This is a genomic window from Acidimicrobiia bacterium, from assembly GCA_036271555.1.
In the GTDB taxonomy this organism is placed as follows: domain Bacteria; phylum Actinomycetota; class Acidimicrobiia; order IMCC26256; family PALSA-610; genus DATBAK01.
In genome coordinates this window covers 1-57,407 of record DATBAK010000103.1, presented here as the reverse complement: position 1 = coordinate 57,407, position 57,407 = coordinate 1, and the positions used below count along the sequence as shown (strand labels likewise).

The window sequence follows — 57,407 nt, the reverse complement described above, 5'->3', positions numbered from 1 at the left end:
CGCCGGTTCGCCGAGGTGAACGTCGGCGGCACGCTGAACGTGTTGGCGGCGGTTCGCGCGGCCGGGTGCGAGCGCATGCTGTACACGAGCACCGTCGGCGTGCTCGGCATCGACGAGGCGCCGGGCGCGCCGCCTTCCGACGAGCGGTCCTACGCCGACATCGCGCACCTCTTCGGCTCCTACAAGCGCACGAAGTACGTCGCCGAGCACGAAGTGCTGCGCGCGGCGGCGGAGGGGCTGCCGCTCTCGATCGTGCTGCCGACGTTTCCCCTCGGGCCCGGCGACGGCCGTCCCACCCCGACCGGCAAGCTCGTCGTCGACTTCCTCAACGGCCGCATGCCCGCGTTCGTCGACACGATGATGAACGTCGAGCACGTCGACGACCTCGCGCAGGGTCACGTGCTCGCCCTCGAGCACGGTGCGAACGGCCGCAGCTACATCCTCGGCGGCGAGAACCGATCGATGCAGTCGCTGCTCGAGGTCCTCGCCGGGTGCACCGGCCTGCGCGCGCCGACGCGGCAGGTGCCGAGGGCGCTCGCAGTCGCGGCGGGCGTCGCCTCGCAACTCGTCGAAGGCCGCGTATTGCGGCGCGAGCCGAGCGTCTCGATCGAGGCCGCGCGCATGTCGACGACGCGCATGGCGTTCGACGACTCGCGCGCTCGCGACGAGCTCGGCTATACGTCACGCCCCGCCGAGGACGCGATCGAGGACTCGGCGCACTGGTTCGTCGAGCACGACTACGTCGACGAGCGGCGCCGGGCCAAGATCTCCTGGGTCAAGCCGCAGGCTTGACCCACACGCTCACGTGCGACATCGAGTCGCGCGTGAACGGCTCACCCTCGAACCCGCCCGCGCGCGACTCGAGCGTGAGGCCGGCCATCCGGCCCATGAGATCGAGCTCACTCGGCCACGCGTAGCGCAGCACGAGTGGGAGCACGCGCGTACCGGACTCGTCGCGGTGCACATGGTGACCCTCGACGCGCTGCATGACGGGGTCCACGACGAACTCGTCGTCGGCGGGCAACTGCGGATCGAGGTCGGGTACGAACGCCTCGATGAGGAATCGTCCGCCCGGCGCGAGGCGCGCCGCGACGTTGGCGAAGCAGTCGACCTGCGCGTCCTGGTCGAGCAGCGCGTAGAACGTGTTGAAGACGACGTAGACGAGCGCGTACTGCTCCGCCGGCGCGTCGACCGCGCGCATGTCGCCCATCGCGACCGTGACGAGATGACCGCCGTCGCGGGCCCGAAGCTGCGCGACCATCGGCTCCGACGCGTCGATCCCGTGCACCGCGACGGATCGTGGCGCGAGATGTTGCGCGAGCGGGATCGCGACGCGACCGGTTCCGACGCCCAGCTCGAGCACCGGTCCGGCGCCGGCGAGCGCCGCCAGCCGCTCGACCTCGCGGGCGGGATCACGTGACGCGTAGCGCTCGTCGTAGAGGTCGGCGATGTGCGCGCCGTACGTCTCGGGTCCGTACGCTTCCATCCGTGCCATCCGATCAGACCGGTTGCGAGTGCCGCCAGTGATTTCACGATGACGAACATGAAGGTCGATGCACCACTCGTCGCGCCGCGGCTCGCCGAAGTACCGGACGCGACCCGCCGCGCGGAGGCCGCCGGGTACGACGGCGTCTTCACGTTCGAGGGCCCGCGCGATCCGTTCCTGCCACTCATGCTCGCGGCCGAGCACAGCGAGCGGCTCGAGTTGACGACCGCGATCGCGGTCGCGTTCGCGCGCAACCCGATGACCCTCGCGACCACCGCGAACGACCTCCAGCTCGTGTCGGGCGGCCGGTTCGTGCTCGGACTCGGCACGCAGATCAAGCCGCACATCGAGAAGCGGTTCTCCATGGAGTGGTCGCACCCGGCACCGCGCCTGCGCGAGTTCGCGCTCGCGATGCGCGCGATCTGGGCGGCGTGGAACGACCGCGCGCCGCTCGACTTTCGCGGCGACTTCTACCGCCACACGTTGATGACGCCGTTCTTCGACCCCGGCCCGAACCCGTTCGGCCCGCCGCGCATCGTGCTCGCCGGTGTCGGCGCGCGGATGACCGAGGTCGCGGGCGAGGTCGGCGACGGCTTCATCGTGCACCCGTTCAGCAGCGCGCACTACCTCCGCACGACGACGCTGCCGGCATTGGAGCGCGGTCTCGCGCGCGCCGGTCGCACGCGCGACGGGTTCGAGGTTTCGTTCCCGGTGATGATCGCGACCGGCGAGACCGACGACGAGCTCGCGGCCGCGCGGTTCGCGACGCGTGCCCAGCTCGCGTTCTACGGCTCGACGCCCGCCTATCGCCCCGTGCTCGACGCGCACGGCTGGGGTGACCTGCAGACGGAGCTGCACCGACGATCGCGCGAGGGCGATTGGGCGGCGATGGCCGCGGCGATGCCCGACGAGGTCGTCGCCGCGCTCACCGTCTCCGGACGGCCCGACGAGATCGCGCCGCAGGTCCTTGGCCGCTACGGCGACCTCATCGACCGCATCGCCTTCAACGCGCCGTACTCGGCCCCGCCCGACACGTGGACGAGGGTGCTCGCCGGCTTCCGCGCTTCCTGACCGCGGCGAGTCACTCGTGGCGTCGCGCCCGATGTCGTAGTTTCTGGCCTCGGGTACGACGAGCCGGTGCAACGTGGGGGCGTGACCATGGGTGTGGGCACAAGTGCGGGTCACCGCGCCGGAACCGTTGTCGCAGCGATCGTGCTCGCGATGTCCGTGACGGCCGGCGGCTGGTCACTCTCGGGGACGGCATACGCCTCGCCCGGTCGGCGACCGGCGTCGGCGCTCGAACCGCTCGTCCGTTCGAACCGAGCCGACCGCCCCCGCGCGAAGCCGAAGCAGTGCTTCTACGCCGTTCAATGCGCGAGCTCGAACCCCGCCGTCTCGATCGTCATCGTGAGCACGGGCGACACGACCAGTTGCCGGTTCCGAAACACGGTTGCCTGGGGTGACGGCGACAAGGACACCCAGCCGTATGTGGGCGGCGCCGACGGCTCGACGCTGGCGACGCTCAGGCACACCTACGCGGATGTCCCGAAGCTGTTCGTCGTCAAGATCACGGGCAAGACGACGGCGGGTTCGTGCTTCGTCGCAACCGGTCGACTCGAGTTCACGCTGATGTGCCCGGCCGCGCCGGCGAGCCCGAAACTCAGCGCCTCGGCGACGACGCCGCAATGGACCGGCTATGTCGCGCGGACGAACCCCCCGGGAACCGATTGCGGCTTCACGAGCGTCACCGGCCGGTGGGTACAACCGACGGTGACGTGCCCGACCACGAACCTCGGCGATCAAGAGGTCGACTTCTGGGTGGGGCTCGACGGCCTCGAAAACGACGGATCTCACACAGTCGAGCAGACCGGCGTCGAAGTCACCTGCCTGTGGAACAGCGGCACCGACACGTACATCGGTCCGACGTATCGAGCCTGGTACGAGATGTTTCCCAATCTCCCCATCTATACGGGCAGCGGATATTCGGCGCTCGAACCAACGCCGGGCAGCACGATCACCGCGACCGTCACCTACGACGGGAACGCGAAACAGAACCCGTACGCCCTCACGCTCACGGTGACGTCAGGCGACAAGACGAAGAGCGGAACCGTTCACGAGACCTGCCTCAACGTCGACAGTCAACCGTGCATCAACACCAACGCCGAGTGGATCACCGAGAAGGTCGACGGGCGTGGACTCGCGAGCTTCGCGCCCTGGAAGTTGACCGCCGGCTACGCGACGACGGAGGCGAATCCGGCGAATCAGTCCGTCGCGGCCCTTCACGCCACCGCGTTCGACCTCAAGCCGAAGGGCAGCCGCACACTGGCGTACGCGTGTCGCCTCAAGGGCGCCACGTTCACCGTGCAGCAACCCGCCTGTTGACGGAACCAGCCCAGACCCGGCATCACCCGCCGCCGCTTGTCGCGCCCGAACCGACGGCTCACAATGTCGCCATGGACGAACCCGTACGCCGGACCCCGCCCGAGCTGCTCGTCGACGCCCGTGGCCACGCGCTGCGGGCGTCGTGGCATGCCGACGACCGCGAGGTCGTGCTCGGCGTGTGGGACGACGCCCGCTGCGTCGGCACGGTTCACCTCGACCCGCCCGCGATCGCGCGGCTCGGCGCGTTCCTGATGGCGTCCCTCGGCGCAGCCGCGGAACCGGGCGTGATCGTCGCGCCACGCGCGTCCGTGAGCTTCGCCGAACGGTGGCGGCGCCTGCGCGACAGCTGGCTCGCGCGCCTCCAGACCTAGGCGCACTCGGCGTTCAGATCGCGACCTCGATTGGCGTCCACGTTCGTCCGCCGTCGACGGTACGCGCGAGACCGGGCGTGGTCCCGAGGCCGTCGATCGCCCAAGCCGTGTGTGCGTTCACCGCGACGAGACGGTCGATCTCCGCCGGAAGCCGCGGACGCTCGCGACGCCAGTGCGCGCCGCCGTCGTTCGTCACGAGCAGGTGATCGCCGATCGCGATCCACCATGAGTCGAGGTCCGGTATCGCGACGGCTTGCGCGGCACCTCGGTGCGCCGCGAGTCGTTGCCATGTGCCGACGCGATTCGCGGCGAACACGGTCGTCGGTCCCTGCGCATCCGCGTCGGTGAACGTCGCTGCGACCGCGACACCGTGCACCACTGTCGGCGGAGCCGCCTCGAAAAAGCACCCGTCGTCACAACCCCGCGGCTTCGGCAGCGACTGCGTCGCCCACGTGCGGCCGCCGTCGCCGGTCGTCCCGAGCTCCGGTTCGCCTCCCGCACACGCGAACGTCGCGAAACCGCGGTCCCGTCCACTGAAGACGATGCCGGTCTTGTCGCAGCCGCGGTCGAGCGCGTGCGGGGTCGGAGGCACGCGGCCGTCGAGCGATCCGGTGGACGACACGAGGCGCCAGTGCGCGCCGCCGTCGACCGTCGCGACGATGCTGACGGCTTCCGAACCCGCGGCCGCGCCCGCGCTCACCTCGTCCCACCCGACGCGCGCGTCGAGGAAGAAGAGGTGCTGCGTGTCACACGCTCGGGCCGGTATTCGTGTCGACGTCCAGTGCCGGCCGGCATCGCGCGTTCGCCAGACGACGCCCGCGCAGTCGCCGCGGTTCATCCCGACCCACGCGTGCGACCCATCGAGCGCGAAGAGCCCGCTGACGATGCCCGGCCGGGCCGGCGTGACGTCGCGCCACGTGCGTCCGGCGTTCGCCGTCCGCGCGACCCGCTGCGACGTCGCCACCCACGCGTCGAGAGCACTCGGGAACGCGCCGATGCGAGGACGCAACGAACGGGTCGGCTGCGACGCGCGGCCCGCCGACGGTGACGCCACCAGCGCGACGCCCACGACGCACAGAGTCACACCGAGCCGCCGGAGCGCGCTTCCCACGCCGAGAGCCTTCCCCACCGCGCCGCCGGGCATGCCGCGCGAGTCACATTGCGCGGCGCCGGTCCGACGTTGTCAGTCGGGTCGCTGCGCGAGCTGACCCGTCTCGGTGAGTGACTCGGCGATGAGTCGCAGCTTCACATTGAGATTCTGCGACGCGCGCCGGAGGATCTCGAAGGCCTCTTCGGGCGTCACGCGGAGTCGTTCCATGAGGATGCCGGTCGCCTGACCGATGACGTCCCGAGTCTCGAGCGCCTGGTGGAGCTGCACGGCTTGCTCCTCGAGCGAGACCCGGTCGCGCACCGCGCTCACGCCGGTGGATGCGTGCGCCGCGAGGATCAAGCCGATCTCCTGTGCTTGCTGCTCGAACGCATGGTCGTCGCTCGAGTACGCGTTGAGCGATCCCACGAATCGTTCGGTGTTCGGACGGTTCGACGAAGCGACACGGAACGACGCGACGGACTGCACGCCGAACCGGTTGGGATCCGATGCAAGCCTCGGCCACCTCGGGTCGGGGAACTCGGGCGCATACACGGCGGGCTCCTCCGTCGCGTCGAGGCAGGGACCTTCACCGGCCGCGTACTGCGCCGTGTCGACGTCGGTCGCCGCCGCATCCGTCGACGCCAGCGTGCGGAACGTCGGGCCGTCGGGGACGCTGATCGAGGCCATGTCGCAGCCCGTGATCGTGGCGACCGCGGCGCGTGCGATGGTGCTCAGGACCGCGTCGACGTCCTGCGACTGGTAGAGGTGCTGCGCGATCTCGGCGAACGCCAGTGCGAGCCCCGTCGGCGGCGCGTCGGCCTGCCGTCGCTTCGTCGCTTCGTGTCGCTCCTCGGTGGTGAGTGTGCGCGCGTCCTGCGCCTCCGACCGCCGCTCGTCCGCCTCGACACGAGCCTGGATCGCCCGCTCGCGTTCATGCGCGACGGCGGCGCCGTCGTTTGCCGATCGCGCGGGCGGAGCGCCGCCCTCGTCGCGTTCGCAGGTCGCGAGACGGCCTTCCCATTCCTCGAGCTCGCGTTCGCGGTCGTCCGCACTTCGCTGACGCGCGTCGGCGACGACATCACGCGCGTCCGCAGCGTCGTCGCGCGCGTCAGCAAGGTGGTCGCGCCGGTCGGCGACGAACTCGCGCTTGTCGGCCGCCCATTCCCGCTCTGTCCGCGGCGCTTCGTCGTCCACGCGGCAACCGTCCTTCAGCCGTCCGGACGATTCACGCTCGTGCAGTCGAGAGACGTCGTCAGCCGCTCGGCGCCGAACCCGGAGCCCAGATCGGATCGCTCGCAGCGGCTGTTGTCTCAACCGACCACGCGAGGTTACCGGCTCCGGAACCGAAGCCGCGATCGGCGGCAGTGACTCAGTTCGAATCGGTGTGCCGGCGACGTGACGACACGCTGGCCCGGAGGCGTTCCCCCGCGCGCGAGGACATAAACGCGGCTGGTCTCTTGTATCCGGTCGGGTTCGGCGGCAGAGTGTCTGCAGGGTCCTGCAGCGTGGCTCTGCTCGAGAGTGGAGCTGAGCGCATGGACGAGGTGCTCGTACGGGAGCGCGACGACTCTTCGGTGTCGATCGGCCTCAGTGGCGATCTCGACGAGTTGAGTTGCGGCGACATCGAATCGACGATCCTGACCGCGTCGAAACTGTGGCGGCGGGTCGTCGTCGATCTCGGCGCGGTGACGTTCTGCACGTCAGCCGGGCTCAGCATGTTCGTCCGTTGCCACAACGTCGCGACCGAACAGGGTGGCACGTTCGTCCTGACGAACGCCCCGTCGATCGTTCACCGCGTCATCGAAGTGACCGGGCTGACGCACCTGCTCGCCGCAACCGCGCCGGAACCGGTGGATTGCTGACGCGACGCGCCAGACGGCAACAACCGAGAACAGCCGCGAGGCACCCCCCGGGTTGTTCACGGTCGAGCCCAGCTTGCGAACCCGCTACCAAGGACGGTGGCGGGTTCGTTCGCGCTCGTCGAGCAGCGCCGCGATCTGGAACGACGGAACCGCGCCGCGTGGGTCAGCGACTCAGGCGTTGAGCCGCTCGTCGAGCAGCTGCGCGAGCACCGGGCCGTTCGCGCGGCCCTTCAGCGCCTTCTGCATCTCGCCCATGAGGAAGCCGCGCTTCTTCTTCTTCACGCCGTCGTCGCCGGCGCGGTAGTCCGCGACGACGTCGGGGTGCGCGGCAAGCACCGCGTCGATCGACGCGCCGAGCGCGTCGGTGTCGCTCTCCTGCGCGAGCCCGCGTGCCTCGACGATCGCGGCCGGCCGTGAACCGGCGCGCAACGCCTCCGCGAGCACTTCCTTCGCCTGGTTGCGGTTGATCGTCCCACCCGCGACCAGTGCGACCAGCTCCGCGAGCGCGTCGGGCGCCAACGTGAGCTCATCGACCGCGACGCCCGCCTCGTTCACGTGCGCGAGCACCTCGCCGGTCGCCCAGTTGACGACGTCACGGGGCGTGCCCGCCTTCAACGCGCCGACCGTCGCCTGCACGAAACGAGCGAGTCCCGGCACGTCGAGCACCACACGCGCGTCGTGCTCCGAGATGCCCCAGTCGGCGACCAGTCGTGCGCGCGCCGCGCCCGGCAGCTCGGGCAGCGCCGCTCGCACCCGCTCGCGCAGCTCGACGCTCGGTGCGACCGGCACGAGGTCGGGTTCGGGGAAGTAGCGGTAGTCGTACGCCTCTTCCTTCGACCGCATCGAGTGCGTGCGACTGTCGACCTCGTTCCAGTGCCGGGTCTCCTGCACGACCCGACCACCGTCTTCGAGCACTTCGATCTGGCGCGTGATCTCGTACTCGATCGCGCGCTGCACCGATCGGATCGAGTTCATGTTCTTGATCTCGGTGCGCGTCCCGAGCTCCGACGTGCCCGTGCGGCGGATGGAGACGTTCGCGTCGACGCGCATCGAGCCCTCTTCCATCTTCACGTCCGACACACCGAGCGCGAGCAGCGTGGCGCGCAGCTCCGTGACGTACGCGCGCGCCTGCTCCGCCGAGAAGATGTCGGGCTCCGACACGATCTCGAGCAGCGGCACGCCGGCGCGGTTGTAGTCGACCAGCGAGTGGTCGGCGTCGTGGATGCGCCCGCCGCCACCGACGTGCAGCGACTTCCCGGTGTCCTCTTCGAGGTGCGCGCGCGTGATCCGTACCGTCGTGCCGTCGACGTCGATCACACCTTGGAGACAGATCGGCTCGTCGTACTGCGACGTCTGGAAGTTCTTCGGCATGTCCGGATAGAAGTAGTTCTTCCGGTGGAAGATTGACTGCTCCGGCATCGTGAACTGCAGCGCGGTGCCGAGTCGCAACGCGAGCTCGACCGCCTTCTCGTTCAGCACCGGCAGCGCGCCGGGCAGCCCGAGGCACACCGGGCACACGTGCGTGTTGGGCGGCGCGCCGAACTCGTTGCGACAGCCGCAGAACAGCTTCGTCGCGGTCGCGAGCTCGACGTGCACCTCGAGCCCGATCACGGGCTCCCAGGCTGTGCTCGGGCTCGAGGTGCCTTCGGCCGGGTGCCGGACGTTGGTCTCGGAACTCACGGCGCCACCGCCTCGACCGCGCGTGCGACCCGGAACATCAGCGCCTCCTGCAACGCGGGTGCGAGCACCTGCACGCCGATCGGCAAACCGTCGACCGCGCCCCACGGCACGCTGATCGCGGGATCACCCGACAGGTTCGACGGGATCGTGCACACGTCGCTCAAGTACATCGCGAGCGGATCCGCGGTGCGCGCGCCGACCTCGAACGCGACGGTCGGCGACGTCGGCGCGAGCAGCACGTCGAACCGCTCGTACGCGCGGGCGAAGTCGCGCACGATGAGGGTGCGAACGCGCTGCGCTTGGCCGTAGTACGCGTCGTAGTAGCCGGCCGACAGCGCGTAGGTGCCGAGCATGATGCGCCGCTTCACCTCGGCACCGAAGCCGTCGTCGCGCGTCGACGCGTTCATCGTCTCGACGTCGGGCGCGTCGACTCGCAGTCCGTACCGCACGCCGTCGTAGCGCGCGAGGTTCGACGACGCCTCCGCCGGCGCGATCAGGTAATAGGCCGACAGCGCGTACGCCGACGACGGCAGCGACACCCGGTCGACGCGCGCGCCGTCCTTCTCGAGCGCGCGGCCCGCGGCCTCGACCGCGTCGCGCACCTCGTCGGTGATGCCCTCGACGTCGGTGAGCTCCTCGACGATGCCCACCCGCAATCCGTCGACGCCGCCGTCGATGCCCGACCGCAGATCGGGGAACGGGCGCGCGATCGACGTGGAATCGCAGGGATCGTGGCCCGCGATCGTCGAGAGCAGCAGCGCGGCGTCCTCGACGGTCGTCGCGAACGGGCCGATCTGGTCGAGCGACGACGCGAACGCCACCAACCCGTATCGCGACACCGCGCCGTACGTCGGCTTCGCGCCGACGACACCGCACAGCGAGGCGGGTTGGCGGATCGAGCCGCCGGTGTCGGACCCGAGACCGAGCGTCGCGAACCCCGCCGCGACCGCGGCCGCCGAACCTCCGGACGAGCCACCGGGCACGCGGCTGAGGTCGTGCGGGTTGCGCGTCGGTCCGAACGCCGAGTTCTCCGTCGACGAACCCATCGCGAACTCGTCGAGGTTCGTCTTGCCGACGATGAGCGCGCCCGCGGCGCGCAGGCGCGACACCACGGTCGCGTCGTAGGGCGGCTTCCAGTGCTCGAGGATGCGCGACGAGCACGTGGTCGGAACACCGCGCGTGCAGAGGTTGTCCTTCAGCGCGATCGGCACGCCCGCGAGCGGCCCCGGATCACCGCCCGCCGCGACCGCGGCGTCGACCGCGTCGGCGGCCGCCCGCGCGTCGTCGGCGAGCACGGTGTTGAAGGCGTGGATCTGACCTTCGCGTTCGTCGATGCGCGCGAGGTGCTCCTCGAGCACGTCGATCGCGCGTCGCTCCCCCGACCGGACCGCGGCCGCGATCTCGACCGCGCTCATGCTTCCTCGCTCATGATGCGCGGCACGCGGAAGCGGCCGTCTTCGGCGACCGGCGCCTCCGCGAGCACCTCGACGGAGTCGAGACTCGGGCGGACCTCGTCGGGTCGCAGCACGTTCACGAGCTCGATCGGGTGCGACGTCGGCGGCACGTCGGTCGTGTCGAGCGCCGAGACCCGCGCCGCGTGGTCGAGGATCTTGCCGAGCTCCTCGGTGAGCTGCTCGATCTCGGTGTCGGTGAGGGCGAGACGCGCGAGCCGGGCGGTGTGCTCGACATCGGCGCGCGAGATCCGTGCCGATCCGTCGCTCATGGGCGGCATTCTAGGAAGGGCGTCGCGGCGATCCCCGAAGCATTGCGGGCGCTACGGATCGAGCAGCGTGCCCGTGCCCGTCGCGCGAATCACGGTCACGGTCGCGCCGGTCTCGTCGGAGAGGGTGATCGTGAACTGGTGGTCCGCGTCGGGGAGCAGGTCGGGCCACACGGTCACCGAGATGTCCTTGTGCGTCACGCCCGCCTTGAACGCGAGCGTGCCCGAGAGCTTGCCGCCGATCTCGCCGCCGGTCGCCTTCTTGGTGTACGTCGCGGTGCCCGGCGTGAGCGTGAAATCGACGCTCATCGCGCCGGTCGGCGCCGACCGCGTCACCGGCAGCGTCAGCTTCTCGGTGCCCTCGCCCTGTTGCACGATCGCACCGTCGCCGATGCCGAGCGTCACCCCCGCGTTCGCGTCGTCGTTGAGGATCGTGCCGGTGCCGACGGAACGATCCAGCGCGTACCCGCCGGTGGGCGCCGAGAGCGTGACCTTCAGCGTCTCGTCGGATTCCGTCGTCGCGTCGCCGAGGACCGGTACCGCGATCATCTTCGAGATCTGGCCGGGATTGAACGTGAGCGTGCCCGATCGCAGCTTGAAGTCGACGCCGGGTGCCACTCGCGTCGCGCCGGTCGCGCTCGTGCCCGTGACCGAGTAGCTCACGGTCACGGGCGAGGTCGCGGGCTTGCTCAGCGTCACCGGGAACTTCATCGGGCGCGTGCCGGTGTCGCCTTCGAGCATCGCGCGATCGCCGACCGAGATCGCCGGGTCGGGCAGCGGCACGAGCTTGTACAAGCCGCCCGTGAGGTTCGCCGCGTACAGCTCGCCGTCGTGGTCCTGACCGAACGTCGTCATCGACTGCAAGCCGGCGGGGAACACGGCGGAATCGCTGAGCGTGCCGCCACTCTGCACCGCGCCGGAGATGTGGCGCTGGCACAGGTCGCTGTAGAGGTACGCGCCGCCGAGGTTCGCGATCGCGCTGCCGTGGTACACGAACCCGCCGATCACCGCGCAGTTGCCGTCGGCGTGCGCGTTCTCGAGCAACGGGTCGTGACCGTCGGGCGGTTCCGCGCCGCCCTTGAACGGGTGGAAGCCCTCGCGCAGGTTCCAACCCCAGTTCTGCCCGCTCGTGCCCGCGGGCGCGTAGTCGACCTCTTCGTAGAGGTCTTGGCCGACGTCGGCGATCCACAGGTCACCGGTCGCGGAGTCGAACGAGAACCGCCACGGGTTGCGCAACCCGTACATCCAGATCTCGCCGCGGTGATCGGCCTGACCGAAGAACGGATTGTCGTGCGGGATGCGATACGGCATCGTCTGCGTCGGGCGCGGATCGATGCGCAGGATCTTGCCGAGCAGCGAGTTCACGTTCTGCCCGTTGCGGTCGGGGTCGCCGCCACCACCGCCGTCGCCGACGCCGATGTAGAGGTCGCCGTCGGAACCGACGACGAGCTGTCCGCCGTTGTGGTTCGGACGCGAGTGCGGGATCGTAAGGAGGTCGCGCGCGGTGCTCGTGTCCGCGGTGTCGCCGGCCATCGTGTACTCGGCGATGTGGATCGTCCCCGTCGAGTCCGTGTAGTCGACGTAGAGCTTCGAACCGTCGAGCGAGAACGCGAGCCCGAGCAGGCCCCGCTCACCGCCGCTGCTGATGTGCGTGAGCGTGAGGACCGTGCCGTCGATCGCGCCGGACACCGGATCGATGATGCGGATCGTGCCGGTCTGCTCGGCGACGTAGATGCGGTCGTCGTCGACGCGCCAGGCGAGCGAGACCGGCACCGACAGTCCGGTCGCGACCGGCGCGAGCCCGAACTCGACCGCGCTCAGATTCGGTGCCGCGACCGCGGTCGACGCGTCGGTTGCGAGCGCGACGAACGACGCGGCCCCGATCGCGACCGCCATGATGAACGAGAGTCCTCGACGCGGCTGCCGCACGGTGCCCCCTTCGCGTCCCCCACCGGGACTCGGCAGATCCTTCCACACGCGTAGCGGGCGGCGCGGGCGTCGGGAAGGCGTGTCAGTCGGGCTCGGGGCGCGCGATGTCGAGGCCGACGGACGCGCCGTCGCCTTCGGGACCCGCGACCTCGACGACGCGCTCGTCGACGTCGTCCCACTCCGTGCGCAGCGCGCGCGACATCACCGCGTGCTGCAGGTAGAGCGCGGTGATGTAGGTGAGCTCGAGCGTCGCGACGTCGCCGAGCTGTTCGTGGATCGCGCGGAACAGCGCGTCGGGCACGCGTCCGCGGTCGAGGACGAGGCAGTCCGTGTACGCGAGCACGAGCCGCTCGATCTCGGTGAAGCACGCCGCCGCGGACCCCGCGCTCACCGCGTCGATCTTCTCGTCCGGCACGCCGAGCGCGCGCAACGACTTGCAGTGTTGCGAGAACACGAACTGACTCCCCGCGGCCCAACCCGCGCGCGCCTGACCGAGCTCGCGCAGCACGGGATCGAGCACGCGCCGCGAGCTCTGGTAGAGACCGAAGCCCTGCACCGCGTGCTCGAGGATGTCGGGCACGTTCGCGAACGTCGGCCACCAGTCGCCGCTCGTGCCCGTCGCGGTGCCGGGCTCGGCGACGGGATCTCGATCGCCGAACAGCAGGTCGTACATCGTCGTGACGATCGGCGCGGTGCTCTCGGCCCGGGTCACCTGGTGAAGACGCGGCATGCGGGTGCCTCTGCTTGCTACTTGTACGAGTCGAGCGGGCTCAGTGGGTTCGTCCACCAGTCGTCCGGCGCGGGCGACCAGTCGGGATCGGGATAGATGCAATCGACGGGACACGCGGGCAGGCACTTGTCGCAGCCGCTGCAGAGCTCCGGGACGATGATCACGTCGACGCCGTGGTTGAAGATCGCGCCGAACTGCGACGGGCAGTGACGGAGACAGGCGTCGCAGTTGATGCACTCCGCCATCTCGATGCGCAGGGGCGGATTGCGCCATTTCGGGTTGCGTTCCCGCGACTCGATGCGCTCGAGCCGGTTCGCGGACGCCATGCGCCGCAGCGTACCGACCGGGCTCCCCGGTAAGCTCCCGCCGCTCGAAGCGTCTCACGGGGGAGAACGGTGTGGCCGGCAAGCAAGCGTTCCTGTCCGACGAGTGGTTCGCCGCGGTGAGCGGGGCGATCGCAGAGCACGGATCGAGTGCCGCGGCGCCCGGGCCCAACGTGTTGATGAACCTCGTGATCACCGGCACGCCGTTCGGCGACCGCGAGTTCCACATGGGCGCGCGCGACGGCAACGTGCTGTTCGGTCAGGCGCACCTCGACGGCGCCGACGTGACCCTCACCACCGACTACGCGACGGCGCGCGACGTGTTCGTGTCGGGCAACCAGGCTGCGGGCATGCAGGCGTTCATGGCCGGCAAGGTCAAGGTCCAGGGCGACATGACCAAGCTCATGGCGTCGCAGGGCGGTGGCGGCGCGAACGCCGAGCTCCAGACCGCGATCCAAGAGCTCACGGAGTAGCTCCGGTCAGACCGTCGGCGCGCGAGCCCGCTCAGCGCGTGCCGGTCTCGACGCGACGTTCGCTGCTGAGCAGCCGGCGCGCCCGACTCGCATCGGGTCCCGGCCGCAGGCTGCGGCCGTACCCGTTCGTCGGCCTCGCCGGCGTGGGACGCCGCGTCACCCCGTGGGGGTAGCGGCGCATCACTGCGTCACGGTCCGAGCCCTGCCCGCTCTCTTCGTACTCGATCACCAGGAGTTCCTCCGGCCCCATCCCCCGGCGCCGACCGCAGGAGCCTACGCCCGTATCACCACGGAACGCAAGAGTCTCATCACCCTCAGTGTCATCATCGGCGAGCCGGGACGATCGGATCCGGCGCAGGATCTTCCCGAGTGGTGGACACGCGCGGCCGGGTCGAGCTCGGCACGACGGACGCCGCGTTCGAGCAGTTCGTCGACGCGGTCACGCAGCGCCTGCGCCGCGCGCTGGTCGCGACCTACGGCGTCGAGGTCGGCTCCGAGGCCTGCGCGGACGCGATCGCGTGGGGCTGGGAGCAGCGCGGACGCCTCGCCGCGATGGCGAACCCGGCGGGCTACCTGTTCCGCGTCGGACAGTCCGCGGCGCGCACGCACCTGCGGCGCGAGCGCACGATCGACCTGACCGCGCGCGCGGAGGCCCGCGACGACACCGACCCGCGCCTCGACGACGCGCTCGACGCGCTCCCGGCGCGCCAGCGCACGGTCGCAGTCCTCGTGCACGGCCACGGCTTCTCGTACGCGGAGGTCGCCGAGCTGACCGGCCGGACGGTCGCGAGCGTGCGCAACGACCTGCACCGCGCGATGAAGCAACTGCGGCACCGACTGGAGGAATCGTGACCCCGACGATCGAAGCGCGCCTCGCGCGTCACGGAGAGCGACTCGACGCCGCGACCGCGCGCTACGTCGACGAACGGCCGGCTCGCCCTGCCTCGACGGATTTGGACGAGCCGCGCGACCGAAAATCGCCGCGCCGCGTCGTCGTGCTGAGCGCGGTCGCGTGCGTGGTGATCGTCGGCGGCGTCGCGGTCGCGCTCCACACCGTCCGCACGCACCCGGCCGTCTCGACCCGACCTTCGATCGCGACCACCACCACGCGCGTCGCCCCGGTCCGGCACGTCGCCACGGACGGCCGGTTCGTCGCGACGGTCCTGCCCCCCGGGCTCGTGCCGCACGAGCAGCGGCGGTTCCTCGAGCCGTGGGTCGACAACCTCGTGCACCAGCACACGTTCGTCGGCCCCGACCACCGCCTCGCGCTGGCCATCACGGCGATGACCGACCTGAAGATGGAGACACCGGGCGCGCATCCGCGCGTGGTGCCCGCGACCGCGGTGCAGCTGATGAACACGGTCGGCGACGCGCCGACCAGCACGCATCTGACGTTCGCCGGCCGGCCCGCACTGCTCAGCCGCGTCGACGACCAACCGAGCGCGCTCATCCTCTCGTGGGCGGTGCGCGACGACGCGCTCGTGCAGATCGTGAGCGAGGGCGCGTACGACGCCGCGGAGCTCGAGCGGATCGCGCTCGGCCTCCGCGCGCCGAGCTGATCACACCTTCGGAACGAGGTCTCCCGCGCGCGCGGCGAGCTCGTCGACGGTCCAACGGTCGTCCTTCTCGATCTTCTCCACCGTCGACCACGACTTCACGCGCTGCACCGTCCCGCCCTGCACCATGAACGTCTCGCCGGTGAGCGGGCAGTCCTGCGTCGCGAGGTACGCGACGAACGGCGACACGTTCGCGGGATCCCACACGTCGAACTTCCCCGGATCGTCGGGCGCCTTCACCATGTCGCCGAGTCCGGGCGTCTCGAGCGTCAGCCGCGTGCGCGCGCCGGGCGCGATCGCGTTGCTCCGCACGCCGTAGCGCGTGAGCTCCTTCGCGCACACCTGCGAGAAGGTGGCGATGCCCGACTTCGCGCTGTCGTAGTTCGCCTGCCCGGGGTTGCTGAACAGGCCCGACGTCGACGACGTGTGCACGATCGACGCGTGCACCTCCTTGCCGGCCTTGGTTTGCTCGCGCCAGTAGGTCGCGGCGTGTCGGGTCGGACAGAAGTGACCCTTCAGGTGCACCGCGATCACCGCGTCCCACTCGGCCTCGGTCATGTTGATGATCACGCGGTCGCGCAGGATGCCCGCGTTGTTCACGAGCACGTGCAGATCGCCGAACGTCTCGATCGCCTGGCGCACGAGCCGCTCGGCACCGTCCCAGTCCGCGACGTTGTCGCCGTTCACGACCGCCTCGCCGCCCGCGGCGACGATGTCGGCGACGGTCTGCTGTGCGGCCGTCACGTCGGCGCCGGTTCCGTGCGCGTCACCACCGAGGTCGTTGACGACGACCTTCGCGCCTTCACGCGCGAACAGCAGCGCGTGCTCGCGGCCCAGGCCCCGGCCGGCACCGGTGATGATCGCGACGCGTCCGTCGAGCGATCCCATGCGTTCGTCCTCCCTGTCGACTGTGAAGCGCCCGATGCTGGCGCAGCCGTTCCTAGAGGATCAAGAGGACGGTGGAGCCCTTCGGCGCGCGGGTGCCGGGCTCGGGCAACTGGTCGAAGACGTGCGCACTCGGGCTGTACAGGGCCAGGTCGACGTGCACGACGAAACCGAGGTTCTGGAGCTTGGCCTTGGCGGACGCGACGGTCTTGCCGATGACACGCGGCACCGTCACGAGCTCGGGCCCCTTGCTCACGTTGATCGTGATGGGCGTGCCCTGGTTCACCGTCGCGCCGACGCCGGGCGTGGTGCCGACAACGACGTCCTTCGGCGTGAGGTCGTCGAACACCTGCGTGCACGTCGGCACCAGATGCGAGCTCGTCAGCTGCGTCGTCGCCTGTGCGCAGGTCAGACCATGGAGGTCGGGGATCTGCACCGGCGCCGGACCCTGGCTCTCCCAGATGGTCACCGGCCGGCCCGGTGTCAGCGTCTGGTTCTGCACGGGCCGCTGCTGGTAGATCAGCCCCTTCTTCGTGTTCTGCCGGTAGCCCTTGACGACCGTCGTGGTGAAGCCCGCGGCGCGCAGCTTCGCGACCGCGGTCGCGGTCTGCAGGTTGAGGACCGGCGGCACGGTGACGGGTGCCGGTCCCGACGACACGACGACGTTGATCGTGCCGCCGCCGTAGAACCAGCTGCCGGGCGCGGGATCCTGCGAGACGACGACCCCACTCGGGTCGGCAGACGCGCGCTGCTCCACATGGACCTGGAAGTCCGCGCCGGATGCGGTCTGCTCTGCCTTGTCGCGCATCAGGCCGACGAGGCCCGGGGCCGCGCGACCCGACGCGCCGACCTTGGCGAGCGCGCTCGTGCTCAACGCGGTGGCGACCGCGAACGCGACGAGCACCGCGAGCGGCACCAGCCTCCGCTGACGCGAGCGTTGCTTGTCGGTGCGCGGCGGCAGACCCAGGCGGCCGCGCACCGTGTGGGTCGCGCCGATCGGCTGGAAGTCGACCGCGATCGCCTCGGTCGCGGCGGTGTCCTGGTCGAAGAGCGCTGCCGTCGCGGCACGCGCGACCGCCGTGGTGGGGTGCGGATCCGACGAGTCGGCGATGCCGGGCAGCTCGAGCGGCTCGGGACGGGGCACCGCCTCCACGACGTCGGTGAGCGCCGATTCCATCGTCGCCGCGTCCGGATAGCGCGTCGCGGGGTCGAGCTGCCCCGCGCGCTCGATCGGCGCCTGGAGCGGGCCGAGCTCGGCCGGCGCGACGATCGGCTGCTGCGTGCGCGCCGCGAGCGTGCCGATCGTGGTGTCGGCCGCGAACGGGATCGAGCCCGTCACCGACTCGACGAGCACCAGCGCGAGCGAATACAGATCGGAGCGCGCGTCGAGCTGGACGCCCCGCGCCTGTTCGGGCGACGCGTAGCGCGCGGTACCGAACACCGCGCCCGACGGTTCCGTCCAGGAGGCCTCGGCGAGCGCGCGCGCGAGGCCGAAGTCGGCGATGCGCACGGAGCCGTGCTCGTCGAAGAGCAGGTTCGCGGGCTTGATGTCGCGGTGCACGATGCCGCGCGAGTGCGCGTAGTCGAGCGCGGCCGCGACGTCGCGCCCGATGCGCGCGGCCTGAGGGATCGAGAGGTGGGTACCCCGGTCGAGCAGCCCCCGCAGGCTGCCGCCCTCGAGGAGCTCGACGACCATGAACGGCTGCTCGTCCTCGCCCCAGTCGTACACCGCCATGATGTTCGGGTGGTGCAGTGACGCGGCGACCTGCGCCTCGGCGCGGAAGCGCCGCAGGAACCCCGCGTCCTCCGCGAGCGCGGCGTGCAGCACCTTCACCGCGACCCGGCGCTTCAGCCGGATGTCCTCGGCGGCGTAGACGCGGCCACTCGCGCCGGTGCCGATCGGCGCGAGCAGGCGGTAGCGCCCGGCCAGTACCCGGCCGGCGAGATCGTTCGCGCCGTTCGTCGCCATGGGCGTCCAACGGTATCGGCCGACCTCGCGGCTCTGGTGGCAAGAACGGGATGCGCTCGCACTAGCGTCGGCGTCATGGCCGATTCGGCCCCGATTCGCCCCCGCAAGAAGCCCTATCGCACGATCATCGTGGTCGCGGGACTGCTGCTCGCGGTCAACGTGATCATCATCGCGGGCATCTCGCAGCGGACGAACTCCGAGGGCACCCTCCCCGCGGCGATCGAGCCGAACGGACTCCTGCCGAAGGCGGGTGACGTCGTGTCACCCGAGAGCACGATCGGCGTGAACCTCCGGAACGACCTCCAGGGCTACCTCGAGTTCGACGGTGTGCCGATCCCGCTCGACCAGCAGGAGATCCAGGCGACGCAGGGCATCATCCAGTTCACGCCCGGGGGCGACAAGGACCTCCACCAGTTCCCGCAGGGCCACCACCGCATCACGGTCGTCTACTGGCCGCGCGGCCAGAAGGAGTCCGACGGCGCGGGCTCCTACTCCTGGACGTTCTCGGTCGGGGCGTAATTTCGATCGGGCGCGCACGCTTCGCCCTCGATGACGCCTCTGCCGACGATCGAGGCCGCGCCGCTCGCTCCGCTCGCGCACTCATGCGGGAAGGTCGGGAAGCGCGTCCGGTCCCCCCGAGAGAAGCGTCTCCAGACCGTCCTCGTCGAGCACGCGCACCCCGAGGCTCTCGGCCTTGGCGAGCTTCGATCCCGGGCTCTCTCCCGCGACCACGAAGGTCGTCTTCTTCGACACGCTGCTCGCGACCTTCGCGCCGCGCGCGATCAGCGCGGCCGTCGCTTCCTCGCGCGTCTGCCGTTCCAACCCGCCCGTGAGCACGATGCTCACTCCCGCGAGTGACGCCGCGCCCTCGATGACGGGCGCGGGCTCCGGCCCGTCGAAGTTCACGCCCGCGGCGCGCAGCTTCTCGATCACGAGGTGGTTGCGGTCGAGCCCGAAGAACTTCTGCACGCTCACCGCGATGATCTGCCCGATCCCCTCGCACTCGACGAGCTCCTCGACCGTCGCCGACGCGACGCGGTCGAGCCCGCCGACACCGGTCGCGAGCGCCTGCGCCGCCGTCGGGCCGACGTGCGGGATGCCGAGGCCGACGAGCACGCGCCACAGCGGCTGCGGCTTCGACGCTTCGATCGCGTCGAGCAACAACCGCGCCGACCGCTCGCCGATGCGTTCGAGCGCGACGAGCCGGTCGAGCGAGAGCGAGTAGATGTCGCCCGCGTCGACGAGCAGACCCTCGCGCACGAACTGCGACACGCGTTCCTCACCGAGGCCTTCGATGTCGAGCGCGCCGCGGCTCGCGAAGTGCACGATCCGCTGCACCCGCTGCGCGGGGCACTCGACGTTGATGCACTGGTGGTTCGCCTCGCCCTCGAGTCGCACCAGGGGCGAGCCGCAGACCGGGCACGCGGTGGGAAACTTCCATTTCGGCTTGCGCCGCTTGCCCTTCTGGACGACGGGCCCGACCACCTCGGGGATCACGTCGCCGGCCTTGCGCACGATCACGGTGTCGCCCGGGCGGACGTCCTTGCGCGCGACCTCGTCCTGGTTGTGCAGCGTCGCCATCCCGACGGTCGAGCCGCCGACGAACACCGGCTCGAGCTCTGCGAACGGCGTCGCGCGACCGGTGCGCCCGATGCTGACCTGGATCTTGCGCAGCAGGGTCGTGCGCTCCTCGGGCGGGAACTTGTACGCGATCGCCCAGCGCGGGGCCTTGCTCGTGAAGCCGAGCTCCTCGCGCTGCGCGAGATCGTCGACCTTGATGACCACGCCGTCGATCTCGTAGCCGAGCGAGTGCCGCTGCTCCTGCATCGACTGGCAGAACGCGTAGACCGACTCGAGGTCGTCGTGCGCTTCGATGCGCGGGTTCACCTGGAAGCCGAGCTCGCGCATCCACGCGAGCGTCTCCTGATGCGTCCGGAGCGTCGGACCACCCTGCTTCGCGCCGAGCTGGTAGCAGAACATCGCGAGGTCGCGCGACGCGGTGATCGACACGTCTTTGACGCGCAGACTTCCGGCCGCCGCGTTGCGCGGGTTCGCGAACAGCCGCAGTCCCGCGTCGCCCTGCCGCCGGTTCAGCTCCTCGAAGGCGCGCAGCGGCATGTACACCTCGCCGCGCACCTCGAGCACCGACGGCAGGTTCTTGCCCTTCAGCGTGCGCGGCACCTCGGTGATCGTGCGCACGTTGGCGGTGACGTCCTCGCCGACGCGCCCGTCGCCGCGCGTCCCTCCCGACACGAGCTTGCCGTTCTCGTAGAGCAACGACATCGCGAGGCCGTCCATCTTCGGCTCGGTCACGAACCGGATCCCGCCGACGAGCGCGCGCTCGACCCGCTCACCCCAGGCGACGAGCTCTTCGTTCGAGAACGCGTTGTCGAGCGACATCATCGGCACCCGGTGCTTCACGGGCGCGAACGTCGACTGCTGCGTCGATCCGGGATGCTGCGTCGGAGAGTCGGCGGTGACGAGCGCCGGATACTTCGTCTCGAGCTCGATCAGCTCGCGCAGCAGCGCGTCGAACTCGGCGTCGGCGATCTCGGCGGCGTCGGCGTAATACCGATCGTTGTGGTACTCGATCAGCTCGCGCAGCGCCGCCGCACGCTCGGCGCCGACATCGTCCGCGTTGTCGGCCCGATCCTTCGCCACACCGGAGAATCTAGGTTCAGGCGCCGACGGTCAACTTCGTCGCGACGGCCTGGTCGTGGATGCGGTCGCCGATCTCGCGGGCGAGCCGCATCGCGCGCTCGGCCTGGCTCAGACCGTGACCGGCGAGGCCGCACGCGGGCGTGACCACCGCCTGCTGGCGCAGGCGCAGCCCGTCGCAGCCGCGACGGGTCAGCTCGCACCAGTTCTCGACGAGCGCCCTCCACAACGGCGCCGCGTGCTCGCCGACGGGCCGGTCGGTCGGAACCGCGCCCCACGCGACCCACCCGTCACCCTCGAGGTGCCGGCCGAGCGCGGCGGCGTGCGCGAGCAGGTCGTCGGAGACTTCGACGCCGACGATCTGCGGCCCCGCGTCGAGTGCGAGCCGCAGGTCGCCCTGGCCGCAGACGTGCACACCGACGGTGCACGCGACCGCGGCGAGCGATCCCGAGAGCAGATCGGTCGCGCGCTCACGGTCGATCGGCGCGTCGTTGCCGCTGAAGGCAGTGAGCCCGGGCTCGTCGAAGAACAACACGAGCGGCGAGTCGGGAAGCCGTTCGCTCACGAGGTGCTCGGTCGCGCGCGCCCACGCGCGTGCGAGCGCGCCGGCGCGTTCGAACGCGTCGGCGGTCGGCATGCCGGCTTCGAGCAACGCGAGGCCGAGCGTGAGCGGACCCGTCACCTGCATCTTGACGAAGTCGGGTCGGCGCGGCTGGCGCTGCGCGTGCGCGAGGAACGCGAGCAGGCCGCCGTGCGCGGTCGCGTCGAACGTCGTGACGATCGGCTCGCCGATCATGTCGTCGTCGATGCGCTCGATCGTGCCGTCGGTGCCGAGCACGACCTCGGGAAGTGCGCGTACCGACTGCGCAATCATTCCTTCGAGCGGCGTGCGCGACGGCAACTGCGGCGCGGCGGGAAGTCCAGGGAGCCAGCGCAGCACGCTCGCGGCCGCGGCCATCGGATCTTGATGCGGAAGGCTGCCGATTCCCGTCGCGAGACCGGTCGACATGGGGATGGGCGGCATGAGTTCCGTAGTATACGGACGACCTTCTGCCGACCGGCCAACGGAGCCGACGCTTGGTTCTGGAGCAGCCGCAGCCGACGCGACCAGCGCGCGATACGTCAGGAAATCACACGCGGATGCGACCGTGGATGTGGACCGCGCGGATCGCGTGGATCGTGCTTCCGATCACAACCGGTTCCGCACTTGGCGAAACGTTCCAGTCATGGTCGCGCGCACCACAGGTCGTCGTCGCGGTGTTGCTGTGGCTCGCGTGGTTCGCGGGGTTGATCGCGTTGCTCACGACCCGACCGTGGGGATTCACGATCCTGCGCGTCGTCGCGCCGAGCGCGGTCGCGCTGACGATCGTGAGCGCATGGTCGGCGCCGGCCGCGACCGCCGCGCTCGCGATCGCCACGTCGATCCTCGCGCTCGTGAGCGCGCTCTCATCGGCCGTCGCGCACGCGTGCACCGCGAGCACCGCGTACGGACCGGAACAACGATTTCCGCTGCGCGCGCCGATGCCGTTGTTGATCGCGCCGCTGCCGGTGAGCGCGGCGCTGATGGCCGCCGCGATCGCGTCGGGACCGCTGCTGCTCGCGAACGGCGACATCGGCGCAGGCATCGCCGCGGTCGTGATCGGCGCGCCACTCGCGTTCGTGCTCGGGCGCGCGCTCGTCAGCCTCGACCGGCGCTGGATCGTGCTCGTCCCCGCGGGCCTCGTCGTCGTCGATCCGCTCGCGTTTCCCGACGCGGTGCTGCTCCCACGCGAGCAGATCGCGTCGCTCGAACGAGCGTCGGCGGCTTTCGCGCTCGGCGCCCGCCCCTTGCTCATCACCTGTAACGAGCCGGGATCGTTCGTTCGTCGCGCCGGCCGCGGTCAGACGACGGTCGATGCCGACCGCTTGCGCGTGACGCCGCTCCGACCGGCGGCCGTACTCGCGGCCGCGGCCGCGCACCGCATCAGCGTCGGCTGATCGGTTTCTCTGGTCGCGCTCGCTGCGCTCGCCGCTCCGTGACGCGGGATGCGACAACGTCGGGCCGCCCCGCTCGCTGCGCTCGCGGGCTCAGCCCGTCGCGATCCCACCTCCGACGAGCAGGTCGCCGTCGTAGAGCGCGACGACCTGACCCGGAGCGACGCGCGACTGCGGTGTCTCCCACTCGACCGTCGCGCGCGCGCCTTCGCCGCGCTGCAGGCGCGCGGGAACCGGGTCGCCGTGCGCACGCGACTGCGCGACCACGCGAGCCGGCGAATCGATCGAAGGGTCGATCACGAGGTCGTCGAGCTCGACGGCCTCGCGCAACAGGTCTTCGCGCCGACCCATGGTGACGGTCGCCGTCGTTGCGTCGACATCGACGACGAAGCGGCGCTCGCCCGCGGCCACGCCGGTGCCGCGGCGCTGACCGATCGTGAAGCGCTCGGCGCCGTCGTGCTGTCCGATCGGCGCGCCGTCGACGTCGACGATCGCGCCCGGCCGCGGCCGTGATGGCATGCGCTGCGCGAGGAAGTCGAGCCGATCGCCGCGAGTGATGAAGCAGACGTCCATGCTCTCGGCCTTCGTCGCGGTACGCAGGCCGCAGCGCGCGGCTTCCGCGCGCACGTCCGCCTTCGTCATCTCACCGACCGGCAGTCGCGTGCGCTCGAGATGCCGCCGTCCGAGCATGTAGAGCACGTACGACTGGTCCTTGGCACGGTCGTGACCGCGCGCGAGGCGCGGTCCGCGATCCGTGCGGACGACGCGCGCGTGATGACCCGTCGCCAGCGCGTCGAAGCCGAGCGCGTGCATCCGTTCGAAGAGCGCGCCGAACTTGATCGCGCGGTTGCACTCCACACACGGGTTCGGCGTGCGCGCGTGCGCATGCGCGTCGACGTACGGATCGACGACGTGACGCTCGAACGCGTCGGTCAGGTTGAACACGTAGTGCGGGATGCCGAGCTGCGCGGCGACGCGCCGGGCGTCCTCGACATCGGCGACACTGCAGCACCCCGAGTCGCTCGGACCGCCCCAGAGCTTCAGCGTGACCCCCGCGACCTCGTGTCCCTCGTCGACGAGACGCGCCGCGGCCACCGACGAGTCGACACCGCCGCTCATCGCGACGAGCACGCGCTCGGCCATGCGATTCAGACCGTGCTCGCGGCGCGCAGGCTCGCCACCGCGCGCGGCACCGCGTCCAGCGCGGCGTCGACGTCGGCCGCGGTCGATGCGTATCCAAGGCTGAAGCGCACCGACGCGCGCGCGAGGTCGGCGTCGAGACCCATCGCGACGAGCACGTGGGACGGATCGATCGCGCCCGACGAGCACGCCGAGCCCGACGCGGCCTCGATGCCGAGCTGATCGAGCGCGACGAGCAACGTCTCGGCTTCGACACCGGGGAACGCGACGTGCAGCAGACCGCCGACCCGCCGCGCAGGATCACCGTTGACGACCATGTCGGGAACCGCGGCGCGCAACCCCGCGTCGAGTCGATCGCGCAGCATCGTGATGCGCGCGATCTCGGTCTCGCGGTTCGCGTGCGTCTCCGCGAGCGCGGTCGCGAAGGCGACGATGCCCGCGACGTTCTGTGTGCCCGCGCGCAGTCCCCACTCGTGCCCGCCGCCCTCGACGAGCGGAACGAGCGCGACGTCGCGCCGACGCACGAGCGCGCCCACGCCCTTCGGGCCACCGAACTTGTGACCGGAGACCACAACGAGATCCGCGACCGCCGCGGCTGCGCCGACGTCGAGCCATTGCGGCGCCTGCACCGCGTCGGTGTGCAGCGCGGCGCGCGGCGCACACTCGCGGACGAGCGCAGCCACGTCGTCGAGTGGCTGCACGATGCCCGTCTCGTTGTTCACGAGCATCACCGACACGACCGCGGTGCGCGCGTCGAGCGCGTCCGCGAGGTGGTCGAGGTCGACGGTTCCCGCGATCGTCGCGGGCACGAAGGTTGCCCGCGCGCCGTTGCGCTCCAGCCGGTGCGCGGCGCCGAGCACCGCCTTGTGCTCGATGCCGGTTGTCACCACGCCGTCGGCATCGCCGCGATCGGCCGCGGCCCAGGCCGCGCCCTTCACCGCGAGGTTGTCGCCCTCGCTGCCGCCGCCGGTGAACACGATCTCGGCCGGTGTCGCGCCGAGCAGTGCGGCGACGCGCTCGCGCGCCTCTTCGAGCGCGTTCTTCGCAGCCTGCGAGGCGCGATGGCCGCCCGACGGGTTCGCCGCGTGGTGCGTGAGGAACGGCTCCATTGCCGCGACCGCGGCCTCACGCATCGGCGTCGACGCGGCGTGATCGAGATACGCCATGGCGAGATGGTACGACCCGTCGGGGCGTCGTCGGTCAGCGAGGTGGGTAGGCCGTGCGGCCGTGCACGGGTTCTCCGCGACCGGCTACTGGGAGAGCCGCCTCGTGTTCGAGCGGGCGCTCGCGGCGATCTACTGCATCGCGTTCCTCGTCGCACGCAACCAGTTCCGGGCGCTGCTCGGCTCGCGCGGGATCCTTCCGATCCCCGACTTCGTCGCGCGCGTCCCCTTCGAGCGCGCGCCGAGCATCTTCCACTGGCGCTATTCGGACGCCGGGTTCGAGACCGTCTCGATTGCCGGCATGCTCGCGTCGGCCGCGGTGCTCGTCGGCGTCGTCGACCGCGCGCCGCTCTGGACGGCGATGCTCGTCTGGCTCGCGCTCTGGGCGCTCTATCTGTCGATCGTGAACGTCGGGCAGACCTGGTACGGGTTCGGTTGGGAGACGCTGCTGCTCGAGACCGGCTTCCTCGCGATCTTCCTCGGTCCCGCGCACAGCGCGCCGCCGACGATCGGGCTGTGGCTCATCCGCTGGCTGCTGTTCCGCGTCGAGTTCGGTGCGGGTCTGATCAAGATCCGCGGCGATCGCTGCTGGCGTGACTTCACCTGCCTTCGATATCACCACGAGACCCAGCCGATGCCGAACGCGTTGAGCTGGTACTTCCACCACCTTCCCGACCGGCTGCACAAGGTCGAGGTGATTGCCAATCACGGCGCGCAGCTCGTCCTGCCGTGGTTGCTCTTCACGCCGCAACCGGTCGCGGGAGCGGCCGCGCTCGCGATCATCGTCACGCAGCTGTGGCTGGTCGGAAGCGGCAACTTCTCCTGGCTCAACTTCATCACGATCACGCTCGCGGTGAGCGCGGTCGGTGACGGCCTGCTGCATCGCGCGATCCCGATCACGCCGTTACACACCGCGAGCCCGGCCGGGTGGTTCGAGATCGTCGTGTTCGCGCTGCTCGCACTGATCGCGTTGAAGAGCTGGCGACCGGCTCGCAACCTCGCGTCGCGTCGACAGCTGATGAACGCGAGCTTCGATCCATGGCATCTCGTCAACACGTACGGCGCGTTCGGCTCGATCACGCGCGTGCGTCACGAGATCGTCCTCGAGGGGACGCGCGATGCCGAGCTCACGGCGACGGCGACGTGGACGGCGTACGAGTTCAAGGGCAAGCCCGGTGATCCGATGCGGCGGCCGCCCCAGATCGCGCCGTACCACCTGCGCCTCGACTGGATGATGTGGTTCGCGGCGCTCTCGCCCCGTGTGCCGCCGTGGCTGACCGGCTTCGTGGCGAAGCTCCTCACCGGCGACCGCGACGCCCGCAGGCTGCTCCGCACCGATCCGTTCGCCGACGCGCCGCCCAGATTCGTGCGCGCCCGGCTGTACCGCTACGCCTTCACGACGCCCGCCGAGCGGCGGCAGACGGGCGCGTGGTGGACCCGCACGCTCGTCGGCGAGTACCTCGATCCGGTCGGCCTCCCGCGTGCGGCCGGCTCGTCCGAGGGCGATCTCCGCCCGGGCCCGGAATAACTGTCACACCCCCTGGTCATACTCACACCATGACCACCAGGCAGATCCCCGAGCCGGCCGCCGAGAGCACGCAGCTCCGTCTGCTCGACGGTGGCCGCAGCAACCCCCGGGCGTGGCAGCTCGACGCCCGCACCCGTCGCATCGGTCGCCAGGGGGTCGCGGAGGCCCGTGAGATCCTGCGCCGGGCCCGTCCGCCCCAACCCCTCGCCCCCCACGACAAGATCGCCGGGTAGCGGTTCGGCTTCAGTCGAGGAAGCGCCGCAGGATCCGCTGCGCGGCGGCCGTCGGCGAGATCGTGCCCGCCCGCACGTCCGCTTCGAGCTCCCGCAACTCCCCCGCCACCGCCGGATCGCCGGTCCGCGCGTCCACCAGCCCGTCGTGGACCTCCGACCACATCCACTCGCGTGCCTGGTCCGCGCGCCGCTCCTCCAGGAGCCCGGTCTTTGACAACGCAGTCCGGTGCGCCTCGATCGCGGTCCACACGCGGTCGATGCCCTCGCCGAGCAACGCCGACGTGCGCTCGACCCGCACCTCCCAGCCCTCGGTGCGCGAGCGCAGGAAGTGCAACGCGTTCGCGTAGTCGGCGGCCGTGCGTTCGGCCGCGGCCGCGAGGTCGCCGTCGGCCTTGTTGACGACGACGATGTCGGCGAGCTCGACGATGCCGCGCTTCACGCCCTGCAGGTCGTCGCCCGCGCCCGGCGCGAGCAGGAGCACGAACCCATCGACCATGCCCGCGACCGCGACCTCGCTCTGGCCGACGCCGACGGTCTCGACGAGCACGACGTCGTGTCCCGCGGCCTCGCACAGGAGCAGCGCTTCACGAGTGCGGCGGGCGACGCCGCCGAGGGTTCCTCCCGACGGCGACGGGCGGATGAACGCCTCGGCTCGGCGCGAGAGCTCCTCCATGCGCGTCTTGTCGCCGAGGATCGACCCGCCGCTGCGCGTGCTCGACGGGTCGACCGCGAGCACCGCGAGGCGGTGGCCGCCATCGATCAGGTGCAGTCCGAGCGCCTCGATGAACGTCGACTTGCCCGCGCCCGGCGCGCCGCTGATGCCGACGCGCACGGAACCGCCGGTCGCGGGGAGCAGCTCGTCGAGGAGCGCGACCGCTTCGTCGCGGTGATCGGGTCGGGTCGACTCCACGAGCGTGATCGCGCGCGCCAAGCTGCGGCGATCACCGCGCCGGAGCGCGTCGCCGAGCTCGCTCACGCCTCCCGCTCCTGGCGCCAACGGCGCCGGGCCGCTCGGGCCCCGCTCGCTCGCGTCGACGGCCATCCGCGGAGCGCGGCCGCGAAGACTCGCTCGCTCACGCCGCGGCGTGGTGCGAACGCAGCAGGGAGATGACCTCGGTCGCGGCGGCCGGGATATTGGTGCCCGGACCGAAGATCGCGTGCACGCCGGCTTTCCGGAGCGGCTCGTAGTCCTGCGCGGGGATCACGCCGCCGACGATGACGAGGATGTCCTTGCCGCCCTGCTTCGCGAGCTCCTGCACGAGCTCGGGCACGAGCGTCATGTGCCCCGCGGCCTGGCTCGACACGCCGACGACGTGCACGTCGTTCTCGATCGCGTCGCGCGCGGCCTCGGCCGGCGTCTGGAACAGCGGGCCCACGTCGACGTCGAAGCCGAGGTCCGCGAAGGCGGTGGAGATGACCTTGGCGCCGCGGTCGTGCCCGTCCTGGCCGAGCTTGGCGACGAGGATGCGCGGGCGACGGCCTTCGGCCTTGGCGAACTCGTCGACCGCGGCGCGCACCTCGGTGAGCTCGTCGGATCCGCCGTACGCACCGCCGTAGATGCCGGTGATGCTGCGGATGACCGCGCGGTGACGGGTGAAGACGCCCTCGAGCGCGTCCGAGATCTCGCCGACGGTCGCGCGCGCCCGCGACGCTTCGACCGACAGCGCGAGCAGGTTGCCGTCGCCCGCGGCGCCCTTGGCGAGCGCGTCGAGCGCGGCCTCGACCCGGGCCTTGTCGCGCGTCGCGCGCAGCGTCTCCAGGCGCGCGATCTGCTGGCGGCGCACCTCGGTGTTGTCGATGTCGCGTACGTCGACCGCGGTCGCGTCGGTCGTGCGGTACTTGTTGACGCCGACGATCGTCTCCTCGCCGCGGTCGATCGCAGCCTGGCGTCGCGCCGCGCTCTCCTCGATGCGCAGCTTCGGCATCCCCGATTCGACCGCCTTCGTCATCCCGCCGAGTCGCTCGACCTCCTCGATGAGCGCCCACGCGTCCTCGGCGAGCTTCGCGGTAAGCGACTCGACGTAGTACGAGCCGCCCAACGGGTCGACCACGTGGGTGACGCCGGTCTCCTCGGCGAGGATCAGCTGCGTGTTGCGCGCGACGCGTGCCGCGGTCTCGCTCGGTAGTGCGATCGCCTCGTCGAACGAGTTGGTGTGCAGGCTCTGCGTACCGCCGAGCACCGCGGCCATCGCCTCGTACGCGGTGCGCACGATGTTGTTGAACGGGTCCTGCTCGGTGAGCGACACGCCCGACGTCTGGCAGTGCGTGCGCAACATGAGCGAGCTCGGGTTCTTCGGCTCGAACTGGCCGATGATGCGCGACCACAGCAAGCGCGCGGCGCGCAGCTTGGCGACCTCCATGAAGAAGTCCATGCCGATCGCGAAGAAGAACGACAGCCGACCGGCGAACGCGTCGATGTCGAGACCGCGCGCGCGCGCGGCGCGCACGTATTCGAGACCGTCGGCGAGCGTGAAGCCGAGCTCCTGCACCGCGGTCGCTCCGGCCTCCTGCATGTGGTAGCCGGAGATCGAGATCGAGTTGAACTTCGGCATGTGCTTCGCCGTGTACTCGATGATGTCGGCGACGATCCGCATGCTCGGTTCGGGCGGATAGATGTACGTGTTCCGCACCATGAACTCTTTGAGGATGTCGTTCTGGATCGTGCCCGCGAGCTGCTCGGGCGCGACGCCTTGCTCTTCCGCGGCGACGATGTAGCCGGCGAGCACCGGCAGCACCGCGCCGTTCATCGTCATCGAGACGGTCATCTTCTCGAGCGGGATCTCGTCGAAGAGGATCTTCATGTCCTCGACGGAATCGATCGCGACACCAGCCTTGCCGACATCGCCGGTCACGCGCGGGTGATCCGAGTCGTAGCCGCGGTGCGTCGCGAGGTCGAACGCGACCGACAGGCCCATCTGCCCCGCCGCGAGGTTGCGGCGGTAGAAGGCGTTCGACTCCTCGGCGGTCGAGAAGCCCGCGTACTGGCGGATCGTCCACGGCCGGTTGGAGTACATCGTCGCCCGGACGCCGCGCAGGAACGGGTCGAAGCCCGGGAGCGAGCCGACGACCTCGGGGTCGAGCGCGCCGACATCGGCGGCGGTGTAGAGCGGTTTGACCGGAATGCCCTCGGGCGTGTTCCAGACGAGCGAATCCGGGTCCGCGCCGCGCAGTTCCTTGGCCGCGAGCTCCCGCCACCGGTCGAGCGAATCACCTGGTGCCATGGTGCGGAAGGGTAGAGGAATGCCCGGTTCGCGCTCCGAGCCGGCGTACGAATCGCTACAGGTCGGCGGTAACATGGCCGAGTCGGTGGGCAACCGCACAGAGAAGGTTGTGTCATGGATCTAGGACCGACCGAGCTCCTCATCGTGCTCGCCATCGCGTTGCTCCTCTTCGGCGGGGCCAAGCTGCCGAAGCTGGCGCGCTCGCTCGGCGAGGCGTCCCGGGAGTTCCGCAAGGGCGTCGACGGCCACAAGGACGAGGAAACCACCTCCAAGCCCGCCGCCGACTGACGTCGCCGCGCGTCCTGCACGCGCGCGCATCACGACCCCCGGAATCGCTCCCCTTCGACGCGCCCGCACCGGGTTGCGCGTTCGCATCCCGTTTCTTACACTCCATCACACTCTGACGTGATCTGACAGGTTCAGGCACGCCACCAGCCGAGGTGAGGGAGAGACGCGTGACGATGGTGATGGTGAAACCGTGGACGGATCCGGTACTCGACGTGCTGGGCCACGATCCGCGCAGTTGGTACGTCGAGACGTTCTGGCTCCCGACTCTCGGACCGACGTCGGTCCTGTTGCTCCGTCATCTCGCCGACCGCTTCGATCGCACGCCCGACGGTCTGGCGCTCGACGTCACGACCACGTCGGAGTGCCTCGGACTCGGGCCGCGTGAAGGCAACAGCTCGCCGCTACGTCGCAGCCTGAGCCGGCTCGAGCAGTTCGACCTCGCGACGAGCGAGCCCGAGGCGGTGATCCGGGTCCGGCGCAACCTGCCGCCGGTGAACCGCCGCCACGTGAAGCGCCTGCCCGCGTCGCTGCAGGCGCGCCACGCCGAGTGGATCGCGGCAACCGTCGCCGAAGGACCGCTGGAGCTCGCGAAGCGACGCGCCCGACGCGTCGCGATCACGCTGTTCGAGCAGGGCGACGAGCTCGATCACGTCGAACGCGCGCTCGGCACCGTCGGGTTCCACCCCGCCGTCGGACGCGACGCGGCGCGCTGGGCGTGGGACCAGATCCACGGCGGCGACCTCGCGAGCTGAGCGCGTCGACGCGTCACCGCTCGTCGATCGCGCAAGCCGGCCCCGCCCGCCCCTCGGCGGCCGGTTCATGGACGGGACGTCCGCAGCCCCCCACCCCGGCGGGCGTCCCGTCCGCGCGTCGCGGGTACACCGGCCGCATGGCCACGGACCACCCGAACCTCGACCTCGACGGCGCGGCCGCGCACGACGCGCGTGCGGCCGTCGACCGGTTGATCGCAGAGTTGCAGGCGGGTTGGGATTCGCACGACGCCGATGTGACCAACCGTCACTTCGCGGGCGACATCGTGTGGGGCAGCCCGTTCGGTGCGACCGTGCGCGGCTACGACCAGCTGCACGCGATCCACATTCGCTTGAAGCAGAAAGGACGCGGCGGTCGAGCGTCGCGCTTCGAGCTCGTCGAGATGGTCACGCCCGCCGACGGAGTCGCGGTCGCGCAGATCCGGCGGGTCGCGCTCGACGACGACGGCTTCTCGGAGATGGCGCTCTACGTGCTCGCGCGCCGCGACGACACGTGGTGGGTCGCAGCCGGTCAGAACACGCCGGTGCGCGAAGCGCCGACGGACTGAATCAGCTGCCGTTGTAGATCGTTGTCGACGTCACCGTCTTGCCGGTCGCGTCGAGGTCGGTGACGGCGGCGAAGCCGGCGACGAACGCGTCGATGTCGTCACTCGGTGCCGCGATCTTCGACCTGCAGTCGACCTTGTTGATGTCGCGCCCGGCGAGGTCCGTCGCCGCCGGAACCTGCCGGACCCCACGCACGGATCCTGCGGTACACGTCGGCACATTGATGTTCACGACGTCGCCGCGCGTCGCGGCCGAGCCGGTGTACGACGCGCGATGCGCGGTGATCCAGTCGACGACGATCCGCGCGGCCGACGCGAAGTCCGGCGGGTTGCCGAAGCCCTGACTCACCGCGATCGCGGGCACACCGACGTTCGCCGCGGCCTCGGCCGCACCGACGGTGCCCGAGATGTGGATGAACGGTCCGACGTTCTGCCCGTTGTTGATCCCCGACACGACGACGTCCGGCGGCGACGTCAACACCGACGTGATCGCGTAGCGAATCGTGTCGGCGGGATAGCCGTCGACCGCGTACGCGGGATACCCACTCGCGGTCTTCAGCCTCTGCGCGTTCAGCACACCGCTCGTCGTCTTGCCGCCGGTGCCGCTCTGGTTGGCCTTCGGCGCGACGACCGTGACCGTCACCTGCGGCAGCTTCCGCAGCGCCTCCACCATCGTGTCGATCCCAGGCGCGTTGTAGCCGTCGTCGTTCGTCACGAGGATCGTGATCGGTGTGACCGGTGCGGAGACCGTCGGCCCGAGCGTCGTCTCCGAGGCGGTCGACGACGTCGGTGCGGTCGTCGGCGGCGCGCCCTTCGAACCACTCGAGCTGCACGCGGCGACCGCGACCACCACCGCCGCGCTCGTGATCAGCAGCCGTGCTCTCACCCCGACCCCCGGTTCGTCATCGGCCGAGCATTGTGACACCCCCGGTCTACTGTCGGGGGTCGTGGTCGAGCCCTACGCCGACATCGCGGAGTGGCTGCGCGATGCGCAGCACGTCGTCGTGCTCACGGGCGCCGGCATCTCCACCGAGTCGGGGATCCCCGACTTTCGCGGCCCGAACGGCGTGTGGACGAAGAACCCCGCTGCGGAGAAGGCCGCGCACATCGACTCGTACGTCTCCGATCCGGAGCTGCGCGCGCGTTCGTGGCAGAACCGGCTCGGCAGCGAGATCTGGCACGCCGAGCCGAACGCGGGTCACCGCGCGCTCGCCGAGCTCGAGCAGCACTGCGCGTTCGACGCGCTGCTGACGCAGAACATCGACGGTCTGCATCACGCGGCGGGGAGCGCGCCCGACCGCATCATCGAGCTGCACGGCAACGTGCGCGAGGCGAAGTGTCTGCGTTGCGCGTGGCGCGGCCCGATGTCGGAGACGCTCGACCGCGTGCGCGCCGGCGAAGCCGACCCGAGCTGCAGCGAGTGCGGCGGCATCCTGAAGTCGGCGACGATCTCGTTCGGCGAGCCGCTCGTCGTCGCCGACCTCGAGCGCGCGCAGCGGGTCGCCGAGGGCAGCGACCTGTTCCTCGCGGTGGGCACGTCGCTCGGCGTGTATCCCGCCGCGGCGCTGCCGGAGATCGCGCTGACGAACCCGGCCCGCCTCGTCGTGATGAACGCGGAGCCGACGCCGTTCGACGGCGTCGCCGCGGCCGTTGTCCGCGCGCCGCTCGGCGAGGCCCTGCCGGCGCTCATGGTCGCACTCGCCGCGCTCGCCGCTCCTGACGCCTCGCGCAGCGAGTCGAGCGCATGGGCCTTGGGGAATACCCGACCCGCCCGGTAGGCTTTACTTCGGTCGGCGCCAGACGGGCGCCCCGTTCTCGATCACTTCGGAGCGCACATTGGCGAGCTTCCGCGAGCTGCTGAACCAGACCAAGGGCCAGATCCGCGAGGTCACGCCCGCCGAGGCCGAGGCCGAGCTCGACCGCGCGACCTTCCTCGACGTCCGTGAGCTCGACGAGTTCGAGCAGGGCATGATCCCCGGCTCGGTCTTCATCCCCCGCGGTCACCTCGAGAGCCAGGCCGAGAACAAGCTGACGAACCGGGACGCGCCGATCGTCATCTACTGCGCCGGCGGCACGCGCAGCGCGTTCGCGGCGAAGACGCTCAGCGACCTCGGCTACTCCGACGTCGTGTCGATGGCCGGCGGCTTCAGCCGCTGGAAGAACGAGGGGCGGGAGTGGATCACGCCCGCGGTGCTCACGCCCGAGCAGCGCAACCGCTACGGCCGGCACATCCTGCTGCCCGAAGTCGGTGAAGAGGGCCAGCGCAAGCTGCTCGAGTCGAAGGTGCTGTTGCTCGGTGCGGGCGGGCTCGGCTCGCCCGCCGCGCTGTACCTCGCGGCCGCGGGTGTCGGCACGATCGGCATCGTCGACATGGACGTCGTCGACCAGTCGAACCTGCAGCGCCAGATCCTCCACAACATGGAGCGCGTCGGCGACCGCAAGGTCGACTCCGCGAAGAAGACGCTCACCGCGCTGAACCCCGACGTCGACGTCGTCACCTACGACGTGCGACTCGGTGCCGACAACGTCCTCGACATCATCAGCGGCTACGACGTCGTCGTCGACGGCACCGACAACTTCCCGACGCGCTATCTCCTCAACGACGCGTCGTTGCTCGCGCGCGTGCCCGTCGTGCACGGCTCGATCTTCCGGTTCGAAGGTCAGGTCACGGTCTTCAAGCCGTACGAGGGGCCGTGCTACCGCTGCCTGCTCCCCGAGCCGCCGCCGCCGGAGCTCGCGCCGTCGTGCTCGGAAGCGGGCGTGCTCGGCGTGCTGCCCGGCATCGTCGGCTCGGTGCAGGCGCTCGAGGCGATCAAGATCGTGCTCGACCTCGGCGACCCGCTCGTCGGCCGCCTGCTCGCGTACGACGCCCTCGACCAGACGTTCCGTGAGTTCAAGGTGCGCCGCGACCCGCAGTGCCCGGCCTGCGGCGAGGGCGCGCAGATCGTCATCGCCGAGTACGACGACCTGTGCCTGCCCCACGCGGTGCTCGCCGACGGATCGACGCTGAGTCACTGAGGCGTCACACCTCGCGAACGGATCGGGACGGGTGGGGGCGGTCGTTCAGACTCGCCGCGTGACGGCCGATCGGAGAGGGATGACTCGCACCTTCCGTATCGCGCTCGCGTCCCTCTGCAGCGTCGCGGTCGCGATCGGCATCGCCCTCGTCGGCGTGGCGCCGGCCGCCGCGTCGAGCCCCGTCACCGTGCGCGGCTTCGGTGGCGCGCCCGCGCTCGGCGCGCCGTCCACCGCGCTGAACGCGCCGATCGTCTCGATCGCGTCGACGCACTCGGGCAACGGCTACTGGTTGCTCGGGCAGGACGGCGGCATCTTCAGCTATGGCGACGCGCACTTCTACGGGTCGACGGGCGCGCTGCGTCTGAACCGACCGGTCGTCGGGCTCGCGGCGACGCCGAGCGGGCACGGCTACTGGTTGGTCGCGTCCGACGGCGGCATCTTCAGCTTCGGCGACGCGCACTTCTACGGCTCGACCGGCGCGATCCGCCTCAACCAACCGATCGTCGGCATGGCCGCGACGCCGAGCGGACACGGCTACTGGTTGGTCGCGTCCGACGGCGGCATCTTCAGCTTCGGCGACGCGCACTTCTACGGCTCGACCGGCGGCATGCAGATCGGTGCATCGGTCGCCGGCATCACGACGTCGCCGACCGGACACGGTTACTGGATCGTGACCGCGACCGGCCACCTCTACGCCTTCGGCGACGCGCGTCCGTTCCCGAACGTGGCGCCGAGCGCGCCGATCACCGGCGTGCAGGTCGCGCCGGGCGGGATGGGGCTCTGGCTCGTCGCGTCGAGCGGCTCCGTGTACGCGCTCGGCAACGCGCCGTATCTCGGTGGCGCGGGCTCGACGCTGACCGCGGCGGTCGGCATCACGCGGGCCGCGCACGGTTACTGGATCGCGACCGTTCCCGCGGGACCGCCGCTGCCGGCGAACTCCGGAAGCGGTCGTCGCATCGTGTACTCGAACCATCAGCAGCGGCTGTGGCTCGTCGAGGCGAACGGTCAGGTTTCGCACTCGTGGCTCGTGTCGGGGAAGCACGGACTGCCCTCGGTCGGGACCTATCACGTGTTCGCCAAGGTGCAGCTCGAGCCGGACGGCGCACTGTTCCTGCCGTGGACGCTGAAGTTCGCGCCGGTCGCGCACGGTGTCGTCGACATTCATGGCATCCCGCTCGCGCGCAACACGATGCAGCCGATCGAGCCCGACGCGCTGCTCGGCACCCCTGAATCGCACGGTTGCGTGCGGATGAACCAGGACGCCGCGCACTTCGTCTACGACTGGGCCCCGGTCGGCACGCCCGTCGTCGTCACCGACATCGGCTGACGTTTCGCCCGGTCGCGTCCCGGTGGTACTGCGTTACCGCGGCATGCCGGGTTAACGCAGTACCACTGGACCGACCCGAGCTCGCCTGGTACCCTACTGGGGTATGGCATCAAGCACTCCGGGATACAGCGCCGAGAAGGCGGCGGTGCAGTCGCGGCTGCGCCGGATCGAGGGTCAGGTCCGCGGGCTCCAGCGGATGGTCGACGAGGACGCTTATTGCATCGACGTGCTGACGCAGGTGTCGGCCGCGACGCGGGCCCTGCAGGGCGTCGCGCTCGAGCTGCTCGACGCGCACCTCGCCCACTGTGTCCGTGACGCGGTGAGCGCGGGTGGTCCCGACGCCGACGCCAAGGTCGCCGAGGCGTCGGCCGCGATCGCCCGACTGGTGAAGTCGTGACGTGATGCTCGGCGTCGACCTCGTCGGGGACGTGGGGCGCAGCCTGCGCGAGGGCTTCTTCATGTTCTGGGAGACGCTCTGGCCGCTCATCCTCGGTTTCACGCTCTCCGGCGCGGTGCAGGCGTTCGTGCCGCGCGAGCGCATCGAGCGCGCGATGGGCGATCACCGACCGAAGTCCGTCGCGCGCGCGAGCGGCTGGGGCATGGTGTCGTCGTCGTGCTCGTACGCCGCGACCGCGATGGCGAAGTCGCTCTTCCAGAAGGGTGCCGACTTCACGACCGCGATGATCTTCATGTTCGCGTCGACGAATCTCGTGCTCGAGCTGGGCATCGTGCTGTTCGTGTTGCTCGGCTGGCAGTTCGCGGCGGCCGAGTTCATCGGCGGGCCGATCATGATCGCGTTCCTCGCGCTGACCGGCTCCTACGTGCTCGGCCGCGCGGTCGCAACGCGGGCGCGCGCACATCTGACGCAGGCGCAGAGCGAAGACCACGAGCACGGTGGCGCGCTCGAGGCGCAGCCGTGGTCGCACAAGTTGCGGTCGCGGGCCGCGTGGTCCGACGCCGCGAGCTACACGGTCTCCGACCTCACGATGCTGCGACGCGAGCTCGTGATCGGCTACGTCGTCGCCGGATTCCTCGCGGTGCTGGTACCGGTGCGGGCGTGGAACGACGTGTTCCTCCACGGGCACGGTGTCGTGACGACCATCGAGAACGTCGTCGTCGGCCCCTTCATCGCGATCATCGCGTTCGTGTGCTCGATCGGGAACGTGCCGCTCGCGGCCGCGCTCTGGCACGGCGGGATCAGCTTCGGCGGCGTGATCGCGTTCGTGTTCGCCGATCTCATCACGCTCCCGCTGCTCCTGATCTACCGCAAGTACTACGGCACAGGAGTCGCGCTGCGATTGCTGCTCTGGTTCTGGGCCGTGATGACGGTCGCGGGCTTCATCGTCGAGGAGCTGTTCTCCGCGCTCGGCGCGGTCCCGCACGACCGCAGTCAGACGATGGTCGACTCCCACTTCGCCTGGAACTACACGACGTTCCTCAACATCGCGTTCCTCGCGCTCGCCGCGTACCTGTACTGGCTGTACCGGAACCGCGCGCGGTTCGGCGGTGGTGAGGGTTACGCGATCGATCCCGTGTGCGGGATGCAGGTGCAGACGGCCAACGCACCCGCGTCACGCGTGCACGAGGGCAGCCGTCACTACTTCTGCTCCGACCACTGCGCCGACCGCTTCGACCGCGACGCCGTTCCGTCGTCGACGAGCGCGGCGAAGGGCCACGGATCGACGTAGTAGGTCGAGCGCGCGAGAAGCCGGGACGGCCGCGATTCGCGCACGGAGCGCGCTACGGCTTGGTGAAGTTGGTCGCGAGCTCGACGAGGGTGCGGACGCCGAAGCCGGTGCCGCCACGGATGAGATAGCCGTCGTCGCGGCCCGCGCGCGCGGGGCCCGCGATGTCGAGGTGCGCCCACGGGAGGTCGCCCGCGAACTCCTTGAGGAAGAGTCCCGCGGTGAGCGCACCGCCGTAGCCGCCGTGCGAGATGTTCTGCATGTCGGCGACTTCGGAGTCGAGCATCTTGCGGTACTTCACGGGTAGCGGGAGCGGCCACACCGACTCGCCCGCGGCGTCGGCCGCGCCCTGCACCTGCGCGCTCCACGAGTCGCTCGTGCTCATGAGTCCGGCCACGCCCTCGCCGAGCGCGACCACGCACGCACCCGTGAGCGTCGCGAGGTCGATGATCGCGTCGGGCTCCTCCTCGACCGCGAGTGAGAGCGCGTCGGCGAGGATGAGCCGGCCCTCGGCGTCGGTGTTCAGCACCTCGACCGTCTTGCCGTTCCGCATGCGCAACACGTCGCCCGGACGAATGGCCGAACCGCTCGGCATGTTCTCGACGAGCGGTACGAAGCCGAGCACGCGCGTCTTCACACCGAGGTCGCGCAGCACCGACATCGCCGCGATGACCGCGGCGCCGCCGCCCATGTCGGTCTTCATCGTCTCCATGCCCGCGCCGGTCTTGAGCGAGAGCCCGCCCGAGTCGAACACCACGCCCTTGCCGACGAACGCGATCGTGTGCTTCGCACCCGCAGGCTCGTACGCGAGCTTCACGAACCGCGGCGGGCGCTCCGAGCCCTTGCCGACGCCGATCACACCACCGAGCCGCGCGCGTTCGAGCTGCGCGCCCGACATCACCTGCACCTTGAGCCCGTTCGCGGTGCCGAGCTTCTTCGCGAGCGCGGCCATGTCTTCGGGTGACTTCGCTTCGGCGGGCTCGTTCACGAGATCGCGCGCCCACGCGACCGCCTGCGCGATGCGCGCGCCGCGGTCGACGGCCGAGCGGATGTGCGCGCCGCCGCGGCCGATGAGCTTCACCGACTCGAGCTTCGACGGCTTGCCCTCGCCCTTGTACCGCAGGAACTTGTAGCTGCCGAGCGCGACGCCTTCGACGACCGCCTGCGCCGCGTCGCGGCGGTCGATCGCGTCGGGCGCGGCGTCGAGCAACGTCGTCGCGATGGTCGCGACCTTCGAACCGCGCTTCGCGAGCGCGGCGCCCGCGCGCCGCAGACCGTCGGTGGTGATCTCGTCGCGCGCACCGAGGCCGACGAGCATCGCGGCGCGCGCACCGAGCGCGCCGTTCGTCGGGATCGCGAGTGTCTGGCCGGGCTTGCCTTCGAAGCCCGTCTCCTCCATGAAGTCGCGCAGGCCCCCACCGACCGCGGCGTCGACCTCCTCCGCTCCGGGCCCGAGCTCGCGGTCGGCGAACACCGGCACCGCGAGCAGGTCGGCGCGCACCGACTCGGGGGATCCGGACACGAGCGAGAACTTGACGGACATGACGCTCCTAGCTGCGCACTGCGCGGAAGTGACCCTCTTGCCAACGGGCCAGCGTGTAGACGAGATCGGCGAGGCGGTTCAGGTACGGCACGACCGAGCTCGCGGCCTCGAGCCAGCCCTCCTCGGTGGCGGCGACGCCCTCCCGCTCGGCGCGGCGCACGACGGCGCGCGCCAGGTCGAGGCCCGCCGCGACGCGGTTCTCGCCGGGCAGGACGAACTCGCGTGGCGCCTCGAAGCGCGCGGTGACGTCGTCGATGATCGGCTCGAGCGCCCCGACCATCTCGGGGGTGACACGCGAGACGCCGGGTTCGAGCAGGTGCCGCCGGTCGGGTGCCGTCGCGAGCTCCGCGCCCGCGACGAACAGCTCGCGCTGGAGCCGGATCAGCAGGTCGTTCAGCTCGGAGCCGGGCTCGGTGTCGGCGCGCGCGAGTCCGAGGGCGCTCACCGCCTCGTCGACCGTGCCGTACGCCGACGGCCCCGCCGCGCTCTTGGCGACGCGACCACCGTGGAAGAGGCCGGTCGAGCCGTCGTCACCCGTGCGTGTGTAGACCTTCACCGGAGTCGGAGTCTAAGACCCCGCGTTTTTCCGGTCGCGCTCGCTGCGCTCGCCGCTCCTGACGTCTCAGCCGCCGGTTCGGGCCGGGCCGGTTTCGAACGGGGGGTTCCGTCCCTTCTGCCCCCTATCCTTACGGCGTGGACGGCTTCCTCGAGACCCTCGCCGAACGGGTCCTCATCTGCGACGGCGCGTTCGGCACGTGGGTTCAGGGCCGCGACCTCGGTCCCGACGACTTCGGCGGCGCGAGCCTCGAGGGGTGCAACGAGCACCTCGTGCTCACCCGGCCCGACGAGATCGCGGACATGCACTCGCAGTTCTTCGCCGTCGGCGTCGACGCGGTCGAGACCGCGACCTTCGGCGCCTTCTCCCTGGTGCTGAACGAGTACCAGATCCCCGAGAAGTCGCACGAGATCAACGTGCGCGCCGCGCAGATCGCCCGCGAGGTCGCCGACGGCTACTCGACACCGGACCGGCCGCGGTTCGTGATCGGCTCGATCGGCCCGGGCACGAAGCTGCCGTCGCTCGGTCACATCGACTTCGTCACGCTGCGCGACGCGTACGAGGAGCAGGCGCACGGTCTCGTCGAGGGCGGCGCCGACGTGCTGCTCGTCGAGACCGTGTACGACCTCCTCCAGGCGAAGGCCGCGATCATCGCCTGCCGGCGCGCGATGGCCACTGTCGGCCGCACGCTTCCGTTGATGGTGCAGGTGACGGTGGAGACGACCGGGCGCATGCTCGTCGGCTCGGAGATCGGCGCCGCGCTCACCGCGCTCGAAGCACTGCGGCCCGACGTCATCGGCATGAACTGCGCGACCGGTCCGTCGGAGATGACGGAGCACCTTCGGCACCTCTCGCAGCACGCCCGCACCTTCCTGTCGTGCCTGCCGAACGCGGGTCTGCCGTCGGTCGTCGACGGTCACACGCACTACGACCTCACACCCGAGCAGCTCGCCGACGCGCACGAGCGCTTCGTGAGCGAGTTCGGTGTGAACGTCGTCGGCGGGTGCTGCGGCACCACTCCCGCGCACCTCCAAGCCGTCGTCGAACGACTCGGCAACGACCGCGCGCCGACGCCGCGCACGCCCGAGTTCGAGCCCGGCTGCTCGTCGATCTACAGCCACGTCCCGTACCACCAGGAGCTCGCGTACCTCGCGGTCGGCGAGCGCACGAACGCCAACGGCTCCCGCAAGTTCCGCGACGCGATGCTCGAGGGCGACTGGGAGTCGTGCGTGCAGATGGCGCGCGAGCAGGTGAAGGAAGGCGCGCACGTGCTCGACGTGTGTGTCGACTACGTCGGCCGCGACGGCGCGATCGACATGAACGAGATCGCGGGCCGCTTCGCGACCCAGGCCTCGTTGCCGCTCGTGTTCGACTCGACCGAGCCCGCGGTGCTCGAGGCCGGTCTGCAGCACCACGGCGGCAAGGCGCTCGTGAACTCGGCGAACCTCGAAGAGGGCGAGGCCGAGGGCAAGCGCATGGACCGCGTGTTCTCGCTCGCGCGTGAGTACGGCGCGGGTGTGATCTGCCTCACGATCGACGAAGAGGGCCAGGCGCGCGACGCCGACTGGAAGCTGCGGGTCGCGCACCGGCTCTACGACATCGCGACCCAGCGCTACGGGCTCGACGGCAGCGACCTGATCTTCGACGCGCTGACCTTCCCGCTCAGCGCGGGCACCGAGGACCTCCGCCGCGACGGCATGGAGACCATCGAGGCGATCCGGCGCATCAAGGCCGAGCTTCCGGGCGTGTCGACGATCCTCGGACTCTCGAACGTGTCGTTCGGGCTCAAGCCCGCGGCGCGCCACGTGCTCAACAGCGTGTTCCTCCACGAGTGTCGCGAAGCCGGCCTCGACGCCGCGATCGTGCACGCGGCGCGCATCATGCCGATGCACAAAATCGACGACCGCCACCGCGAGGTCGCGCTCGACCTCATCTACGACCGCCGGCGCAAGGCCGACGAGGGCGGAGCGACCGGAGGGGAGCAGAGCCCGGAGTCCTCCAATGGGCGCGACTACGACCCGCTCACCGAGTTCATGGCGTTGTTCGAAGGCGTCGAGGCGAGCGCGGTCGAGCGCGAGGATCGATCGGGGTGGCCGGTCGCGGAGCGGCTGAAGCACCGCATCATCGACGGCGAGCGCGACGGCATCGAGGCCGACCTCGACGAGCAGCTCCAGACGATGGAGGCGCTCGGCATCGTCAACGACGTGCTGCTGTCGGGCATGAAGGTCGTGGGCGAGCTCTTCGGCAGCGGTCAGATGCAGCTGCCGTTCGTGCTCCAGAGCGCGGAGACGATGAAGACCGCCGTCGCGCACCTCGAGCCGCACATGGAGCGCGTCGACGGCGCGGGCAAGGGCACGATCGTCCTCGGCACCGTGAAGGGCGACGTCCACGACATCGGCAAGAACCTCGTCGACATCATCCTGTCGAACAACGGCTACACGGTGCACAACCTCGGCATCAAGGTGCCGATCCACGACCTCGTCGAGGCCGCGGTGAGCACGGAGGCCGACGCGATCGGCATGAGCGGCCTGCTCGTGAAGAGCACATTGATCATGCGCGAGAACCTGATGGAGCTGAACGAGCGCGGGCTCGAGAAGATCCCCGTGCTTCTCGGCGGCGCCGCGCTCACGCGCAACTACGTCGAGCACGACCTGCGCGAGATCTACAACGGCCGCGTCTTCTACGGGAAGGACGCGTTCGAGGGCCTGCGCACGATCGAGACACTGATGGAGGGCAAGCGCAGCGGCAACCTCGATCCCGAGTTCGGCACCGTGCCCGTCGAGCGTTCCGTCGCGAGCCGGCGCAACGAGCCGAAGGCGATCGACGACAGCGTCGAGATCCCGGCACGTTCCGACGTCGCGATCGACGCGCCGGTGTACGCACCGCCGTTCGTCGGATCGCGCGTCGCGAAGGGCATCCCGCTCGACGAGATCGCGACCTACCTGAACGAGACCGCGCTGTTCCGCGGTCAATGGCAGTTCCGTCCCGACAAGGCGAAGAACGAGAACGACGACGACTTCCGCGAGCGGCTGCGACCGATGCTGCGCGCGCAGATCGAGCAGGCACGCGCCGAGGGCATCCTCAACCCGGCCGTGGCGTGGGGCTACTTCGCGGTGAACAGCGAGGGCAACGACCTCGTCGTGTGGAAGGACGACGATCGCAACCAGGAGTGGCTGCGCTTCAACTTCCCGCGTCAGCGCACCGAGCGGTTCCTCTGCATCTCCGACTTCTTCCGCCCGATCGAATCCGGTGAGCCCGACTACGCGGCGTTCCACGTCGTGACGATGGGGACGCGCGCGAGCGAGCGCGAGCAGGAGCTGTTCAAGGCGAACCAGTACCAGGACTACCTGTTGCTGCACGGCCTGTCGGTGGAGATGACCGAAGCGCTCGCAGAGCTGTGGCACCGCCGCATCCGCGAGGAGTGGGGCTTCGCCGGCGAGGACGGACCGACCGTCGCGGGCCTGTTCCGTCAGCAGTACCGCGGCTCCCGGTACTCGTGGGGCTATCCCGCGTGCCCCGACCTCGACGACCAGGCGAAGCTCGCGGAGCTCCTCGAGATGGACCGCATCGGCGTCTCACTCACCGAGGAGTTCCACCTCGTTCCCGAGCAGAGCACGTCGGCGATCATCGTCTCGCATCCCGAGGCCAAGTACTTCGTTGCCTGACGACACATCGGGGCCACCGCGCCACGATGCGGTGGCCCGCTTGGCGATCGCCGTCGCGGGTATCGCCGTCGTCGGCGTCACGATCCTCCGGCACGAGCTCTGGCGCGACGAGCTCCAGGCCTGGCAGATCGTGCGCGCGAGCCACGGCGTGCACTCGCTGGTGCAGAACATGCGCTACGAGGGCCACCCGATCCTCTGGTACGGGCTGCTCTATCCGATCGCGCACGCGCACGCGGGGCCGGGCGCGATGCAACTCCTCCAGCTCGTCATCGCGTCGATCACGATCTCGGTCGCGGTGTGGCGCGCGCCGTTCACGCTCCTGCAGAAGCTGCTCTTCGTGTTCGGCTACTTCGTGCTGTACGAGTACGGCGTGCTCGCGCGCAGCTACGGCTTCGGTGCGATGCTGCTCGTCGTCACGCTCGCGGTCGCGGCGACGAGCGGTCGGCGACCATGGCTGGTCGTCGGACTGCTGCTCGGACTCGTCGCGCTCACGAGCGCGTTCGGCGCGATCGTCGCGATCGCGGTGCTCGCGGGACTGCTCGTCGACGAGTGGCTGCGCCGGCGCACGCGCGAACCGAACCGCGCCGCGCCCGGCGCCCTCGCGATCGGCACGGTGCTCACGTTCGCCGGGCTCCTCATCGCGTACGTGCAGGCCGCGCGCCCGCCGAAGGACACCGGCATCTACGGCCACTGGCTGACGAGCGTCGACTTCGGTCTCGGCGCGTCGTCGAGCGCGGCGATCTGGCGCGCGCTGGTGCCGATCCCGGCGCTGAAGCACTCGTACTGGAACACGAACATCCTGCACGTGCGCGCCGCGATCGTCGGCGTGCTCGGAGTGCTCCTCTTCGTCGGGCTCGCGTGGATCCTGCGCGACCGGCTCGGCGCGTTCGTCGTGTGGGTCGCGGGCGCGGGCCTCGTCGTGGCGTTCCTCTACCTGCGCATCGGGACCGCGACCGCATCCCGTCACGTCGGCCACATCTTCCTGTGCCTCGTCGCCGCGATGTGGCTCGCGCCGACGATGACCGCGCGCCGCTCGACCGCGCGTCCGAACACGCGGCGCTACGTGCTCACGGTGCTGCTCGTCGTGCAAGTGATCGCGGGTGTGTTCGCGGCATCGCTCGACCTCGTCTACCCGTTCTCGAACGGCCTCGCGATCGCGCACTACATCCAACAGCACGACCTCGGCCACACCGAGATCATCGGGTTGCCCGACACCGCGTCGTCGACGGTCGCGGGCTATCTCGACCGGCCGATCTACTACCTCGCGGGCGCGCGCTTCGGTACCTACATCGTGTGGGACACGAAGCGCGAGCACCTGCAACCGATCAGCGCCGTGCTCGACAGCTATCGCACCGGCGGGCGGCACGTGCTGTTGCTCATCAACACGCCGCTCCGCGACACGTCGTTACACCTCCGACTGCTCGTGCACGACGACAATGGGATCGTGCCCGACGAGCACTTCTGGCTCTACGAGGGTTCGGCGCCCGTATGACCGACGCGGTCGCGCGCGACCACGAGATCGAGGACACCGAGACCGCGCCACCGCATCACCTCCGCAACCTGCGCGGTCGCGAGCGCGGGTACGCACTCGCGCTGCTCGTACTCGTGCTCGTGCCGTTCGCGGTCGCGCTCGTGCGCGCCTATCACGACGGCTGGATCCCGAGCGGCGACGAAGCGAACGTCGCGCTGCGCAGCTTCGACGTGTTCTCGCGACATCCACCACTGACGGGGCTGCCGTCGACCTCGGGGCTCTACGGCGACAAGATCGCGACGAACCATCCCGGGCCGATCGAGTTCTACCTCCTCGCGGTGCCGCTGCGCATCCTCGGCTCGACGACCGGACCACTGCTCACCGCGGCCGCGATCAACGCCGCGTTCGCGCTGCTCGCGCTGTGGGTCGTGTTCCGTCGGCTCGGGACGACGGCGATGCTCTGGGCCGGCGTCGTGATGCTGCTCGTGATCTGGTCGGCGGGAACCGCGGTGCTGACCGACACGCTGAGCTCGAACATGACGATGTACTCGCTGCTCTGCAGCGCCGTGCTCGCGTGGGCGCTCGTCGACGGCGACATACGGCTGCTCCCGCTCGCCGCGTTCGTCGGTTCCTACGCGGCGCAGCAACACCTCGCGGCCGGGATCGTCGTGGGCGCACTCGGGCTCACGGCCGTGATCGCGATCGTCGTGCACGTGCGCGCTCGCCGGCGCAACGGCGACGCCGAGACGGGACGCCTCGCGCGCCGCGGCGCGGTGTATGCGCTCGTGGTCGCGGCCGTGTGCTGGGTGCCCGTTGCGTTGAACGAGATCGTCGACCGGCCCGGCAACCTCACGCAGATTGTCCGCTTCAGCCTCGACAACACCCGCCCGACGATGGGCTTCGACTCTGCAATCGACCAGTCGCTCCACGCGGTGACGCTGCCGACCATCCTCGCCAGGACCGATCTACCGGGCACGTTCTTCCTCGGAGGCGTCGGGCCGTATCGCGGCGCGCTCGGCGTCGTGGTGATCGCGGTGCTCGCCGGGCTCGCGTGGCGCGGCCTCCGCCATGACCGCACGCTCGGACGACTCGCGCTCGTTGCGCTGGTGCTGTTGTTCGCGGGGTTCGTGAACGGCGGCAACATCCCGCTCAGCACCGAGTCGTGGCGCGTGAACCTCTACCGGTGGGAGTGGGCCGCGTCGTTCGTGATCGTCGTCGCGCTCGGGATCGCGGTCGCGCTGCTCGCGCGCCGCTTCGTGCCGAGCGGCGTCGACCGCGCAGGGGCCGTCACTCCGATCGCACTCCTCGTCGTCACCGCGCTGGTCGTCGTCGCCGTCGTCGCGGGCAACGGCACCGACGACCACAACCGCGAGAAGCCCTCGTTCGCGCTCGAGAAGCGCGTCGGTAAGGTCGTGCTCGATCACGTCGACCACAGCCGGCCCGTGCTCGTCGTCGTCGTCGGCTACGCCGCGCAGCTGTCGGTCGGCCCGTACGTGATCTACCGGCTCGCGCGCGCGGGCATCCACGTCGAGGTGCAGGACTTCAACACGCAGCCGTACGGCAACGCGCGCCGGTACGTCGTCGGCTCGGATCCGACCGCGATCGTCGTCTCGAGCGGCCACCTCACTGCACCCGAGCAAACCGGTCGCCTGATCACGACCGACCACTTCTCCCCCGAGCGCGCCGCGCTCCTCGACGCGCTCGCGAAGCAGGCCGCGGGGGCGGGCGCGGAGCTGGTTCCGGGCGCCCGGGCGCGCATCGACCGCCGGTATCCGGCCGGGGTCAGCGCGGCGGTGGTCACCCAGCTGCGGCGGTTCCGCACGGAGCCGCTCGAGGTGCTCGACCAGCCGCTGATCGTCACCCTCTGGCTCGACGGGTCGATCCGCGGTCCCGCGCTCGACCGGGCCCAGCTGCGCCGGCTCGACGCGCTCCCGTCGGATGAGAACGCCATCGGCGGCGACGAGGTGGTACAGGTACACCAGCTGACGAACGCGCAACTGCGCGCCGCGCACTTCCTGGGTGTGTAGTTGAAGACCGAGCCCGAGCCGACCGAGGAGCAGGCACCGAGCGCGCGCCCGCGCACGATCGTCCGCGTCGCGCGCGTCGTGCTCGCGATCGCGGGTCTCGCGTTCCTCGTCGGCGCGCTCGTCGACACGTGGGGCCGGTCGGAGAAGCTGCTCCGATCGCCGGTGCGGCTCGGTCTCGCCTTCGTCGTCTACCTCGTGTCGCTCATGCTCTGGTCGCGCGCGTGGTCGGCGCTGCTCGAGCACCAGGCCGACCGGCGCGCGCTGCGCCACGGCTTCTACTTCTCGCAGCTCGGCAAGTACGTGCCCGGCGGCATCTGGCAGGCGGCCGGGCTCGTGACGCTCGGCCGCGACGCGGGCGCCGGACTCGGCGACGCGTCGACCGCGTTCTTCGTGCTCGCGGTCACGCAGGTCGCGGGCGCGTCGACGGTCGGCGCGATCGCCGCGGTCGCGGCGCCCGACCTGCCGGTCGTGTTCCGCGTGCTCGTGATCGCGAGCGTGCTGCTCGTGCCGCTCGTCTACCGGGGCTGGATGGTGGCCGCACTGCGGCTCGTCGGGCGGAAGATCTCACGGCTCGACGTCGCGTTCGTGCCGACGCAACGCGCGATCCTGCGCTCGTACGCGTGGGCGGTCGTCGCGACCGCGGCCGCCTCGGTGTCGTTCGCGATCATCGCGAGACCGCACCATGCCGGCGTGTTCATCGCGGCGATCGCCGCGTTCGCCACGGCGTGGTGGATCGGTTTCGTGGCGATCCCGTTCCCGTCGGGCATCGGCATCCGCGAAGCCGTGCTGCTCGCCGCGCTCCGCGCGCCGCTCACCTCCGGGGTCGTGCTCGGCGCGGCCATCGGCCAGCGGTTGGTGTCGATCGTCGCCGAGGCCACGCTGATCGGTGGCAGCGGCACGCACCGCCTGCGCCGCCGGCGCGCCGCGGGTACGGTGCGCGCGATGTCCGCCGACCCGGCCGCCGACAGCCCGCGCCGGCCCCTCGGGCTCGCGCCGGGCGCACCCGAGCAGGCCGCCGGTCAGGACGCGAAGAAGTACTCCACCGGCAACCCCGTCGTGCAGAAGCTGATCGGTCGGTGGGCGACGCGGCTGCGCGCGGAGATCGCGACGCTCGCGCCACCGGGCGAGGTGCTCGCCGACATCGGCGTCGGCGAAGGGCTCGCGCTCGAGCGGATCCGGCCCGACGGCACGGTCGTCGTCGGCGTCGAGTACCGCAGCGACAAGATCCGCTGCGCGCGCGATCTGCTCGACGGCCTGCACGGCGTCGTCGCCGACGCGGGCATGCTGCCGTTGCGCGACGCCGCGGTGCCGCTCACGACGTGCATCGAGGTGCTCGAGCACCTCACCGATCCCGAGCCCGCGGTGCGCGAGCTCGCCCGCGTCGCCGGCCGAGGTTGCGTGGTGTCGGTGCCGTGGGAACCGTGGTTCCGGCTCGGCAACTTCGCGCGGGGCAAGAACGTCGGCCGGCTCGGCAACGATCCCGAGCACCTCCAGTTCTTCACGCGCCGGCGCCTCGAGAAGTTGCTCGGACGGCACTTCGAGTCGGTGCGCGTGCTGCCGGTGTTCCCGTGGCTCGTCGGCGTCGCCACCGATCCGCGCCGCTCAGGCTGAGCGGTCTCGCAGGAGCGGCGAGCGAAGCGAGCGCGACCAGAGCGCTACGGACGCAGCACTGCGCGGGCGAGCAGGTCGGTGCCGAAGGCGGTGAGGATCGCGAGGTACAGCAGACCGGTCGCGGCCATCACCGCGGAGTAGCTGCGTTCCTTCAACGCCGCCCACGTCACGCCCACGAGCGCGATCGTGGACACCGCGCACGCGAGCCACGTCCAGCCGAGGATGCCGTTCCAGCCGTCGTCGACGGTGCCGTTCAGCACCTGCACCATGCCCGTCGGCCACAGCATCACCGCGACCTCGAGCGGCCACACGATCGCGGTGAGCCGCACGAGCTGCTTCACCGCGTCGCGCGGCAGACCCGGCTGCACGAGGTACCAGTGGCCGAGCAGCATCCCGTCGCTCACGCAACCGAGGAACGCGGCGCCGACGAGCAGCCGCGCGGCCGCGAGCGCCACCGGTCCGCCGCTGAACTGCGACGCCGCGAGCAGCCCGACGGCACCGATCACCGGCGCGATCAGATCGAGCGCGGGATCGAACTCGCGATCATCGGTGGTCGCGGCATCGTCGGCGACCGTTCCCGCGGGAAGCATGGCGCGGACGCGCGCGCGCCGCTCCTCGCGATGCGCGGTCGCGCCGCTCACGCCCGCGGCGCGGCGCGCGACCGACATCGAGAGCACCCACGCGGTCGCGATCGCGGTCGTGACCGAGGCGCCGAACGCGATCACCTGCGCGGGCCGGTCGAGCCCTTCGGCCGCGAGCACGACCGCGCCGCCGATCGCGAACGCGCCGTAGACGCTGCGCAGCAACCAGCCGTAGCCGAGGCCGACCTCGCGCCGGCGCGTCGTCACCCACGCGAACAGCAGGCCGCCGGTGGCCCACTGGAGCAGGAAGACGCCGCCGTCGAGCTTCACGCGGTGGGGATCAGCCGACGACGGCGATGCCGCGGTCGGCGTGGTTGAGTCGCTCGGGTCCGGCCGCGGTCGCGACGACGATGTCCTCGAGCCGCAGGCCGAAACGGCCGGCGAGATAGATGCCGGGCTCGACGCTGAACGCGTTGCCGGCGACGAGCGCATCGGTGTTGCCCGCGACGATGTACGGATCCTCGTGCGCCTCGACGCCGATGCCGTGGCCCGTGCGGTGGATGAAGTGCTCGCCGAGACCCGCGCTCGCGATGACCGAGCGCGCCGCCGCGTCGACCGCCTCGCACGGCGTGCCGACCTGCGCGGCGCGCACACCGGCCTCCTGCGCGTCCTGCAGGACCGCGTACGTGTCGCGCACCTCGGTGCCGGGCTCGCCGACGTGGAACATGCGCGTGATGTCGGAGCAGTAGCCGTTCATCGTGCCGCCGAAGTCGCAGAGGACGACGTCGCCGTCGTTGATGACGCGCGCGCCGGGCTCGTGATGCGGGCTCGCGGCGTGATCGGCCGCGCCGACGATCGCGAAGTTGGCGTGCTGATGACCGAGCTCGAGCATGCGGTCGACGAGCTCGCGGTGCACGTCGAGCTCGGTGCGACCCGCGAACGGCCGGGCGCGCATGTCGGCCGCGACCGTGTCGACCGCGGCGCCCGCCGCGCGGAGGGCCGCGATCTCGTCGGCGTCCTTCACCGCGCGCACCGCGCTCACGATGCGCGAGGCGCGCCGGAACTCCGCCTTCGGCAGCGCGCGCTGGAGGTCGAGCGCGAACCCGGCCCAGGTCTGATCGCCGATCGCGACCTGCTGCGCGCCGCCGACCATGCTCGCGACGAGCGCGATCGGATCGCCGGGCTCCGACCACGGGACGATCTCGAAGTCGGGTTGCGGCGCCACTCGCGGTGCTTCGAGCCGCGCGACGACGAGCTGCGCGTCGCCGCGGCGCGGCAGCACGAGCATCGTGAGCCGTTCGAGCGGCATCGCCTCGTAGCCCGTGAGGTACGGCAGGTCGGCGCCGACCGAGAGGAGCACGACGTCGACGCCCGCGTCGTCCATGCGCGCGCGCACGCGCGCGATGCGGTCGGAGTAGCCGCTCATGCGGCTCCGACCTTCGGCGTTCGAAGCGAGCCGTTTCGGTCGCCACTGCTGACCGCGCCTTCGGCCTGCACCTGGCTGCTCATGACACCGAGTCGCTCATGACACCGGCTCGGAGTCGAGATGGCTCGGGATGCCGTCGATGCTCGTCGCGTTCCTCGTGTGGTGGTACTCGGCGAGCTCGTCGTCATCCTTGCGGTCCGACCACTTCAGCAGCTCGTCGCGCTCGCCGACGAGCTCCATGCGCGGCACGCCGAAGCCGCACGACGTCGACACGCGCGTCACCTCGATCTCGATGATCGCCCGCCGGCCCGGCAGCTCCGGGAACTCCGACGCGAGCGCGTCGAAGCCCGCGGAGTCGAGCGGGTGCACGACCCCGCGACCGTGGAAGCGGACGATGCGCGCCGCACCCTCGAACGCGCAGAACATGATGGTGATGCGGCCGTTCTCGCGCACGTGGGCGATCGTCTCGACTCCGCTCCCGGTGAGGTCGAGGTACGCGCAGCGGTGCGGCCCGAGCACCGCGAGGCCGGCGAGGCCCTTGGGCGACACGTTGACGTGACCGTCGGCGCCGCTCGGCGCGGTGGCCACGAAGAACATCGGCTGCCGGGCGATCCACGCCGCCAGGTCGGGACCGATCTCGTCGAGGACCTTGCCCATGAGCCCCGAGTCTCTCAGGTCACCGTCCGGGGACTGCGATCGTTTCCGGCAGATTCGGTGAAGCCTCGTGGAGGCTTCGCTTGGCGTGGTAGCTGGAGCGGACGAGGGGCCCCGACTCGACGTGCGCGAAGCCGAGCGCTTCGCCGGCCCCGCGCAACCGATCGAACTCCTCGGGCGTCCACCAGCGCGCGATCGGCAGATGGCGAGCGGTGGGCTGGAGGTACTGGCCGAGCGTGACGATGTCGACGCCGACGCCGCGCAGGTCGGCGAGCGCGCCGCGCACCTCGGCTTCGGTCTCGCCCATGCCGAGGATCACGCTCGATTTCGTGACGAGCCCGGCATCGCTCGCGCGCGCGAGCACCGCGAGCGAGCGCGCGTACCCCGCCGATGGTCGCGCCGCGCGCTGCAGCCGCGCGACCGTCTCGAGATTGTGCGCGAGCACGTCCGGGCGCGCGTCGAAGATCGTGGCGAGTGCGTCGGCGGCGCCGTGGCAGTCGGAGATCAGCACCTCGACCCCCGTCCCCGGACTCACGCGCCGGATCGCGCGGATCGTCGCCGCGAACACGGCCGCGCCGCCGTCGGGCAGGTCGTCGCGCGCGACGCACGTGATGACCGCGTGCTCGAGGCCCATCGTCTTCACCGCGTGCGCGACGCGCTCGGGTTCGCCGGGATCGACGGCGAGCGGCTTGCGCGTATCGACGAGACAGAACCCGCACGCGCGCGTGCAGCGGTCGCCGAGGATCATGAACGTCGCGGTGCGGTCGGCCCAGCACTCGAAGATGTTCGGGCAACCCGCCGACTCGCACACGGTGTGCAGGTCGAGGTCGCGCACGAGCTTCTTCACGTCGAGGAAGCCGTCGCCGAAGCGGGCCTTCACCCGCATCCACTCGGGACGCGCGCCCGCGGTCGGCGGACCGACCCCCGCTTCGGCCAGGCGGCCCAGGAGCCGCACCGGCACGGCTCCGGTCGAGTCGGAAGCGCGGGTTCCCGCGGCGACGGCCGAGGCGCTTCGCGGCTCTTCCGAGCTGGAGACCGAGGCGTCCGGGAGGGCGAAGCGTGCGAGCCCGACAGAAGCACTGAACGCGGACAGGTCGGCTGCGGTCTCCCGCCACACGACGTCCTGACGCTCGAGCTCGTCGGGCTCGAACGCCGCGGCGAAGCGCGCGACGACGCGGTCGACGACCGCTCGCATGTCGGGCGCGCGACCGAGCACCTGCGCCATCGACGTGACGCCGCGATCCGCGATGCCGCAGGGAACGATGTGCGAGAACATCGTGAGATCGGGATCGACGTTGAGCGCGAAGCCGTGGCGCGTGCGACCGCCCGCGACGCGCACGCCGATCGCCGCGACCTTCTCGCCGCCGACCCACACGCCGGTGAGGCCGTCGAGGCACGGCACCGACTCGATACCGAAGTCGGCGAGCACCGCGACGAGCACCGACTCCAATCGCCGCACGTACGCGACGACGTCGCGTTGACCCGCGCGCCACTCGTCGAGCGAGAGGATCGGGTACCCCACGAGCTGGCCGGGGCCGTGATACGTGACGTCGCCGCCGCGGTCGGCCCGGATCAGCTCCGCCCCCACCGACTCGGGCGGCACGAGCACGTGGCGCAGATCGGCGCGCGACCCCAACGTGTAGACGTGCGGGTGCTCCTGCAGCAGCAGGTAATCGTCGGTCGACCCGCCGTGCAGCGCGCGCTGCAAGGTCTCGGCCTCGGCGTAGGGCACGCGCCCGAGCCAGCGAACCCGGAGGGGCGCGCTCATGCCAACTCGGGTTCCCAGTCGTGGTCCTCGAGCTCGGTGCGGAGTGCGTCGAGGAACGCGGCCGCGTAGGCGCCGTCGAACGCACGGTGGTCCCACGCGAGCGCGAGGTGGCCGACGTGATGGATCGCGATCGTGTCCTCGCCGTCGGGGCCCTCGACGACGACCGGCTTCTTCGTGATCGCGTCGGTGGCGAGGATGGCGACCTGCGGTTGGTTGATGATCGGCAACGTCAACGCGGTGCCGAACGGACCCATGTTCGTGATCGTGAACGTGCCGCCGACCACCTCGTCGGGCGTGAGCGTGCGCTGCTTCGCGCGGGTCGCCAGGTCGCGGATCTCGCGCGCGATGAGGCGCAGACGCTTGCCGTCGACGTTACGGACGACGACCGCGAGCAGGCCCCTGAAGTCGAGGTCGACCGCGATGCCGAGGTGGATGTCGTGATGCACGATCAGCGAGTCGCCGTCGACGCTCGCGTTCACGTTCGGGTACTGGCGTACGACGTCGGAGAACGCGCGGCAGATGAACGGGAGGTACGTGAGCGTGAAGCCCTCTTCGGCGCGGAAGCGATCGCCGTGCGCGCGCCGCACCCGCTCGATGCGCTCGTAGTCGACCTCGACCGACGTGTAGACGTGCGCGCTCGTCGCCTTCGACCGCACCATGTGCTCCGCGGTGCGGCGACGGATGTTGTCGAACTCGACGACCGTGTCGCCCGCGGCGCGCGCGACGGGCGCGGGCGCGACGACCGCGGGAGCCCGCGCGGCCGGTGGGGCCGGTGCGGGAGTCGTGGGCGCGGCCGGTGCGGGAGCCGTGGCCGGCGCGGCGGGGCCGCGTGAGCGCGCGGCGTCGAGCACGTCGTTGCGCGTGATGCGACCGCCGTCGCCGGTACCGCGGATCTGGCCCGCGTCGAGGTCGTACTCGTTCAGCAGCTTGCGCACGAGTGGCGACGTGACCGTGCCCGCGGGCACGCCGTTGGTCGCGGGTGCCGCGGGCGCCGGTGCCGGCGCCGCAGGTGCCGGTGCGGGAGCGGGCGGCGGGGTCGGCGCGACGGGCACGGCCTGGGCTTGGGGCTGCGGCGCGGGCGCGGGTGCCGGTGCCTCGGGTGCCGGTGCCTCCGGTGCGGGTGCTTCCGCCTCGGCGGGCGCCGGCGCGGCGGCACCGCCGGCGGAAGCGTCGCCGATGACCGCGAGCTTCACACCGACCGCGACCGTCTCGCCTTCGGGCACGAGGATCTCGCTCACGACGCCCGACGTCGGCGCGGGGACCTCGGAGTCGACCTTGTCGGTCGACACCTCGAACAGCGGCTCGTCGGCCTTGATCTGCTCGCCGACCTGCTTGAACCACTTCGTGATCGTTCCCTCGGTGACGGTCTCACCGAGCTGCGGCATCGTGACATCCACGCTGCGAATCCTCTCTTCAGCCGTGCAGGCTGCGGCCGGTCAGCGCGAGCGCCGACTCCCCGAACAGCTCGCTCAAGGTGGGGTGGGCATGGATGAGCAGGCCGAGATCGGCCGCCGTCGCCTCCCAGTTCACCGACAGGTAGCCCTCGGCGATCAGCTCGGTCGCCCACGGACCGACGATGTGCACGCCGAGCAACGGCCCGTCGCGCTCGGCCACGATCTTCACGAGGCCGTCGGGCTCGCCGACGATCAGCGCGCGGCCGTTGCCGCCGAAACGGTGGACCGAGGTCACGACGTCGTGGCCCGCGGCGCGCGCCTGCTCCTCGGTCATGCCGCAGAACGCGACCTCGGGATGGCAGTAGATGCCCCACGGCACCTTGCCGTAGTCGAGCCCGGCCGGGTCCTCGCCGAGCATCGCCTTGATCGCGATGATCGCCTCGGCGAAGCCGACGTGCGCGAGCTGGGGCGTCGCGACGAGGTCGCCGACCGCGTAGACACCCGCGACGTTCGTGCGCATCTGCGCGTCGACGGCGACGAAACCGCGCTCGTCGACGACGACACCCGCCTCACGGATCCCCGCGCCCGACGATCGCGGGCTGCGACCGATGCTCACGATCACCGCGTCGACTTCGAGCCGTTCCTCGCCCTTCTCGGTGCGGTACGGCACGACGACGGACTTCTCACCCATCTCGGGATTGGCGACCGTCACCCCCGTGAACACCTGCATGCCGCGCTTCGCGAACTGGCGCACCGCGAGCTGCGCGACCTGCTTGTCGACCGCGCCGAGCACCTGCGGCAGCGCTTCGAGCACGGTGACCTGACTGCCGACGTCGACGAGGAACGACGCGAACTCACAACCGATCGCGCCGCCGCCGATCACGGCGGTCCGCTCGGGCACATGGTCGAGCGTGAGCACGTGTTCGGAGGAGAGGATGCGCGTGCCGTCGAACTCGTAGCCCGGCAGCGCGCGTGGCCACGACCCGGTCGCGAGCACCACGTTCGTGCCGCGTAGCTCGGTGCCGTCCGAGACGCGCACGAGGTGGCTCGGCCCCGGACCGCCGACGAGCGTGCCGGTGCCGGGCACGACCGTGACCTTGCGGCCCTTCAGCAGGGTCTCGAGCCCGCCGACCAGCCGGTCGACGACCTGCTGCTTGCGAACCTGGCTGACCGAGAGGTCGACCAGCGCGTCACCGACCTCGACGCCGAACGTCGAGGCGCCGCGCACGGTGCGCAGCACGGTCGCGGTCTCGAGCAGCTCCTTGGCGGGGATGCAGCCGCAGTTCAGGCAGGTCCCGCCGACGCGACTCTCCTCGATCATCGCGATGTGGAGACCGGCCGACGCGCCGTAGAGCGCGGCGGCGTACCCGCCGGGGCCGCCGCCGATGATCACGACATCGAACTCTTCGGCCGTGGGACTCACCTCTTCGTGCTCGCCGGGCTGTCCCGCCATTCTTCCCCATCGATCGCGGGACCACGCGCCCGGCTTGGTCAGCGGGGCGGCACCGTGGCCACGAAGTTCGTCGAGCGGCCCTGCTCGACCTCCTCGATGAACTCCGCGGCGCCGAGCGCGGGCCTCCCGGCGAGCCAGTCGTCGAATCGGGAGACGCCGTAGCCGTGCTCGCCCGTGAGCAGCGCGTGGAGTGCCGCGGGTGTCGTGCCGTACGCGGCGGCGGTGTACGGCGCGTGCTCGAAGAGCAACGTGGGGTGACACTCGTCGAGCACACGCGCCGCGCCGCGGAAGACCTGGAGCTCCGCGCCCTCGACGTCGATCTTCACGAGCTCGATCACGGTGCCCGAGGGCACCGTGCGGTCGATCGTGTCGATCGCGACCTCGATCTCGACGACCACCTCGTCGGCATCGGGGTACGGCACGCGCCGCAGCCCGCTGCGCGCGGGGCGACCCTGCACGTGCTGGAAGGTCGCGGTGCCGGGCGCGTCGCTCAACGCGCACGGATGGATCGTGACGTCCGGAAAGTGCGCGACGAGCCACTCGTAGTTCGCGGGCACCGGCTCGTACGCGATGTGAAGGCCCTGCGGTGCGAGCCGCTGCATCTCGCGCAGGATCTGCCCGCGGTAGCAGCCGACGTCGATGCACGCCGAGTCGGCGCGCAGCACACGGCTCATGATCTCGGTCGCGAGCCGGTCGTAGCGCGCCGCGCCACTCCGGGTCAGCCGCGTGTGCAGGCTCCGCAACGGAGCCTCGAGGCGCGACCCCGAGATCGCGCGCAACGCGCGGCGCCGGGCCTCGACGGTCAGGCGCCCCATCGGCTCACCGGGAGACCACGACCTGCAGCGCGAACGCCACGAGGATGAGCAGACCGGTGAGCGCCGCGAGGATCAGCAGCGTGCGGGTGCTCACGGCGTCATTCTCGCTCGCGGGTGCGCGGTCCGCTTCGATTGTCGCGTCCTCGCTCGTCTCGGCACGGGACTCCGACCGCAGCTCGCGGCGCCCACTCACCCGCTCCGCTCCGATGGTCGCGTCCTCGCTCGTCTCGGCACGGGACTCCGACCGCGGTCGCGGCACCCACTCACCCGCTCCGCTCCGATGGTCGCGTCCTCGCTCGTCTCGGCACGGGACTCCGACCGCGGTCGCGGCGCCCACTCACCCGCTCCGCTCGAATGGTCGCGTCCTCGCTCGTCTCGGCACGGCACTCCGACCGCAGCTCGCGGCACCCACTCACCCGCTCCGCTCGAATGGTCGC

Annotated in this window: 51 protein-coding genes (1 of these 51 running past the window's edge); 24 read left to right on the top strand and 27 right to left on the bottom strand. The window is 70.8% G+C overall.

From position 1 onward, the window contains the following. On the top strand, positions 1–792 hold the 3' portion of the coding sequence (locus tag VH914_22565; protein HEX4494003.1) for an NAD-dependent epimerase/dehydratase family protein. It extends 273 nt beyond the left edge of the window; only the last 792 of its 1,065 coding nucleotides appear in the window; its start codon lies off the left edge, out of view; its stop codon occupies positions 790–792. On the opposite strand, the gene VH914_22560 is transcribed toward VH914_22565, so the two are convergent. Continuing rightward, complete coding sequence (locus VH914_22560) at positions 776–1,486, bottom strand: class I SAM-dependent methyltransferase (GenBank protein ID HEX4494002.1); 711 nt, start codon at positions 1,484–1,486, stop codon at positions 776–778. The two genes, VH914_22565 and VH914_22560, sit on opposite strands and share 17 nt — an antisense overlap. 57 nt (positions 1,487–1,543) lie before the next feature. Here VH914_22560 and VH914_22555 point away from each other — a divergent pair, with 57 nt between their 5' ends. The 3 genes from VH914_22555 (at position 1,544) to VH914_22545 (ending at position 4,239) form a co-directional block, all read left to right on the top strand. Next, entirely contained in the window at positions 1,544–2,557 is a 1,014-nt protein-coding gene (locus VH914_22555) for an LLM class F420-dependent oxidoreductase (protein HEX4494001.1), read from the top strand. Positions 2,558–2,893: 336 nt separating this feature from the next. After that, the gene (locus VH914_22550) at positions 2,894–3,868 is read left to right on the top strand and encodes a G1 family glutamic endopeptidase (protein ID HEX4494000.1); all 975 of its coding nucleotides are present in this window, start codon (positions 2,894–2,896) and stop codon (positions 3,866–3,868) included. Between the two features lie 71 nt (positions 3,869–3,939). Beyond that, positions 3,940–4,239 carry a hypothetical protein gene (locus tag VH914_22545; GenBank protein HEX4493999.1) on the top strand — a complete coding sequence of 100 codons (300 nt, stop codon included), beginning with the start codon at positions 3,940–3,942 and terminating at the stop codon, positions 4,237–4,239. Between the two features lie 13 nt (positions 4,240–4,252). Here VH914_22545 and VH914_22540 read toward each other — a convergent pair whose 3' ends face one another. Together VH914_22540 and VH914_22535 are read right to left on the bottom strand one after the other, a co-directional pair. Then, positions 4,253–5,350, bottom strand: a complete 1,098-nt coding sequence (locus VH914_22540; GenBank protein ID HEX4493998.1) for a hypothetical protein — start codon at positions 5,348–5,350, stop codon at positions 4,253–4,255. Between the two features lie 72 nt (positions 5,351–5,422). Beyond that, positions 5,423–6,523 (bottom strand): GAF and ANTAR domain-containing protein, encoded by a 1,101-nt coding sequence (locus VH914_22535; protein ID HEX4493997.1) that lies wholly within the window; start codon positions 6,521–6,523, stop codon positions 5,423–5,425. A gap of 170 nt (positions 6,524–6,693) precedes the next feature. On the opposite strand from VH914_22535, the gene VH914_22530 reads away from it, so the two are divergent. Beyond that, entirely contained in the window at positions 6,694–7,191 is a 498-nt protein-coding gene (locus tag VH914_22530; protein ID HEX4493996.1) for an STAS domain-containing protein, read from the top strand. Positions 7,192–7,362: 171 nt separating this feature from the next. On the opposite strand, the gene gatB is transcribed toward VH914_22530, so the two are convergent. The 6 genes from gatB to VH914_22500 form a co-directional block, all read right to left on the bottom strand. Further along, entirely contained in the window at positions 7,363–8,871 is a 1,509-nt protein-coding gene (gene gatB / locus VH914_22525; GenBank protein ID HEX4493995.1) for an Asp-tRNA(Asn)/Glu-tRNA(Gln) amidotransferase subunit GatB, read from the bottom strand. Then, the gene (gene gatA / locus VH914_22520; GenBank protein HEX4493994.1) at positions 8,868–10,286 is read right to left on the bottom strand and encodes an Asp-tRNA(Asn)/Glu-tRNA(Gln) amidotransferase subunit GatA; all 1,419 of its coding nucleotides are present in this window, start codon (positions 10,284–10,286) and stop codon (positions 8,868–8,870) included. Before gatA ends, gatB begins: the two co-directional genes overlap by 4 nt. Continuing rightward, the gene (gene gatC, locus VH914_22515) at positions 10,283–10,594 is read right to left on the bottom strand and encodes an Asp-tRNA(Asn)/Glu-tRNA(Gln) amidotransferase subunit GatC (GenBank protein ID HEX4493993.1); all 312 of its coding nucleotides are present in this window, start codon (positions 10,592–10,594) and stop codon (positions 10,283–10,285) included. The genes gatA and gatC overlap by 4 nt, the downstream gene beginning before the upstream one ends. Before the next feature lie 51 nt (positions 10,595–10,645). Continuing rightward, on the bottom strand, positions 10,646–12,520 hold the full coding sequence (locus VH914_22510) for a PQQ-dependent sugar dehydrogenase (protein ID HEX4493992.1): 1,875 nt from the start codon (positions 12,518–12,520) through the stop codon (positions 10,646–10,648). 82 nt (positions 12,521–12,602) lie between these two features. Beyond that, entirely contained in the window at positions 12,603–13,250 is a 648-nt protein-coding gene (locus VH914_22505) for a carboxymuconolactone decarboxylase family protein (protein HEX4493991.1), read from the bottom strand. Between the two features lie 17 nt (positions 13,251–13,267). Continuing rightward, positions 13,268–13,576, bottom strand: coding sequence for a 4Fe-4S dicluster domain-containing protein (locus tag VH914_22500; GenBank protein HEX4493990.1), 309 nt, complete (start codon positions 13,574–13,576; stop codon positions 13,268–13,270). 176 nt (positions 13,577–13,752) lie between these two features. Between VH914_22500 and VH914_22495 the strand changes: the two genes are divergently transcribed. From VH914_22495 to VH914_22485, 3 genes are all read left to right on the top strand, one after another. After that, positions 13,753–14,046: an SCP2 sterol-binding domain-containing protein gene (locus VH914_22495; protein ID HEX4493989.1), complete on the top strand. Its 294-nt coding sequence runs from the start codon at positions 13,753–13,755 to the stop codon at positions 14,044–14,046. Between the two features lie 369 nt (positions 14,047–14,415). Further along, on the top strand, positions 14,416–14,898 hold the full coding sequence (locus VH914_22490) for a sigma-70 family RNA polymerase sigma factor (protein ID HEX4493988.1): 483 nt from the start codon (positions 14,416–14,418) through the stop codon (positions 14,896–14,898). After that, a complete protein-coding gene (locus VH914_22485; protein HEX4493987.1) occupies positions 14,895–15,605 on the top strand; it encodes a hypothetical protein in 711 nt (236 codons plus the stop codon). Before VH914_22490 ends, VH914_22485 begins: the two co-directional genes overlap by 4 nt. On the opposite strand, the gene VH914_22480 is transcribed toward VH914_22485, so the two are convergent. Together VH914_22480 and VH914_22475 are read right to left on the bottom strand one after the other, a co-directional pair. Then, positions 15,606–16,490, bottom strand: a complete 885-nt coding sequence (locus VH914_22480; GenBank protein ID HEX4493986.1) for an SDR family oxidoreductase — start codon at positions 16,488–16,490, stop codon at positions 15,606–15,608. A gap of 52 nt (positions 16,491–16,542) precedes the next feature. Then, a complete protein-coding gene (locus tag VH914_22475; GenBank protein ID HEX4493985.1) occupies positions 16,543–18,456 on the bottom strand; it encodes a PASTA domain-containing protein in 1,914 nt (637 codons plus the stop codon). Between the two features lie 75 nt (positions 18,457–18,531). On the opposite strand from VH914_22475, the gene VH914_22470 reads away from it, so the two are divergent. Further along, positions 18,532–18,975: a hypothetical protein gene (locus tag VH914_22470; GenBank protein HEX4493984.1), complete on the top strand. Its 444-nt coding sequence runs from the start codon at positions 18,532–18,534 to the stop codon at positions 18,973–18,975. 81 nt (positions 18,976–19,056) lie between these two features. On the opposite strand, the gene ligA is transcribed toward VH914_22470, so the two are convergent. After that, positions 19,057–21,117 carry an NAD-dependent DNA ligase LigA gene (gene ligA / locus VH914_22465; GenBank protein HEX4493983.1) on the bottom strand — a complete coding sequence of 687 codons (2,061 nt, stop codon included), beginning with the start codon at positions 21,115–21,117 and terminating at the stop codon, positions 19,057–19,059. A gap of 16 nt (positions 21,118–21,133) precedes the next feature. After that, positions 21,134–22,138, bottom strand: a complete 1,005-nt coding sequence (locus VH914_22460) for a hypothetical protein (GenBank protein HEX4493982.1) — start codon at positions 22,136–22,138, stop codon at positions 21,134–21,136. A gap of 116 nt (positions 22,139–22,254) precedes the next feature. Here VH914_22460 and VH914_22455 point away from each other — a divergent pair, with 116 nt between their 5' ends. After that, a complete protein-coding gene (locus VH914_22455; protein HEX4493981.1) occupies positions 22,255–23,091 on the top strand; it encodes a hypothetical protein in 837 nt (278 codons plus the stop codon). 90 nt (positions 23,092–23,181) lie between these two features. On the opposite strand, the gene mnmA is transcribed toward VH914_22455, so the two are convergent. Then, positions 23,182–24,231, bottom strand: a complete 1,050-nt coding sequence (gene mnmA, locus VH914_22450; GenBank protein ID HEX4493980.1) for a tRNA 2-thiouridine(34) synthase MnmA — start codon at positions 24,229–24,231, stop codon at positions 23,182–23,184. A 5-nt stretch (positions 24,232–24,236) separates the two neighbouring features. Beyond that, positions 24,237–25,394 (bottom strand): cysteine desulfurase family protein, encoded by a 1,158-nt coding sequence (locus tag VH914_22445; GenBank protein ID HEX4493979.1) that lies wholly within the window; start codon positions 25,392–25,394, stop codon positions 24,237–24,239. 61 nt (positions 25,395–25,455) lie between these two features. On the opposite strand from VH914_22445, the gene VH914_22440 reads away from it, so the two are divergent. Next, on the top strand, positions 25,456–26,919 hold the full coding sequence (locus VH914_22440) for a lipase maturation factor family protein (protein HEX4493978.1): 1,464 nt from the start codon (positions 25,456–25,458) through the stop codon (positions 26,917–26,919). 29 nt (positions 26,920–26,948) lie between these two features. Continuing rightward, the gene (locus tag VH914_22435) at positions 26,949–27,152 is read left to right on the top strand and encodes a hypothetical protein (protein HEX4493977.1); all 204 of its coding nucleotides are present in this window, start codon (positions 26,949–26,951) and stop codon (positions 27,150–27,152) included. Between the two features lie 10 nt (positions 27,153–27,162). Here the strand turns inward: VH914_22435 and meaB are convergent, their stop codons facing one another. Beyond that, positions 27,163–28,128, bottom strand: a complete 966-nt coding sequence (gene meaB / locus VH914_22430; GenBank protein HEX4493976.1) for a methylmalonyl Co-A mutase-associated GTPase MeaB — start codon at positions 28,126–28,128, stop codon at positions 27,163–27,165. A gap of 97 nt (positions 28,129–28,225) precedes the next feature. After that, entirely contained in the window at positions 28,226–30,373 is a 2,148-nt protein-coding gene (gene scpA, locus VH914_22425; GenBank protein ID HEX4493975.1) for a methylmalonyl-CoA mutase, read from the bottom strand. A gap of 114 nt (positions 30,374–30,487) precedes the next feature. Here scpA and tatA point away from each other — a divergent pair, with 114 nt between their 5' ends. The 3 genes from tatA (at position 30,488) to VH914_22410 (ending at position 31,979) form a co-directional block, all read left to right on the top strand. Next, on the top strand, positions 30,488–30,661 hold the full coding sequence (gene tatA / locus VH914_22420) for a twin-arginine translocase TatA/TatE family subunit (protein HEX4493974.1): 174 nt from the start codon (positions 30,488–30,490) through the stop codon (positions 30,659–30,661). Between the two features lie 167 nt (positions 30,662–30,828). Further along, positions 30,829–31,413 (top strand): hypothetical protein, encoded by a 585-nt coding sequence (locus VH914_22415; protein HEX4493973.1) that lies wholly within the window; start codon positions 30,829–30,831, stop codon positions 31,411–31,413. A 137-nt stretch (positions 31,414–31,550) separates the two neighbouring features. Continuing rightward, the gene (locus VH914_22410) at positions 31,551–31,979 is read left to right on the top strand and encodes a hypothetical protein (GenBank protein ID HEX4493972.1); all 429 of its coding nucleotides are present in this window, start codon (positions 31,551–31,553) and stop codon (positions 31,977–31,979) included. Position 31,980: 1 nt separating this feature from the next. On the opposite strand, the gene surE is transcribed toward VH914_22410, so the two are convergent. After that, positions 31,981–32,862: a 5'/3'-nucleotidase SurE gene (gene surE, locus VH914_22405; GenBank protein HEX4493971.1), complete on the bottom strand. Its 882-nt coding sequence runs from the start codon at positions 32,860–32,862 to the stop codon at positions 31,981–31,983. A gap of 61 nt (positions 32,863–32,923) precedes the next feature. On the opposite strand from surE, the gene VH914_22400 reads away from it, so the two are divergent. From VH914_22400 to VH914_22380, 5 genes are all read left to right on the top strand, one after another. Beyond that, complete coding sequence (locus tag VH914_22400) at positions 32,924–33,754, top strand: Sir2 family NAD-dependent protein deacetylase (protein HEX4493970.1); 831 nt, start codon at positions 32,924–32,926, stop codon at positions 33,752–33,754. 58 nt (positions 33,755–33,812) lie between these two features. Then, positions 33,813–34,994 carry a molybdopterin-synthase adenylyltransferase MoeB gene (gene moeB, locus VH914_22395; protein ID HEX4493969.1) on the top strand — a complete coding sequence of 394 codons (1,182 nt, stop codon included), beginning with the start codon at positions 33,813–33,815 and terminating at the stop codon, positions 34,992–34,994. A 79-nt stretch (positions 34,995–35,073) separates the two neighbouring features. Then, complete coding sequence (locus tag VH914_22390) at positions 35,074–36,321, top strand: L,D-transpeptidase (GenBank protein ID HEX4493968.1); 1,248 nt, start codon at positions 35,074–35,076, stop codon at positions 36,319–36,321. Between the two features lie 103 nt (positions 36,322–36,424). Further along, positions 36,425–36,718, top strand: coding sequence for a metal-sensitive transcriptional regulator (locus tag VH914_22385; GenBank protein HEX4493967.1), 294 nt, complete (start codon positions 36,425–36,427; stop codon positions 36,716–36,718). 4 nt (positions 36,719–36,722) lie between these two features. Then, positions 36,723–38,009, top strand: a complete 1,287-nt coding sequence (locus tag VH914_22380) for a permease (GenBank protein HEX4493966.1) — start codon at positions 36,723–36,725, stop codon at positions 38,007–38,009. 52 nt (positions 38,010–38,061) lie between these two features. Here VH914_22380 and VH914_22375 read toward each other — a convergent pair whose 3' ends face one another. Further along, complete coding sequence (locus VH914_22375; GenBank protein ID HEX4493965.1) at positions 38,062–39,549, bottom strand: leucyl aminopeptidase; 1,488 nt, start codon at positions 39,547–39,549, stop codon at positions 38,062–38,064. Positions 39,550–39,556: 7 nt separating this feature from the next. Beyond that, positions 39,557–40,105, bottom strand: coding sequence for a cob(I)yrinic acid a,c-diamide adenosyltransferase (locus VH914_22370; protein HEX4493964.1), 549 nt, complete (start codon positions 40,103–40,105; stop codon positions 39,557–39,559). Between the two features lie 137 nt (positions 40,106–40,242). Between VH914_22370 and metH the strand changes: the two genes are divergently transcribed. Genes metH through VH914_22350 form a run of 4 tightly spaced genes read left to right on the top strand, consistent with a single transcriptional unit; the run spans position 40,243 to position 48,879 of the window. Beyond that, entirely contained in the window at positions 40,243–43,770 is a 3,528-nt protein-coding gene (gene metH / locus VH914_22365) for a methionine synthase (GenBank protein HEX4493963.1), read from the top strand. A gap of 40 nt (positions 43,771–43,810) precedes the next feature. After that, positions 43,811–45,262 carry a hypothetical protein gene (locus VH914_22360; protein ID HEX4493962.1) on the top strand — a complete coding sequence of 484 codons (1,452 nt, stop codon included), beginning with the start codon at positions 43,811–43,813 and terminating at the stop codon, positions 45,260–45,262. Then, positions 45,259–47,268, top strand: coding sequence for a hypothetical protein (locus VH914_22355; GenBank protein HEX4493961.1), 2,010 nt, complete (start codon positions 45,259–45,261; stop codon positions 47,266–47,268). The genes VH914_22360 and VH914_22355 overlap by 4 nt, the downstream gene beginning before the upstream one ends. Next, entirely contained in the window at positions 47,269–48,879 is a 1,611-nt protein-coding gene (locus tag VH914_22350) for a methyltransferase domain-containing protein (GenBank protein HEX4493960.1), read from the top strand. Positions 48,880–48,923: 44 nt separating this feature from the next. Here VH914_22350 and VH914_22345 read toward each other — a convergent pair whose 3' ends face one another. The 7 genes from VH914_22345 to VH914_22315 all read right to left on the bottom strand — a co-directional run bounded on the left by VH914_22345 (position 48,924) and on the right by VH914_22315 (position 56,970). After that, positions 48,924–49,790: a hypothetical protein gene (locus VH914_22345; GenBank protein ID HEX4493959.1), complete on the bottom strand. Its 867-nt coding sequence runs from the start codon at positions 49,788–49,790 to the stop codon at positions 48,924–48,926. A 10-nt stretch (positions 49,791–49,800) separates the two neighbouring features. After that, a complete protein-coding gene (locus tag VH914_22340; GenBank protein ID HEX4493958.1) occupies positions 49,801–50,886 on the bottom strand; it encodes a Xaa-Pro peptidase family protein in 1,086 nt (361 codons plus the stop codon). A gap of 96 nt (positions 50,887–50,982) precedes the next feature. After that, positions 50,983–51,543: a pyridoxamine 5'-phosphate oxidase family protein gene (locus VH914_22335; GenBank protein ID HEX4493957.1), complete on the bottom strand. Its 561-nt coding sequence runs from the start codon at positions 51,541–51,543 to the stop codon at positions 50,983–50,985. A 19-nt stretch (positions 51,544–51,562) separates the two neighbouring features. After that, on the bottom strand, positions 51,563–53,308 hold the full coding sequence (gene lipA / locus VH914_22330) for a lipoyl synthase (GenBank protein ID HEX4493956.1): 1,746 nt from the start codon (positions 53,306–53,308) through the stop codon (positions 51,563–51,565). Continuing rightward, positions 53,305–54,705 (bottom strand): dihydrolipoamide acetyltransferase family protein, encoded by a 1,401-nt coding sequence (locus VH914_22325; GenBank protein ID HEX4493955.1) that lies wholly within the window; start codon positions 54,703–54,705, stop codon positions 53,305–53,307. Before VH914_22325 ends, lipA begins: the two co-directional genes overlap by 4 nt. Positions 54,706–54,721: 16 nt before the next feature. Continuing rightward, positions 54,722–56,155 (bottom strand): dihydrolipoyl dehydrogenase, encoded by a 1,434-nt coding sequence (gene lpdA / locus VH914_22320; GenBank protein ID HEX4493954.1) that lies wholly within the window; start codon positions 56,153–56,155, stop codon positions 54,722–54,724. Between the two features lie 38 nt (positions 56,156–56,193). Continuing rightward, complete coding sequence (locus tag VH914_22315) at positions 56,194–56,970, bottom strand: FkbM family methyltransferase (GenBank protein ID HEX4493953.1); 777 nt, start codon at positions 56,968–56,970, stop codon at positions 56,194–56,196. Positions 56,971–57,407 lie beyond the last annotated feature (437 nt).

What these genes read in the sequence shown, in the direction of transcription:
- VH914_22560 (HEX4494002.1), bottom strand. Translation starts at nt 1,486, where the DNA reads ATGGAAGCGTACGGACCCGAGACGTACGGCGCGCACATCGCCGACCTC.
- lpdA (HEX4493954.1), bottom strand. Translation starts at nt 56,155, where the DNA reads ATGGCGGGACAGCCCGGCGAGCACGAAGAGGTGAGTCCCACGGCCGAA.
- VH914_22335 (HEX4493957.1), bottom strand. Translation starts at nt 51,543, where the DNA reads ATGGGCAAGGTCCTCGACGAGATCGGTCCCGACCTGGCGGCGTGGATC.
- VH914_22340 (HEX4493958.1), bottom strand. Translation starts at nt 50,886, where the DNA reads ATGAGCGGCTACTCCGACCGCATCGCGCGCGTGCGCGCGCGCATGGAC.
- gatA (HEX4493994.1), bottom strand. Translation starts at nt 10,286, where the DNA reads ATGAGCGCGGTCGAGATCGCGGCCGCGGTCCGGTCGGGGGAGCGACGC.
- VH914_22410 (HEX4493972.1), top strand. Translation starts at nt 31,551, where the DNA reads ATGGCCACGGACCACCCGAACCTCGACCTCGACGGCGCGGCCGCGCAC.
- VH914_22385 (HEX4493967.1), top strand. Translation starts at nt 36,425, where the DNA reads ATGGCATCAAGCACTCCGGGATACAGCGCCGAGAAGGCGGCGGTGCAG.
- lipA (HEX4493956.1), bottom strand. Translation starts at nt 53,308, where the DNA reads ATGAGCGCGCCCCTCCGGGTTCGCTGGCTCGGGCGCGTGCCCTACGCC.
- tatA (HEX4493974.1), top strand. Translation starts at nt 30,488, where the DNA reads ATGGATCTAGGACCGACCGAGCTCCTCATCGTGCTCGCCATCGCGTTG.
- VH914_22355 (HEX4493961.1), top strand. Translation starts at nt 45,259, where the DNA reads ATGACCGACGCGGTCGCGCGCGACCACGAGATCGAGGACACCGAGACC.
- VH914_22455 (HEX4493981.1), top strand. Translation starts at nt 22,255, where the DNA reads ATGCGACCGTGGATGTGGACCGCGCGGATCGCGTGGATCGTGCTTCCG.
- VH914_22445 (HEX4493979.1), bottom strand. Translation starts at nt 25,394, where the DNA reads ATGGCGTATCTCGATCACGCCGCGTCGACGCCGATGCGTGAGGCCGCG.
- VH914_22495 (HEX4493989.1), top strand. Translation starts at nt 13,753, where the DNA reads ATGAACCTCGTGATCACCGGCACGCCGTTCGGCGACCGCGAGTTCCAC.
- VH914_22380 (HEX4493966.1), top strand. Translation starts at nt 36,723, where the DNA reads ATGCTCGGCGTCGACCTCGTCGGGGACGTGGGGCGCAGCCTGCGCGAG.
- VH914_22555 (HEX4494001.1), top strand. Translation starts at nt 1,544, where the DNA reads ATGAAGGTCGATGCACCACTCGTCGCGCCGCGGCTCGCCGAAGTACCG.
- VH914_22505 (HEX4493991.1), bottom strand. Translation starts at nt 13,250, where the DNA reads ATGCCGCGTCTTCACCAGGTGACCCGGGCCGAGAGCACCGCGCCGATC.
- VH914_22460 (HEX4493982.1), bottom strand. Translation starts at nt 22,138, where the DNA reads ATGCCGCCCATCCCCATGTCGACCGGTCTCGCGACGGGAATCGGCAGC.
- gatC (HEX4493993.1), bottom strand. Translation starts at nt 10,594, where the DNA reads ATGAGCGACGGATCGGCACGGATCTCGCGCGCCGATGTCGAGCACACC.
- VH914_22315 (HEX4493953.1), bottom strand. Translation starts at nt 56,970, where the DNA reads ATGGGGCGCCTGACCGTCGAGGCCCGGCGCCGCGCGTTGCGCGCGATC.
- VH914_22435 (HEX4493977.1), top strand. Translation starts at nt 26,949, where the DNA reads ATGACCACCAGGCAGATCCCCGAGCCGGCCGCCGAGAGCACGCAGCTC.
- VH914_22475 (HEX4493985.1), bottom strand. Translation starts at nt 18,456, where the DNA reads ATGGCGACGAACGGCGCGAACGATCTCGCCGGCCGGGTACTGGCCGGG.
- VH914_22500 (HEX4493990.1), bottom strand. Translation starts at nt 13,576, where the DNA reads ATGGCGTCCGCGAACCGGCTCGAGCGCATCGAGTCGCGGGAACGCAAC.
- VH914_22375 (HEX4493965.1), bottom strand. Translation starts at nt 39,549, where the DNA reads ATGTCCGTCAAGTTCTCGCTCGTGTCCGGATCCCCCGAGTCGGTGCGC.
- VH914_22390 (HEX4493968.1), top strand. Translation starts at nt 35,074, where the DNA reads ATGACTCGCACCTTCCGTATCGCGCTCGCGTCCCTCTGCAGCGTCGCG.
- VH914_22470 (HEX4493984.1), top strand. Translation starts at nt 18,532, where the DNA reads ATGGCCGATTCGGCCCCGATTCGCCCCCGCAAGAAGCCCTATCGCACG.
- mnmA (HEX4493980.1), bottom strand. Translation starts at nt 24,231, where the DNA reads ATGGCCGAGCGCGTGCTCGTCGCGATGAGCGGCGGTGTCGACTCGTCG.
- VH914_22545 (HEX4493999.1), top strand. Translation starts at nt 3,940, where the DNA reads ATGGACGAACCCGTACGCCGGACCCCGCCCGAGCTGCTCGTCGACGCC.
- VH914_22480 (HEX4493986.1), bottom strand. Translation starts at nt 16,490, where the DNA reads ATGGGATCGCTCGACGGACGCGTCGCGATCATCACCGGTGCCGGCCGG.
- scpA (HEX4493975.1), bottom strand. Translation starts at nt 30,373, where the DNA reads ATGGCACCAGGTGATTCGCTCGACCGGTGGCGGGAGCTCGCGGCCAAG.